The sequence below is a fragment of the Staphylococcus casei genome (genome assembly GCF_030294405.1).
Lineage (GTDB): Bacteria > Bacillota > Bacilli > Staphylococcales > Staphylococcaceae > Staphylococcus > Staphylococcus succinus.
This window is the reverse complement of the sequence record NZ_CP125718.1, coordinates 288,358-346,028: the sequence shown is the minus strand read 5'-3', so window position 1 is coordinate 346,028 and position 57,671 is coordinate 288,358. Positions and strand designations below refer to the sequence as shown.

The following is a 57,671-nucleotide window of genomic DNA, read 5'->3' as shown; positions in this document are numbered from 1 at the left end:
TTAAAAAAACTTTGATAAATTTCATTCTACGTTGACTCCTAATTATGTATTATTTCAGTATATTCCTTAAAAATCTTATAATGTACACCTATATATTATTTATAAAGACGTTCTTTAAGTTAACTATATTATATCAGTAATTCCATATAAATTTATGCGTTTTTAAATATTTTACCATTATTCAAAATAAATAAAACTACGCACTTTAAAGCGCATAGTTTTATTTATGTACTATTAACGACCTCATCTATAACAACAGTCAATCATGTCGTTCTTCATATTTCTGGGACCAAATTTCCGTAATCTATTTCAAAGCCCATATCTGAAATCATATCAAAATCCATTTTATTTGGCTGCCCGCCTGTAATTAAATAATCTCCCACAAAAATTGAATTCGCAATCATTAATGAAGTTGGTTGTAATGCTTTCAAATTCACCTCACGACCTCCTGCAATTCTAATTTCTTTTGTAGGATTAATTATTCTAAATAACGCTAAAATACGTAAACATTTCATTGGAGTTAATTCATCCATATCTCCAAATTTAGTTCCTTTAATAGGATGTAAAAAATTAATGGGAATACTATCCGCATCTATTTCCTTTAAAGCGAATGCCATATCTATACGATCTTGGCTCGTTTCTCCCATACCACATATCACGCCCGAACATGGTGAAATTTGATGCTTCTTCATCATTTCTACAGTTTCCACACGTTGTTCATATGTATGTGTAGATACTACAGTGCTATGATAATTTTCACTTGTATTTAAATTATGATTATATCTATCTACACCAGCATTTTTTAGTTTTTCAGCTTGATCATCATTTGCAATTCCTAGACAGGCACAGATTTTAAGTTGTGGATGCATTTGTTTGATATCTTTTACCGTGTCAGCTATGTAATCTACTTCCTTATTACTCGGACCTCTACCGCTCATGACTATGCAGTACGTACCAATATTATTTTCATGCGCAACACTAGCCCCCTCTGTAATCTTCTCTTGAGAAACGAGGCCATAACGTGTTTTAACTTTCATATCGCGCGATTGTCCACAATAACCGCAATCTTCAGGACAAATACCACTTTTAGCATTCAAAATCATATTTAATTTAACTTTATGTCCATAATAATGTTTACGTAGTTGATATGCTTCATGAACCAAATCCAAAGTATCTATCGTTTCATTTGTATATAAGGCCAAGGCTTCTTCTTTCGTTAAGGACTCACCTTCTAAAATACGACTCGCTATATTCATTATTATTCCCCCTTATCTAATGTATAAAGATTATATCATTAATGTAAACCTTTTTCATTTATAAGTTTACATTAACCATAAAAGTACATAACATTACTTTGCATAAATAAGGCGTTATACGTTATTTTTTGTTTTTTGTATAAATTACTACCATTAACAACAAATAATTATTATCTTTACAACTCATTATAAAATACTATACATCTTTTAATTATATAATTATTATTTATTTTCAAAAAATAGTGTAAGATAAATATAATTATGATATTCTATTTTAGTAAATATATTTAAAGGGGGATTTATTATGCACTGTACACATTGTGGTAATACTATAGAATTCAACGATTTATTTTGTGGGGAATGCGGAAAGAAAATAGAAGCACATCAAAATATTGATCAACGCCCTACAAATACGAGTTCGTCAATTTCTCAAACCACTGCAGAACAAAGCAACTCACACCACTCTACAGAACAATCCAAACATACCTTTCATCAAAAGACTCATTTCTCTAAACATTCAACCGAGATTTTTTCAGAAACCAAACAATTCTTCAAACAAGCTTTCACTCATCCAGAGCAATCATTAAACAGTAGACATCAATTTTCATTTAAAACTATTTTCAGCTTAATTATTATTGGTTTTATAATACTTGCACTCTTACTTTCAATTCTTGTGCCTGAAGAAGTTGCACTCCTTACAACTAGTAAATCTAGCGTTGTATTTAACATTTCCTTTTATGCATTGATTGCCATGGCAGTTTTATTCGGAATTTCATTAATTCTATTTAAATTAGTAAATATAAAATTGAGCGTGCATAAAGTACTATCTGATTTTTTATTAGTAAATACATTTTCTTTAATTTTTTTGATGTTAGGTCTTTTATTCTTAATAATTAAAGTTCCAAGTTTTGGCATGATGTTAATTATTATTTCATTTTTATTCAGTTTAATTTCACCTATTTATTTATTAACAATACATAGCCACATGCAACAACTTCGTATGCCGATAGTATATGCAATATTAATTTATATTCTTATATTAGGCATCATTACTCGCATTTTTATAGAAGGTACTGTTTCAAATTACATAAGTTCATTCGAATCATTATTTAATTCAACTTACTAGGAGGAGAAGTCAATGAAATACTGTCATAATTGTGGCAAATCAATCAAAGCTGGCCAAAAAGTTTGTACACAATGCGGAACACCTGTTGGGCAACATCGTACTACCAACTCTAAAGATAATCATAAAAAATCAAAGTTACCATTTTACATTTCCATCATAGTAATTATAGTCTTAGTACTTGCATTATTTACGGCATTTAAAATCATTGAAGCGCAGTTCTCACCAACTAAACAAGCTAATGCTATTTCAAGCGATATTAAAAATCATAAAATAAATAATTTAACTAAAAATTTAACATCCGATGGTAAAGCCCTCTCTAAAGATGAAACTAAAGCTGTCTATGATTATATTAACGAAACTGACAGTCCAGAGCGTGTTGCTGATGAAATCAAACATGATACAAAAGAGATGAAAGATAATAAAACATCTGCAACGTCTATCACTGTCGGAGATACTGAATTAATCACTATTTCTCAAATTGGTAAAAAATGGGGGCTATTTAAGAATTATGAATTTAATGTCAACAAAACATCGGTAACTGTAGTCCCTGAACAAGATAGTACATTATCCTATAAACTTAATGGTGAGACTAAGAAAGCCAAATTAAGTCAAAATAAAACAAAAACACTTGGCGATTTTCCAATTGGAATTTACGATTTAAAAGCCTCACAACAAGTGAATAATAAAAAGTTTGATGGTGCCATTCATATAGATATGTCAAATAGTGACGAAGCTGACTTACAATTTAAACAAAAGCGTTTTACCGTTAGTATAGATTCCATAAGTGCAGATTCTGAAACTCTAAAATTATATATCAATGGTGAAGAACAACAAAACTTTGATGAATACGAAAGTCAAACTTTTGGTCCATATTCTCCAGATGAAAAAGTGGAAGTTTATGCTACAACTGAGGTTGAGGGTAAGCAATTCAAATCAAATGTTAAAAATGTTTCAAGCCCTGCGAATGACGAAGACGAAATCAACGTGTCTTTAACTTTCGATGATGATGCAATTACTGATTATGAAGATAAAAAGGATAGTGAATCTGATGACAGTGATGATTCTTCAAACTCTGATGATGAGGTTACACGTGATAATGTTATAGATAAGGTAGAGTCTTACGAAGGCCACAGTTTAGATACTGACACATACACATACAAAGAGCCAGAAGAGACCAAAGATGGATGGGGATTCTCATTCACAGATAAAGACGGAGAATTAGCAGGTTCTTATACAATAGATGATGATGGTTATGTCACAGAATATGATGAAGATGGCGAAGAAGTCGATTCTGGTTATTAATCCATTCTAAAATAGTTGTACTCAACGAACATTTTCATACGTTAGCGCATCCAAAAGTTTTCAAAGACCCATTCAAATCTAGAATGGGTCTTTTCTATTTATATTGTGCTGTTTATTGATCCATTTCACTACGAATCACACAGATGCTCTATGTGTTAAATACACCAAGTCTTCATTAATATTTAAAGCAATAATTCTACTTACATCAGCTCATCGCGCTCCTAAAATTGCTTTCCATCTAATTCTCCATAGCTATTGTACGTCTCAATCTAACATTGAACATGTTAAGATCAGTTACCACAACTTAACCTAACCTTACTTTGCAAATAACACATCTATATCCATTCATTAATGATTTATAACTCTACTTTGCAATGTTGATTTAATGGTTATTTTACGTTTTATATTAAATTTTAAATAATTGTGATACGTGAACTAACGTTAATAGGAAACTTATAAACTAAAGTCTACAAGTTGAAGTTGTGCTTATCTTAATATAAAAAGACTGCCGACAAAATTTTGTCGGCAGTCTAGCAATATAATACTTTTCCCTTTAATTATTCGTTACATATGCCTCATCATCAACAATGATTTCAACATTACCATGGTGATGTAATATTGAAGCCGGTAACTTTTCTGATATTTGACCTTCTATCAATTGTTTTACAATATCTTTCTTACGGCTACCTAAAGCTAATAAAATGATTCGTTTAGCACTCATAATGGAATCTAATCCCATTGATATTGCTTGTTTAGGCACATCTTCAATATGGCTAAAATGATAGCTATTAGCATGAATTGTAGATTCTGTTAAATTTACGACCCTAGTTTGACTATCGAATGAGGAATAGGGTTCATTAAATCCTATATGACCATTTTCACCAATCCCTAAAATTTGTATATCTGCCGGTCCTTGATTTCGTAGTGCTTGTTCATAATCAGAACAAGCACGTTGTAAATCTTTAGCAATACCATTGGGTACGTAAAGATTACTTTTGTTCCAACTTTCGTGATGATTAAATAAATGCTCGTGCATATACGTATAATAACTTTGCTCGTGATTTGGAGCCAAACCAATATACTCATCTAAGTTAAAAGTTATGATACTATTCAAATCCATCTCATTAGCGTTAATCAATGTGACTAAATATCGATAAACATCCGTCATCGTACTGCCTGTTGCCAACCCTAACACAGCATTCGGTTTTGCTTTCATTACCTTTATGAGTTCCGTAGCAACATACTGGCTTGCAATTGTACGATTTTTTAAATTTAAAATATTCATCTTCTCACCATTCACTTTCATTTTTCATATGTGTTTCTGATATTAATTTTGTTATATAAATGTCTTATGAACGTTGATACTCTATGAAAGCTTCGACTTCATTTTTAATCGTCGTTACATGGGGACCATAAATAATCTGAACACCATTTCCCTTTTGAATCACACCACGTGCCTCTGTCGATTCTAACACTTTCTTATCAACTGCTTCATTTGACTTTAAAGAAACTCTTAGTCTTGTTGCACAACAGTCAACAATCTCTATATTATCTATACCACCGAGTCCTTTAACAATTGTTTCTGCTCGTTCATTTTTGTCTACCGTTTGTACTGCTTCTTCAGATTCACGTCCTGGTGTTTTAAAGTTAAATTTCGTTATTAAATATCTAAAAATACCATAGTACACTAAAAACCAAACCACACCTATAGGAAGCACCCAAATAAAGTTCGTTTTCGCATTCCCTTGCAGTAAGCCAAATAGTAAGAAATCGATAAAACCACCACTAAATGTTTGGCCAACTGTAATGTTAAAAATATCCGCCATCATAAAAGCTAAACCATCTAGAAACGCATGAATAATATACAGAATTGGTGCTACAAATAAAAAGCTAAACTCCAATGGTTCTGTAATACCGGTTAAAAATGATGTTAATGCTGCGGATAACATTAACCCACCAACTACTTTTTTATGTTCTGGTTTAGCGGTATGATAAATCGCTAATGCAGCACCACACAGACCAAACATCATAGTAATAAATCTACCTGACATATATCTAGAAACACCTTCGTAGTATTTCGTAACATCTGGATCACCCAATTGTGCAAAAAAGATATTTTGTGTCCCTTGAACAATATGTCCTTTCACCTCTATTGAGCCACCGAGTGCAGTTTGCCAAAATGGCAAATAGAAAATATGGTGTAAGCCAAACGGTCCTAATAATCTTAAAATAAAACCAAAGAAAAAAGTGCCAATGATTCCTGTTTTCTCAACTAAACCACCTACACCAAATATCCATCCCTGTATTGTCGGCCATATAAAAAACATACATACACCTAATAATATTGAAGCTAAAGCTGTAATAATAGGTACGAATCGAGAACCCCCAAAAAACCCTAAATAAGTAGGTAGCGTGATCTTATGAAATTTATTGTGCAAGCTTGCGGTCATCACTCCTGTAATAATCCCACCAAACACTCCTGTTTCCACAGTTTGTATACCTAAAACCATGCTTTGTCCTTCTTCTGCTAAATTATTTTTAGCTATCGTGTCGGTAATAGTCAATAAGCCATTCATCGAAGCATTCATGATCAAAAAACCTAGCATTGCTGCCAATCCAGCTGTCCCTTTATCTTGTTTCGCTAATCCTATTGCCACACCAACAGCAAATATAATCGGTAAATTTTGGAAGACAATATTCCCCGCAGATGACATTAAAATAAATACATTTTGCAATAATGCTATATCTAACATCGGATATGCTTTAATTGTATTGGGGTTACTTAATGCTCCGCCAATGCCTAATAATAGACCTGCTGCCGGTAAAATTGCTATAGGTAACATAAAAGATTTACCAAATTGTTGCGCTTTATCAAACAATTTACTCATAACGTTAACCTCCTAATCCCCCTAAATATACAGTTAGAGAAAATAATAATCAACAATATTTTCATTTATGAAAAATTTTTTCACTTTATAGTTAATTAGTCTTCCGATATTAATTTTTATTCATAATTTTTGAATACTTTTTCAAAATACAAAAAACCAACAAAGTATTTTTACTTTGTTGGTTGAATTAAAATAATATTAATATTATAGAACATACTTAAAGATCGCAAAATCTGTTTATTATTTTAAAATATATCGCCTAATGTTACAGACATGATTGCTTTTATAGAATGTAATCTATTTTCAGCTTGATCAAATACTACTGAGTGATTTCCTTTGAACACATCATCTGTAATTTCCATTTCTGTTAAACCATATGTTTCATATATTTGTTGTCCTACTTCTGTATTCACATCATGAAAAGCTGGCAGACAATGCAAAACAATCACATCCGAATTCATTGTATTCAGTAACATAGATTCATTAACCTGATATGGCAATAATTGATTAATACGTGATTCCAACACAGATTGATCTTCCCCCATTGAAAACCATACATCTGTATAAATGGCATCTGTTTGATACGTCGCTTGTTGAACATCATCAGTGATTAATATCTCACTTTCGGACTGTGCGGCATACTGCTTTGCTAATGTTTGAATAGCTTCATCAGGTTGTAAAGACTTAGGCGCAGCTATATGCACATTAACACCTAGTATGGCACCAGTAACTAATAAATCATGTGCTACATTATTTCTAGCATCTCCGACATAAGTTAACGTTTTTCCTTTTAATGTTCCCCAATTTTCTTTCAATGTATAGAAATCCGCAATCATTTGCGTCGGATGCCATTCGTTGGTTAAGCCATTCCACACTGGGACATTTGCATTTTCTGCCAAAGATTCTACATCTTTTTGATGAAAACCTCTAAATTCAATACCATCATACATACTACCTAACACTTTAGCAGTATCTGCGGTAGATTCTTTCACACCTAAATGGATATCACCTTGGCCAAAATATTCTGGATAAGCACCTAAGTCATATGCAGCTACACTAAATGCTGAGCGTGTTCTTGTAGATGGTTTTTCAAATAGCAGTGCTAAGTTTTTCCCCTTTAAATATGGATGTGGAATACCACGCTTTTTCTTCTCTTTTAATTCACCAGTAAAGTCAATTAATGTATTTAATTCGTCTGATGAAAAATCACATGTTTTCAAAAAATGCTTACCTTTAAAACTCTGTAACTTGTTTAATGCTGTTGTGTACGCCCCAATTCCATCACTCCAATGTATTTATAAGATTAATATACATATTAAAGGTAAATACCATAAAAATCAAGTATAAATATACTGTTTTATGTATAAAATTAAATAAACTTATAAATATTAGCTTAATAATACACTCATGCTTTTGTTCATTTACGCCAAATAAACGTTTACCACATTTTTCAATGCATTTTTGTATCAAAGATGCTTAAGGAGGTACAATTATGAACTATTTCTTTCGAATTGCGCACTATTTATATGTACAGTATAAATACAAAGTACAATATACATATAAATATTTTCTTATGGAGGTGTAATGATATGTTCAGTGAAATCTTTGCTTTAATCAAACAGATTGTTGCTCAATTTATTTCAGGTGGCTTCCAAGAAAAATAATGCATCATAACTATTTTATTACCTTTTATTTAAACTAAAAGTAACTCATGGGTCTATTTTTGGCTGTCGATAAAGTTCGTCGCTTTATTGACAGTCTTTATTATGTCCAGTTGTAGATATGATTATCTAAGCACGTTCACTATATGTATTTACTATGAAACGGCTTGCCTATTTTATAAAATTTTAAGAAAAAGAAAAACCAAACGTGCTGCTCACGTTTGGTTTCTTTATAACTAGATTGCTTCTTGCTTTTTGACCCTTGCACGTTCTTCAGGCGTTTTTAAAAATCGAGTCATAATTGCACTCGCTACATATAGTCCAAAAATTAAATACATCATGCCTTGAACGCCAATACTATCATAAAATAATGCAACGAGACCTGGCCCAGCGAACACACATAAACCAGCCCCTAAATTTAATATAGCCATCGCTGGCCCTTTGTCGCCATCTTTAACAAGTGATGGTACAAGTGCAGAAATTGGCACAAATCCTGCTAAACACATTCCCCATAAAAAGCCGACTGCGCCTACGACAAATACATTACCTGTAAAAAGTTCTGGAACAAAATACAAACCTAATGTAAACACTGCACATCCGATTCCACCAATATATGATATCGTATTTTTCCAACCAATTTTATCACTCAATGCTCCAAATATTAAATTAAATATGATATTTGCTATAAAAATTGTTCCCCATATATTTAACCATGTTGTAGTAGCAATACCCTTTGATGCTAAATATATCGGTAAGAATAACGGAAAGGCATATTGGGCAGCCTGATTGATAATTCGTACAATACATGCCACTGCTACGCGCGGTTCCCTTCTTAAAATTGTTATACCTGCACTCATTTCTTTTAAATGTTCTTTGAAACCATGCCCCTTATCTTCTATTTCAAATTGATCTCTATTTACAAATACTGCCAAGAATGTTCCTATAAGAACCCATACAATCGCAGTCCACAGTGTAAAGAAATGTCCGAACAATTGTATAGCCATTGATGAATAAAATGAACCTAACACACTTAATCCTCCAGTAAATACAAACCAGAACCAACCAACAGCCGCCCCTAACCTTTTTTGTGGGGAGCGATATGCGACCCATACTAAAAATGAATATGCAAATAATGGATAACCAAAGCCTCGTATTGCATAAGAAGGAATCATTAAGCCATAATTCATTGAAGGAATTGCAAAGCCAACGAATATTATATGACCAATAATATATAATCCTGTCCCGATTAACATCACTTTTCGCGGGCCAATAATTTCAACGAGTACACCCGAAAGCCATGAACCTATGGCAATTGTCACACCATAACAAGTAGTTAAAATAGCTGTTTGTTGCACTGATAAACCGTGATCATGTAAGTATGGGCTGATCCAAGCAAGTTCTAAACCATCACCCATCATAAATATAAGTACGCCAATATACCCCCATAATAAAGTTGGTGGCATCCCCATCTTAGCCAATTTTCCATTCATACTTAACACACCCCTATGAAATAAATTAGAACTCTCTATATGCTTAACACACTTTTAGAACACGCTTTCATTTATTGATATAATATTATTTCATTTTTTCTAATAATGCAAATTTATTTTCGTTTTGTTTCACTTTTTTTCATTATAAAATTTTTCAGCATCTTTTTATTTCATATTTCTATCTAAAAAATCTTATAGACGAAAACACCTATGAAATAACATACTTTTTAGAAATTTGAAGTTTATTAAGTATATTTTCACTTTATAAATTCTTAATATTATCATCTTTCTTATTAATTTGATAAAGTACAGTTAAATTACTTAATTATAGTTATGTGTTAAACCTTGAGATGGGATGGGATGAATATATGAAACTTGAAAGTATTACCTTATTAACTTCAAACTTTGATGAAACATTACAATTTTATGATGAAACATTGGAATGCCCTGTTCAAGTCATTAATCAAGATACCTTTATCGTTCACATTGGGGAAACAGAATTACAATTTATGAAATCAGCAGATTTATCTCAACCATACTATCATTTTGCGATCGATATTCCTTATAATCATTTTTATGACATGAAGCAACACTATCAAAATATATTATTTTTACTTATGGAGGAAGGTAGACATACGGCTTACTTTGAATCATTCGTTGCACACTCAATGTATTTCAATGATCCTTCTGGTAATGTTGTAGAATTGATTGCTAGGGTATCCAACATCACAGATGACCCTAAATTCAGTAGAATAAGTGAGATCGGTTTCGTCTGTAATGATAGCTATGAAGTGTACTGTGCTTTATCAAAATATCAGCTAGATACATATGAGCATCGTCCGTTTTCTCCTAATGAATTAAATTTCATTGGTGATACACGAGATGAAAGTTATATTTTGCTCACTCCAGAAAATAGAAAATGGTTGTTTTCAGAAAAAGTTTCTATCGCTTATCCTATTAAGATTAAAACGCCAGTCTTTAACTTAACTTATGATATAGGTCACCAGTGGCACTTAAGTCCATCCTAAATATATACATAAAGCCACGATGTCGTATCTAATTATGAGTAGAAGATACGATGTCGTGGCTTATAAACGTTCCTTTGTATCATTGCCTAACCTTGTACTTGAGATTTATCACTGACAAATTTCTTTAATGTCTTATCTAATCCATTTCTCGCTTCATCATCATATTCGTATGTGCCATCCTTATTGGTAAAGATATGTTGATCTAATATAAATCTACCTTTATGAATCGTATCTGCACCTAATTCTTTAATGACTGGATCCAAACTATATTGAATTGCTAACACATGTGCAAATGTTCCACCTAACGCTAAAGGTAACACTGTCTTCCCTCTAAATGCCTCACGTGGTAACAAATCTAAATATGTTTTTACAATACCTGAATACGCTGCTTTAAATACAGGTGAAACAATAATGATACCATCTGATTCTGCAATAATTTCATGTGCTTTATTAATTGTTGAATCACTAAAATCAGCTGTAATTAAAGCTTGTGCATTCAATTGGTGCACATGTATCACATTTGTTTCGATATCTACATGATCCAAATAATTTTTGGCATATTCAACCACACCTGTTAAACGAGATTGAATTTTATTCCCTCCTGCAATAATTGCTACTTTTGCCATGATTATACACTCCTTTCTATTTTTAAAGCTTACTTAACTTTAGTATTTCCTCTTTTTCGTTAATTAATGATTGATTACTCTCCATTTATGTCTTAGTCATAAATGGAAAAACAAGATGATTAACTATCTATGGCTATTTCATAAATAGGTTTATAGTCAAATTCTCGTATCGTTCTCATCCCAAAATATATTGCGTGTAATTATTCTTTTTTGATAACCATTATACATTATAATAATAAAATTTTTATAATGTTTTTATTCACAAGCATTTTACTTATCAAAATATTTATTGAGATGTATACTTTATATAGTTTGTTAAAGGAGTGGTATATTATGAGCACATTTTCAAATGAGGAAAAAGTGCAAATCTTATCAGATATTGTAGAAATGAATACAGTAAATGATAATGAAATTGAAGTTTGCGAATACTTCCAAAAATTATTTGCACAACACGGTATCGAGTCAACAATAGATAAAGTAGATGACCGTCGCGCTAACTTAATTGCAGAAATCGGTGAAGGCAGCCCAGTTATAGGTATTTCTGGACATATGGATGTTGTATCAGAAGGTAATCGTGATCAATGGACTTATGATCCATTTAAACTTACTGAAGATAACGGCTACTTATATGGCCGAGGTGCGGCTGATATGAAATCAGGTCTTGCAGCATTTGCAATTGCTTTAATCGAGATTAAAAATTCTAATGCCCTTAAAAAAGGCCGCATTAAGTTTTTAGCTACAACTGGTGAAGAAATGGAGCAATTAGGTTCTCAAAGTCTATATGAAAAAGGTTATATGGATGATGTAGACGCACTTGTAATTGGTGAACCATGCCAAGACATGCTTGTCTATGCTCACAAAGGCTCTATGGATTATCGTATCAAGTCAACTGGTAGATCTGCACATAGTTCAATGCCTATTCTTGGCGTTAACGCGATTAAACCACTTATTGAGTTTATCCAAGATATTGACGAATCTTACGCCAAAATTTCTAAAGAAGTTAAAGGTGAGTCATTAGATTTCACAAACTTATTACAAAAATTCAGCAGTGCTTTACCATCGTCAATGGATCAAAATGAAATTGAAGATGTACTAAAAGGTTTAGTTATCAGTAACACTTTAATCAAAGGCGGCGTACAGGTGAATTCTGTTCCTGAAGAAGCAGATGCAGACTTCAATATTCGTACAATTCCTGAATACGATAATGATAAAGTGAAAGCTTTATTTGACGAAATGATTGAAAAGCATAATAATCAAGGTGCAGACTTAGAAAGTGACTTATACTTAGATTTAGAACCTGTACTTACAACTGGTAAGAACAGCCTAATTGATACAGCTAAAGTCATTGGCGACCGCACATTTAACAAAGATTTACTCGCCGCTCCAATCGGAGGCGTCACAGATGCTTCTAATTTACTTCGTGGTAAAGATGAATCTTTCCCATTCCTAGTATTTGGTCCTGGTAGTGAGCCACACCAAGTGAATGAACGTGTAGAAAAAGACATGTATTTAAAATTCATTGATTTTTATATCGAATTATTAACAACTTATTCTGAAAATCATTCAGCATAGTTCTATTTTTAGCTAGATATCAAACTAAAACAATCTCAAGTATCTATATAATTGAGATCGTCAAACAGGACCCCACTTAAATCTGAGTGGGGTCCTGTTTGACGTTATGATATAGTCGCTATATTTATACTATTGTTGAATCGTTGTACCGACATTTTGACCGCTTTGCAGTTTCTGAATAATATGTGGTTCATTGCCCGCGGCGATCACTACTTTTTGGCACCCTAGCTCAATGGCTTGAATGGCATCTTGTACTTTAGGAATCATTCCGCCATAAATCAATTCTTGATCAATGTATTGGTTAATGCGCTCTGCATTTAGTATTGATTGTACTTTATTATCAATCAACACGCCCGGAATATCACTAAGCAAATAAATAGGCGCATTCAAGGCTTGTGCTATTTTATAAGCCAATGTGTCAGCGTTAATATTATACAACTGACCACTATCTTGTTTAATGCCTATTGAAGCAATGACGGGTACAAAACTTTCGCCCAATACAGAGATGACGTTTGTATCTATATCTACAGGTTCTCCTACGTAACCATATTTTTCATCCAAAGGTTGGATATCAAAAATTTTCGCATCTAAACCGTTGATACCAATACTTTGCAATGTTGTTCGGTTTAACTTACTCACAAGTTGAGGATTCACTTTGCCTATTAAAGTTTGGCTAGTTACATCGAGTACCTCACTTGTCGTTACTCTTAAACCATCTTTAAACATTGGCTCTACATTTCGTTGTGCCAATGCTTCATTAATAAAAGGGCCTCCGCCATGTACAACAATAGGGTGATAACCTTGTTGTTTTAATGCTGCGATATCTTCAATGGTAGAATCATGCAAATGTGTCAGCGTACTGCCACCTATTTTAATTACAATATAACTCATGTCTTACACCCCTTATGTTCTATATGAAGCATTGATACTTACATAATCATATGATAAATCACAGCCATATGCTGCTGCTTCACCATTACCTTGACCGACTGTTGCTTCTATAACGATATTATCTTCTTGCAATTTCGCTTTTAAATCCGCTTCATCAAATGCAACAGACATACCTTCATCAACGACTAATATTTTAGCTAATGTAACAAAGGTCTCACTTGGTACTATAGAGTCTGAGGCATAGCCCATCGCTGCGACGATTCTCCCGAAATTCGCATCTTCTCCATGGATTGCTGTCTTGACCAAACTTGAAGATACGATGCTCTTAGCAATTTTTCTTGCTTCTTCTGTTGTAATCGCACCTTTAACTTTTGCTGTAACCAGTTTAGTAGCACCTTCCCCATCTTTTGCTATAGATTTAGCAAGGTACTGACTTACAAAGTTAAATGCATGTTCAAATTTATGCCACTCAGGATGTGACGCATCTAATGTAGTATGATTAGCTTGTCCATTAGCCATACATAAAACCATATCATTCGTACTTGTATCGCCATCTACTGTAATCATATTGAATGACTCATCCACAGATTCTCTCAAACACCCATCAAGTGTGTCACTTTCAATATTGGCATCTGTCGTAATAAAGCCAAGCATCGTTGCCATATTTGGATGTATCATTCCAGATCCTTTAGCTGTACCACCAATAGTCACTGTCTTACCTTCAATTTCGACTTGTACTGATAAATGTTTCGTAGCTGTATCAGTAGTAAGAATAGCTTGGTTGAAATACGCTCCATGATTATATTGTTCTTCCATTACATGCTCTGTACCATGCTGAATTTTATCCATTGGCAAGAATGATCCAATCACACCTGTCGAAGCAATACCTACATGTTGTTGCGTTATATTCAATTGCTTCGCTACCCATGCTTGCGTATCTTTTGCGTCTTGCAAGCCTTTTTCACCAGTACAAGCATTGGCATTGGCTGAATTAACTACAATAGCTTGTAACACTTGATTATTTTTAATACAAGCTTCAGTCACTATTAAAGGCGCTGCTTTAAAGCGATTCAATGTATAGACCCCTGCTGCATTTGCTTCAGTCGTAGAATAAATCCAACCAAAGTCTTTTCTAGTTCTTCTTAAACCTGCATGTAAGCCGCCTGCGATGAATCCCAACGGAGAACTTACATCACCTTGTAAATCTATATTTAATTGATCTAATGTATCTATCGTTTCAATATCTTTCATCCCATCGCTCCTTTGTAGTTATGGATAAACTGGCAACTGTTGTAAACCTGTCGCTTCATTCAATCCATACATTAAGTTTAAATTTTGTATTGCTTGTCCACTTGCGCCTTTAACTAAATTGTCTATAACTGACACAATAATTGCTGTTTGACTTTCTTCATCAACATAGATTCCAATATCACAGTTATTACTGCCATACACTTCTTTAGTTTTAGGATATTCACCTAAATCTCTGATGCGCACAAATGTTTTATTGTTATAGTATTGTTGATATATATCATGTAAATGTTCAGCCGTCATTTGCTTATTAAGTTTCACATATATAGTTGATAATATACCACGTGTCATTGGTACAAGATGTGGGGTAAACACTACCTTTATTTCTTCTTTTGCAAGTCGCGAAATATATTGTTCTATTTCAGGTTTATGTTTATGCTTACCTATTGCATAAGCACTAAAATTTTCATTCATTTCTGCATAATGCACATGCTGAGCAAGTGATCTTCCTGCACCTGAAACTCCAGTTTTTGCATCAATAATAATTGAATCGTTCTGTATTACTTCCTTATCAACGAGTGGGTGTAGGGCAAGCAATGTTGCAGTAGGGAAACACCCTGGATTTGCAATAAGTTGTAAATCCTTTTGATCTGTTGTGGCCCATTCAGCAATACTATAAAATGCTCGGTCTAATTGTTGTTGTGTAGCTGCTGTTTCTCCATAAAACTGTTTATACACATCTCTGTTTGTTAATCTAAAGTCTCCTGACAAGTCGATGACTTTTATATTTTTTTCAATTAACTTAGGGGCGATATGTTTACTAACGTTAGATGGTGTTGCAAAAAATATCACATCACAAGTAACATCTTCAGTATTTAAATCTTCGTAATGATGTGTTAAATGATTTAAGTGAGGAAAGGTCTTATTGATGGGTTCATCTACCTTTGAATGTGAAAATATATGTTTAATCCTAACTTGAGGATGATGCTCTAATAAGCGAATCAATTCGACCGCACCATAACCACTTCCTCCAACAATCCCAACTTCTATCATAACGTTCATTCCTTTCTGAATATTCGGACATTTTTTATTGTTATTTATTACCTTTTTCAAGTACTTCAGTAATGACATTTATGACTTTATTTATTTCTTCTTCACTAATAACAAGTGGCGGTGCAAGTCTTATAATATTACCTTGTGTTTCTTTACAAAGCACACCTTTTTCAATCATTTCTAAACAATATGGTTGCGCTGATTCGCTAAGTTCGATACCGATAAATAATCCCCTACCTCTCACATCTGTAATGATGTTGCTATCTATGAGTTGTAATTGATTAAGCAACTTTTGTCCCAAATCTGCAGAACGTTCAATTAGATTTTCATCAATGAGTACATCTAATGCTGCAATAGATACTGCACACGCAAGCGGGTTACCTCCAAATGTAGAACCATGTGTACCTGGTGTTAATACATCCATCACATCATGATTCGCTATAACAGCTGACATCGGATAAAGGCCACCACCCAGTGATTTTCCTAATAAGTATATATCCGGTTCTACGCCTTCCCATTCCATAGCAAACATTTTTCCAGTTCTACCAAGTCCTACTTGAATTTCATCAGCGATAAATAAAATATTATGTTCGTCGCATAGGTGACGTACTTCTTCAATAAAATAATCTGGGGGAATGTTAACGCCACCCTCACCTTGTATAGGTTCAAGAACTACCGCGGCGGTATTATTGTTAATCAATGATTTTAAGTGAGCGACATCACCAAAGTCAATATAGTGAACATTATCTAAAAGCGGCCCAAATCCTTTTTTATAACTCTCTTGTGAAGATAAAGATAAAGCACCTAAAGTACGTCCATGGAAATTACCATTCATTGCGATGATTTCACTTTTATCATCCGCAATACCCTTAACATCTGACCCCCATTTACGTGCAATTTTAATTGCAGTTTCTATGGCTTCTGTCCCAGTATTCATGGGTAGCACTTTTTCTTTGTTAGCTAGTGTGCAAATTTTCTCTTCCCATTTACCTAGATTATCACTGTACAATGCTCGTGATACCATGGTAATTTTTTCACTTTGCTCTTGAAACGCTTTTATAATTTTAGGATGACAATGCCCTTGATTGACAACTGAAAAACCTGAAATACAATCAATGTAGCTATTATCTTCAATGTCCCAAACTTTAGCGCCACGTCCTTTTGTCAAAGCCAATTTGAGTGGGCTGTAATTATTCGAACTGTACTGATCTGTTAGCGAAAATAAGTCGTTCATCAAAACCCTCGTTTCTTTATATTTATTCTTAAATTTGAATTAATATTCAAAATAATACACTTTTTTTCACAATTAGTCAAAGGTTAATAATAAAATAATTATTTTGTTATTACATTAAAAATTGCAAACCTACTGATTTTAAATTTAATAAAATGATGTTCATGCCTTTATAGGCTTAGGATAACCTTAGATTTGTAAAATGCATTTATTTTGCATATATTGCATGTCATTTCTTGATAATATTTTATAATCTTATTAAATGTAAAAATGCGATACCTACTTTTTAATAAAAAAAGCAAACTGAATCCAACTCAAGTAGTCCAGTTTGCTTTTATAATTATTTATACTTCACGTCTTTCTTGTGCTTCTAATTTGTCGTTCATATCTTTATTAATTTTCTTTGCACGTTTAAAATAGATGCTTTCAAAGTAACTTGTAGTACCAAGTTTATAAAATATTAATGCTACAATAGCAATCACTATGAAGTCATATGGGTAATGAATCCAATTCATACCATTAAATTCTTTACTACCAATGAACGATAAAAAGGCCAAAAGAATAAGGTAGAAAATAATCCATAAACTACCACCAATTTGTTTCTTAGTGTTTTTCCAATTCGTTTTATATTCATAGAAGAAATATATTGGCAAACCTAAAATAATAATTAATATTACTTCTGCAGTTGTCGGCCACATCGCCCAATAAATTGCTAATGAAGCTAAAACAAATGAGAACGGCGCCATAAATCTCAACATATTTGCACGGAATGGTCTATGCATTTTCGGTGCCATTTTACGTAATGATATAACCGTCGTTGGTCCTGTTAGATAAGCTACTAACGTCGCTGTAGAAATAACACTTGCCAATGTAGCCCAGTCACGGAATAGTGATACCATTAACATACTTACAATCGCATTAAATACGATAGCTACTCGTGGGATGTTATATTTATCATTCATTTTACCTAAGAACTTAGGAATATGACCATTTTTTTCCATTGCACGCAATACACGACCTGTCACTGCTACAAATGATACGCCCGTACCAAACGGCGATACAACTGCTTCTATATAAAGTAAAATTGCCAACCAATTTAAACCTAATAATATTGCCATATCTGCGAATGGTGAATTGAAGTTAATACCACTCCACCCTTCACCATGAATCATGTCGCTTGGCATAGAAGTAATAAAGGTACTTTGCAACACAATATAGAGTACCGCACTTAAAGTAAGTGAAATCGCTATACCTCGTGCAATATTTTTTTCAGGCTTTTGAATTTCTGATCCCATATTAATAATTGTTTGGAAGGCGTTAAATGAAAAGATAATGCCTGATGCTGTTGTCGCAGCAAATATCGGTGCAGAACCATAAGGCATAAATTCACCTGCTGAGTGTCCGTAATTACCTGTATCAAAACCTGAAATCATTAACATAATAATTGTTAATAAAGGCACACCTAATTTAAAGAATGAAATTAAACTTGTAAATGAAGTCAATAATTTCACTGACCAATAATTTAATAATGAAAATATGATAATGATGACGAATACGGCTAATAACCCTGCATTACTAATTGAACCATCCTTCATTAACCCAGAAGTGAATTTTGCCCAATCCCAAGGCCATGAGCTCATATATTGAACTGCAGAAACTGCTTCAATTGGAATAATTGTTACTAGCGATACCCAGTTTGCCCAAGCCGCTATAAAACCTAATAAAGAACCATGTGTATATTGAGCATAATTACTCATACCACCTGATTGTGGAAACATTGTACCTATCTCAACGTAGTTATATGCAATGGAACCAATAACTACAAAACCTATAATCCATGAAATAATTGCAGCTGGTCCAGCAATAGAAGACGCTTCCCAAGCTCCGAATAACCAACCAGAGCCAATAAGCGAACCTAAGCCTAACAATACAAGCTGCGCTAAATTAATCTTTTTACTTTCTTCCTGTTTTCCCATAAAAACTCCTACTGTTCATCTTTTATATTCATATCAAGGTTTATGTAAAACTTATACACGCTCTTGTATATGTTGCTATTATACTCGTATTAGAATTCAAGTCAAATCAACATTTACAAGTTAAAACATTGTATATAATTGTATTTTTATGAACTATTAAGGTGAATGCTGCATATAAGTTTTGTGCAACTCATTGCCTTTCACCCCCTTATACATAGTAGATGAAGCATTTTTTATCAATGTTACTCAATTATTCATAAAAGGTATATTAACTCTAAAATGATCTTTTTGAGTAAAATGCGCACAAATGCCTTCACACCAGTACTTTAAGCGCTATATAACCTTTTAAAAAAACGAATTTGCAACATCTTTACCATTTAGTTGTACTTTTACAATATATAGTGTTTTCCAACGTTTTTTAATATAAAATGCTTCGAAATTCACTCATTTCAATGTTACTCAAATATCGAATTTTAAATATTTTCGAATTGGTTCAACAGGATTTTATATTTTTTATATATTACTATTGAGAAATTTAAAAAACGTAGTATAAGTTTATTACTCTATACTACGTTTCTTAACATTACTTTTTCTCTATTTCCTTTTCCCACCACAGTGCATCTTTAGGATTTTTTATGACATCTTCGTACTCTTCTTCTGTTTCTACATTTGGGTAAGACCCTCTTAACGATTTGTTTGAAGTTGATTTAAACATCGTAAGGAAAATGATTAGCCCTACAACGTTAATAAACATGAGATAGTAAGAAGGTGCAATGTCTTGTCCTGTAGTTTCTACTAAGGTAGAAAGAATAAATGGTGTTAAACCACCAAATATCGCAGCACCAATATTATATACCAGTGATAATGTACGTAATCTTACTTTGGTATGGAACATGCTTGGTAGCAACGATGGCATGACCCCTTCAAAAGTAGACATAAACAACGCAATAATAAATAATCCTATTATAACAAGTGGTAACAGCGGTATACTCATTAACCAAAATGCTAACACTGAAAATAAACTGAATCCTGCTAAACCAAAAATGATTGTACGTTTATTGCCGACTTTATCGCTATACCAACCAAAAAAGAACACAGCTGGTATCATCACAATCATTGTGACAATGCTTAATATTGACCCCATCGTACCACCTAAGTTTATTGTCTTATTCAAGAAGGATGGCATGAAAGATAGTACCATATAATTAGCGACATTTAAGAAAGCAACACCCGTAAAGCAGACAATCACGTCTTTCCAATAGTATTTAAATATATCCAAGTATGAATATTCCAATTCTTCTTTTTCTTCTAATGTCGATTCATATGCAGGACTCTCATCCAGATTTGTACGTAGTAATATACCTACAATCCCCAATGGTGCAGCAATGATAAATGGAATTCTCCAACCCCAATCCATCATCTGTTGATCACTTAATAATGCATACATTAATCCTGCCATAATCGCAGCCATGATATTACCTACAAGCGTTCCAATTTCAAGACCACTTCCTAACTTCCCACGTGTCTTATCTGGTGCAGTTTCTGCAATATATGTCATTGCGCCAGCGTACTCTCCACCAGTTGAAAAAGACTGAATCATACGAACAACAAGTAATAGAATAGGTGCCCATATACCAATTTGATCCTGTGTCGGCAATAATCCTAACATTAAAGTTGAAGCAGCCATTAATAAAATCGTCGTTGATAATACAATTTTCCGTCCATATTTATCCCCTAAGTGACTGAAAAATATACCACCAACAGGCCTAACAATAAATGCAAATGCAAACACCGCAAAAGTTGAGACAATTTGCATTTCTTGAGGTAAATTACCAAAGAAATTCGCGCTTAAAATTACAGCTAATTGGGCATATAGGCCAAAATCAAACCATTCAATGGCATTACCAATTCCTGTAGCAACTATGCTCTTTTTCGATTGATCTGGATCAACTCGATTCACTTTCTCTTTTTTGAATTTCACAAACAAAAACACCCCTTAATTTTTTCTTATCCATATAACATAGCCTATGTAATGTTTTATAAACAATTTCAAAAAATATGTAAATTGCTAATATACTTACGTTATATTAGGGAGAAATGTTTTTAATAGCGCGTTATAGAGAGTTAGACAACTCGTCATATCCAGATTTATCCATTTGATATAATAGATATGAAATCTAATACGGAGGTTTTTTAATTATGGAACAAATTTACTTTAATCATGACGGCGGTGTAGATGATCTTGTGTCATTATTTCTTTTATTACATATGGAAAATGTAAATCTTATTGGCGTAAGTGCCATTGGGGCAGACAGTTATGTGGAACCAGCAGTAAGTGCTTCTCAAAAAATTATCAATCGTTTTACACAAGCGCCTATTCATGTTGCTACTTCTAAAGAACGCGGCAAAAACCCATTCCCAAAAGATTGGAGGATGCATGCCTTTTTTATGGATGCACTACCTATATTAAATGAACCTACTTCTAAGCAATCTAAGCTACTTAAACACCATGCTTATGAGGATATTATTGAAAAAATACAAAACGCTCAAGAACCTGTCACATTACTTTTTACCGGTCCTCTTACAGACTTAGCAAAAGCGATAACAGTTGCGCCTACAATCGTTTCAAATATTAAACGACTTGTATGGATGGGGGGCACTTTTCTAGATAGAGGAAATGTAGAGGAACCAGAGCACGATGGTTCAGCAGAATGGAATGCATTTTGGGATCCAGAAGCTGTTCAAGTGGTTTTTGATACAAATATAAAAATTGATATGGTTGCTTTAGAAAGCACAAACCAAGTACCCATGACATGGGAGGTAAGACAAGCGTGGGCCAATGAACGTCATTATCCCGGCGTTGATTTTTTAGGTGTTAGTTATGCAGCCGTACCACCTTTAACACATTTCCAGACAAACTCTACTTATTTTATGTGGGATGTCTTAACAACGGCTTATGTTGGTAAACCAGAACTCGTTCAACAACACACGGTCCATGTATCAGTCCATACAGATGGCCCAAGTCAAGGTCAAACTTATATTGATCAACTAAATGGTAGACCTGTTTCAGTCGTAGATAATGTTAATCGCGAGGCGTTCTTTAATTATATAACTAGCTTAGCTAAAAAAATAACATTATAAATTGGTAAAAATCACCTTATACAATAAAGGTTGGCACTTACCACTAAGCGTCAACCTTTTACGATATAGCCACAAAAAAAGCGCCGTATATCATACGGCGCTTTCATTCAATATTAACATACATTTTATACGTATTTTGTTACTTTTTCAGCAGGTAATCTATATGAATCGTGACCAGGATTTTTTTCTTTACCAATTGCAATAATCATTACTGGTTCGTAACGTTCTGAATCATAACCAAATGTTTCTGCGATTTGATCACGTTCAAAACCACCGATTGGATTTGTATCATAACCGTACGCTCTAGCAACAAGCATAAATTGCATTGCTGCTAAACTGCTATCTATTTTAATAATATCGTTCATTTCCGGTTTAGATAAACTTTTATAGTATGGTAATACTTTACCTAGTAATTCATCTTTTACATCTGCAGGCATCATGCCTTGCTCAACAGCGCTATTATATATTTCTTCTCCGTGCTCATAGTTTTGCATATCTCCAAAGATCACTACCATAGCTGATGAACTGTCATTTTGACGTGTGTTAAAACGAATTAACGGACGTAATTTATCTTTACCTTCATCACTTTCTACTACTAAAAATCTCCACGGTTGCATATTCACTGATGATGGGGCTTTTGTTGCCTTACGAATCATTTCATCCATTTCTTCTTGTGGTATTTTAACCTGTTCATCAAAAACTTTAACTGATTTTCTATTCATTACTACATCTTCAAAATTATTATTAATCATTATTCAAGTCTCCTTAATCATTTTATACAAAATCAAATTATACTCAATTTATTTTAATTTACAAATCATCTGTTTACGACTGAAATATTTCCACTATTCTGTGAATCGCACTTCTATCAGCTAATTAAACCCATGCTTTTATATCACTACATATAATCTATTAATCTATAATTTTGATACGTAATAAAATCATAGTTTTTTATTTTAACAATATATGCCTCATTCATAAAATATGCTTCTTCACATAATATTCATTCAAAATGCTATGTACAGCGTATTCTATATTTCATCTTATTACATCTAACTAACTGGTCTGACGAAACATATCGCAACTATATCTACCATCGCTACAATCATTGCAGAAATGAATATCAAATTATTACTCATCTCCTGTTAAAGTCACTAACTTTCTTTATTTATAATCACCTTAGACATTGTTATATTTCTCTCTTGATACCCTAATTTTTGATATAACATTTTAGCAAAGTTATTCGCATAAACGTTTAATCTAATTTCACTCATATCATGATCTTGAAAAATTTTTTCAACATAATTCAATAAGCTTTCTCCAATTCCTTGATTTCTGTATATATTTATAACATATAATTCATATATAAATCCGTAATCATGTTGAGTGATGTCATCTGTTTTAAAATCTATAAGAATAAACCCTTTCACTTTTCCATCTTCTACAAATATATAATACGCCGCGCCTTGATGTACTAACGCTCTGGACATTGATTGCATGGTTTCATCAGTTAAGTTTATTTTAGTGTCCATAGATTCTTTAAATACTGCTGGTATCATACGATCAATCATAACTAAATCATTCTGTGTCGCTTTTCTAATTACCATCTATATCACCACTCACTTTTAGTTATATCCACGAATGACTTTTTATTAAAGTGTTACTTTTAAAAAGTCATTCATAAAATTGGTTACTATTATGCTTTACCCTGTGTATTTTACTTTCAACAAAATTATATTTTCACACAAACCTCTACCGTTAAGCTTAACAAAGAATTTAACTTTGTAAAAAAACAAATTTTATCGAAATTATTATAACTTTTTTATTATTAGACGAGTAGTTATAGTATATACTTTTGTTAATTTACTGGATATATTATATATTTATAGTAAAATAAAAGAGTTCAATGATTATTTCGCAAAGTGTTGCCAGTTATTTTCTTTGTATTATAATAAATATTATCATTACCCTTAAAGGGTTTATGTTTTATTTAATTCTACTGAAAATGCTACAATGTGGTCTTTAGTATCATACAGAGCTATAAAAACAGAAATTTTACTTTAATGCCGTAACATTTCATCCACAAATCAATTACTATCACTTTATATTTGATAATGATAGTGAAAATTTGCTACATTCTATTTTATATGTAAATATAAGAAAATTTTTAAAAAAGAGGGAAAACGATGAAGTCTATATCCGTTATAGTTACTTATTACAATTCGGAAGATTATATAGAAAGATGTTTAAGTAGTCTTAAACAACAACGATTTCAAGATTTTGAGTTAATTTTAGTTAATGATGGGTCAACTGACCAATCTAAGGCAATTGCTTCTCATTGTCTACAAGATTGGGATATAACAGTCAAAGAAATCGATTTAGAACAAAATACAGGACATGCACATGCAAGAAACGTCGCTTTAAAAGAAATTGATGCACCTTACTTCATTTTCATTGATTCAGATGATTATTTAGCATCGTACGCACTTTCATTCTATATGAAGAAAATTCGTCACTATGATGCACTTATCGCACCAATCCATTCGTTTACTTTAGACATCCCACAATATGTGGATCAAAATTTAGTAAAAGTTGAATTTTTTAAAACAGAAAATAAATCTAATCAATTTTTACGAAAACACTCAGTATGTAATATTGTCTTTAAAACAGCAATTGCACGCGGACATAACTTACAGTTCAGTGAAGATTTAAATGTGTTTATCGATTGGTCGTTCGTTTTAGAATTTATCAAATATGCTGATAACTTTGTACGTATTAGCCGATTCCCATTTTATATCAAAGGTGAAATCTATGATCCTTTCTTGAAACCAACATTATCACAACAAGAATTCAGTATCGTTTTTAGTGATTATGTTTCCAGTTTTGCCGACTCTATTAAGCGTGCACCTAATAAAGAAAATAAACGTTTCATAAAAAATAAAATGAGACATTTATATAAATATTCTTTCGAACCTTCTTTAAGAAAAACTGACGAAAGATATGAAAACCATAGTGAATTACTACCAAAAGTTACAAGATCTTTAATGTTTAATATTTTCAAAAATGAAAAGCCCTTATTTATTTTAGAATCATTAATGTTGATGCTAAACAAACGTGACACTGCTCATAAAATCAACAAATTAAGAAAAAATACAAGACTACTAAAAAGTGTCGCACTAGGTAGAAAAAATAAAAATCGTGCGCATTATCAACTTACAGATAGTGAAGATAAAGTAAGTCCTCATACAATCGTATTTGAAGCTTTCGGCGGTAAAAACTACAGTGATAGCCCTAAATATGTTTATGAGTATATGATGAAACATCATCCTAATTATGAGTTTATTTGGGTATTTAAAAAGCCAGGTAATGTTTATCTTCCAGGCCCCGCTAAAAAGGTTAAAAAAGGTTCAGCCGCGTACTATGAAGCTTATTCTAAAGCAAAATATTGGGTTGCTAATGCTAGATTACCACTTTATTTAAATAAAAAGCCTAACCAAGTTTATATCCAAACATGGCATGGCACACCTTTAAAACGTTTAGCAAATGATATGAAAGTCATTCGTATGCCAGGAACTACAACCGATAACTACAAACGTAATTTCAGAGAAGAAACAAGTCGTTGGGACTACCTAGTTTCTCCTAATGCTTATTCAACTAAAATATTTGAAACAGCATTTTGGATGCCACCTGAAAAAATTCTTGAAGTTGGTTATCCAAGAAATGATTTATTAGTTAATCGTGCAAATGACGATGCTTATATCCAAGAACTTAAAGAGAATTTAAACTTGCCACAAGATAAAAAAGTCATCATGTACGCGCCAACATGGAGAGATGATGAGTTTGTTAAGAAAGGCAAATATTTATTCGATTTAAAAATTGATTTAGACAACTTACAACAAAAATTAGGCGATGAATATGTTATTTTATTAAGAATGCACTACTTAATCTCTAATGCACTTGATTTAAGAGGATATGAAGACTTTGCTATCGATGTTTCAAATTATAGTGACATCTCTGAATTATATTTAGTCTCAGATTGCTTAATTACCGATTATTCATCTGTCTTCTTTGATTATGGTGTATTAAAACGTCCACAAATATTCTTTGCGTATGATTTAGATAAATATGGTCAAGATTTAAGAGGTTTCTATCTTGATTACAACAACGATTTACCAGGCCCTATTTATCAAGATGCATATAAACTAGCCGAAGATCTTAAAAACTTAGATCAAATCGAAGTTGAATATAAAGATAAAATCGAGCGCTTCTATAATGACTTTTGTTCATTAGAGGATGGAGCATCATCCCGTGCCATTGCAGATATAATTACGCGTAAACAATCTTAATCTCTGCAAAATAACTATTCCAAATAAATTTTTAAAGGGTAGAAAACATTATGTTTTCTACCCTTTTTTCAATACCAATCATACGCCCTGATATTTGCTTGATAGTGCGCTCTAAGGTGTACAGTCTCTGTATATTACAAAGGAGGTTTCTATATGGGGAAATTCAATAGTTTACAAGATAAGGTCGTCGTTATTACTGGTGGCGCTAAAAATCTAGGAGGATTGCTAAGTCAGACCTATGCTCAAAGTGGTGCGAATATCATTATTCACCATCATGATGACCACAGTCTTGAAGAAGCACAATATACACTTCAGCAAGTGAAATCTTTAGGTGGACAAGGCGCCCTTTTTTCAGGTGATTTAACAGTTGTAAGCAATATAGAAGATTTGTTTCAATTTGCAGTAAAAAGATTTGGTAAAATCGATATTGCTATTAATACAGTCGGAAAAGTATTAAAGCAATCTATTTCAGATACAACAGAGTCTGATTACAATACGATGCAAGACATTAATGCTAAACAGGCCTATTTTTTTATAAAGTATGCCGAACAATATATGAATAATCATGGAAAAATAATATCAATTGCTACTTCTTTATTATCAGCATATACTGGGTATTATTCCACGTACGCAGGTGAAAAAGCTCCTTTAGAACATTATACACGTGCTGCTTCAAAAGAGTTTATGTCACGTGGTATATCTGTCAATAACGTGGCGCCTGGACCTATGGATACACCTTTCTTCTATCCACAAGAATCTGATGATGCAGTGACGTTCCACAAATCTCAAGCATTACACAATCAACTCACACAAATAGAAGACATAGTGCCAATCATTAAATTCTTAACTTTAGAAGGTTGGTGGATTAACGGTCAAACACTATTTGCAAATGGCGGCTATACTACAAGATAAATGGAGGTATTATGATGCAATATTTCGTTGCAAACTTTTCAAACCTAGAAACTCAGCTAAGTATTATTGATGATAAGAACAAGACCATCGATCAGCAAACCGTACAAATCGCACCAGAGAATTATGTAAAAGATTTAGCACAATACCTCATCGAACTATCACATCAAAACAATTTATATCATGATGATATTAAAGGGATTGGTTTACGCATGAGTGATATTGAATTAATTCATTATGAGGATAAAGCAAGACTCATTGAAGCGCTGGAAAATACTTTCGGCTTCAAAGCTATCATTCATGCACATTACGAAACACTCATTAATCAATTAACCAAGTTAAACTAAATTAAAATATATGGACCTGATATAAAAATTCTATTCTGTCACATATTCATTAAATTAGGAGACCTTCTATATGAACGTTAAAACTGCAGCACAACAAATTGGTATAAGCGCACATACAATCAGATATTATGATAAATCTGGGTTATTTCCTTTTGTAGAACGCGATAGCAATGGTTATAGAGACTTCAAATCTGAAGACTTATACTGGATTGAATTCATCAAATGTATGCGTCAAACGCATATGCCCATTGCTCAAATTAAAATAATTGCTGAACTTTATCACCAAGGACCATCTACAATTGAAAAAAGAAAAGCAATTTTTACAGAACATCAAAATAATTTATTAGAACAAAAGGCGCTCATCGATGAAGGGTTAAAAACATTAGAAAATAAATTCAAATTATTAGAACAAGAATAAATCATTTACAAACAAAAAGTAACCGTTAGCCTTGTGATAAGGCCAACGGTTACTTTTATTTACAATTTATTTAATTGTACCTGCATTTTTATCATGTACACCATGACGGTAATAATCAACATACTCAGGTTCTAAAGGTTTCTTACCTCTAATGATGTCTGCTGCTCTTTCAGCCATCATTAACACTGGAGAGTGAATGTTACCGTTTGTAGTACGAGGCATTACAGAAGCATCTACAACACGTAGATTTTCCATACCATGTACTTTGAATGTATCTGGGTCTACAACTGACATTTCATCAGATTTAGGTCCCATTTTACAGCTACATGATGGATGTAATGCTGTTTCACCATCACGTTTAACCCATTCAATAATCTCATCATCTGTTTGTACTTCAGGTCCTGGTGAAATTTCCCCACCATTGAATGGATCTAAAGATTTTTGGTTCAAGATATTTCTAGCTACTTTTATAGCTTCTACCCACTCGCGTTTATCTTCTTCTGTTGATAAATAGTTAAATACGAAGTCTGGTTTAACAAATGGATCTTTAGATTTAATTTTTAGGTGTCCACGAGAATTAGAATACATTGGTCCCACGTGTACTTGGTAACCATGTGCAGTTGGTGCTTTTGTACCATCATATCTTACAGCAATTGGTAAGAAGTGGAACATTAAGTTTGGATAATCTACTTCATCATTTGAACGAACGAACCCGCCACCCTCAAAGTGGTTTGAGGCAGCTGCGCCTTTACGTCCTAAAATCCATTGCAAACCAATGAATGGCATTCTCAGTTTATTTAAACTTGGTTGTAATGAAACTGGTTCTTTACATGCATGTTGCACATAAACTTCTAAATGGTCTTCAAAGTTTTCACCAACACCTGGTAAATGTAAACGAGGTTCAATACCTAATGAACGTAAGTGTTCTGAATCACCGATACCTGATAATTGTAATAATTGAGGTGAGTTAATTGCCCCACCTGATAAGATAACTTCTTTTGCACTTACAGTATGCTCTTTACCATTTTTCTTAAATGTAACACCTGTTACTTTATTACCTTCGAAGTTTAATTTAGTTACAAATGCACGCGTTTGTACTTCTAAATTTTTGCGTTTCATAGCTGGGTGTAAATAAGCTCTAGAAGCTGAAACACGACGTCCATTGTGTACTTGGCTATCGAATGGTCCAAATCCTTCTTGACGGAAACCATTTACATCTGGCGTTTTATTATATCCAGCGTCCACTCCTGCGTTGAAGAATGCTTGGAATAATGGGTTTGTAGCAGGCCCACGTCTTAATTTAATTGGACCATGGTGACCACGATATTCATCATCTTTGTTAGAACCAAATGTTGTCTCTAAACGTTTGAAATAAGGTAAACAATGTGCAAAGTCCCAATGCTCCATACCTTCTGGTTTAGCCCATTTTTCATAGTCCATAGGATTACCTCTTTGGTAAATCATACCATTAATTGAACTTGAACCACCTAATACTTTACCACGTGCATGGCCTACTTTACGTCCATCCATATGTGGTTCTGCATTTGTTTCATAAATCCAATCGTATAGTTTGTTACCTGCTGGGTACATTAACGCTGCTGGCATTTGAATTAATAAATCCCACGGATAGTCACTTCGTCCTGCTTCTAATACAAGCACATTATTTGAAGCATCTTCACTTATTCTGCCACCTAATACTGAACCAGCGCTACCTCCACCAATGATAATATAATCATAAGATTGTCTCATTTATATATAGCCTCCTGAATTTTAATTGTGTTGTTTATATGAATAAAGGTTAATTTAAATATTTGTCGATTACTTACTGCCGAACCAATTCACTGGTTCTGGATTCGTATTACGTAGAATATGTTTTTCTACTTGATATTCTGCTAAACCTTCTCTACCAAGTTCTCTACCAATACCTGATTGTTTATAACCACCCCATGGTGCTTGTGCAAAGTATGGGTGGAAGTCATTAATCCAAACTGTCCCCATTCTCAATTTATTAACAATACGTTCTGCTTTGTTAATATCATTAGTAAATAGTCCGCCAGCTAAGCCATAAATTGAGTCATTTGCAAGCTCAATTGCCTCTTCTTCTGTTGAGAAGCCTTCAATTGTAACAACAGGACCGAATACTTCTTCTTGTACAATACGCATTGAAGTATCACAATCTGTAATAACTGTTGGTTCAAAGAAGAAGCCATCTTGTAAATCTTCACGTTCAGGACGCTTACCACCTATAGCGATAGTCGCATTTTCAGATTTAGCAACTTCCATATATTTTTCGATTTTTTCTCTATGCTCTGCTGAGATGACTGGTCCCATTTCAGTTTCAGGATCAAAACCATCACCTAATTTAATACGTTTAATTCTTTCTATCAAAGCTGCTTCAAATTTATCTTTAATATCGTTATGAACGATAATTCTTGCACCTGCAGAACAAACTTGACCTGCGTGGAAGAAACCACCATTTAATGCTTGATCAACTGCAAGTTCAAAATCTGCGTCATCAAAAATAATGTTAGGGTTTTTACCACCTAATTCTAATGCAACATTTGTAACATGATTAGCTGCTTGTTTCATGATGTGTTTACCTGTTTCTATACCACCTGTAAACGAAACTAAGTCAACATCTTTATGTGATGATAATGGTTCACCAACTTCAGAACCTTTACCTAATACTAAGTTAATTACACCTTGAGGAAATCCAACTTCTTCCATCAATTCAAATACACGAATTGTTGTTAATGGTGTGATTTCACTTGGTTTCATAACCAATGAACACCCTGTAACTAAAGCTGGAGCGATTTTCCATGATGCTTGTAGTAAAGGATAATTCCACGGTGTAATTTGTGTTGCTACACCTACTGGTTCTTTCACAATTTTACTGTCTGTATTTGGAATTGGTGAATCTATAATTTCTCCACCATCTTTATCGGCTAAACCAGCAAAGTAGTTAAATACATTCGCAATATCGTCCATATCAGCATATGATTCTTCTAGTGTTTTACCGGTATCTAACGTTTCAAGTCTGGCAAGTTCTTCACGATGCGTTACGATTAAATCAGCGATCGCTTTGACTTTTTTACCTCTATTTTCACTCGTTTCTTGTGCCCATTCACCTTTATTAAATGCTTTTTTAGCTGCAACAATTGCACGTTCGCTATCTTCTGAAGTACCTTCAGCTACTTCAAAAATAACTTCTTGATTATATGGATTAATAATTTTTCTTGTTTCTTTATTAGAGCTTTCTACCCACTCACCATCAATATATTGACGACGAGATAAATTTTTTACAAGTTCCATTAAAATTACCTCCGTTAAGTTTGTTAAATTTTTATTTAACGAATTTTATAAATTTTATGTTAGCATAGTAATCGAAAGGGTGTCAAACGAGTTTAAATAGAAAATGGTTAGTTTCCTCGCTATTAAGGCAAATTAGCCTAATATTTTAAATTTGTATTTTTTAAAATAATATGTCGGAGGTGTACATTTTGGTACATTCAAACAACCCTGAGCACCAATTAAATGAAGCAAAAGACATCGTTATCAACGCAATTGGAGAAACGATGGACCTATACGGAATTAACCGTAGTGTAGGAAATTTATACGGCACAATGCTCTTTGAAGGTAGTATGACGCTAGATGAAATGCGCGAACAACTTCAAATGAGTAAGCCAAGCATGAGCGCTGGCGTTAAAAGGCTTCAAGAATTTGATATTGTTAAACAGCAATTTACACGTGGTAGTCGAAAACAACATTTTACCGCTGAAAAAAACTTTTTTAATTTCTTCAGTAATTTCTTCACACGTAAATGGCATAGAGAGATTGTTATCAATTCTGAAGCCGTACATGATTCCGTTGCATTACTCGATGATCTTATCAACGATAAAAATGTCGATGAGCCTACAAAACGAGAGGCTAACGAAATCAAACAGCAGTTAATCGATACTTTACCGTATTACGAATGGCTAGAAAATTTGAGTCACGCAATCGAAAGTGGAGAAATATTCGAATACTTTCCAATACCCGAAAAGAAAGTTAAATAATGATTGCTAAAGCACTAGGAAAGTTTAATTTCTTAGTGCTTTTTATTTATCTCTAAAAAATAAAAAAGAAACTGTCAACTTAAGCTGACAGTTTCTTTACTTATATCTATAAATTATCGTCTTCTTTTTTCTCTCTTACTTGTATCATTCTAAGTGAACGTCTTTCCACTTCTTTAAACTTATCTGCACGTCTCTCAAGTTTCAGACGATCGCCTTCTAATGTTCGTATAAACGATATCATCATGATAACAAATACCACAATTAAAGGAACACTTGCTAAAAGTGATGCTGTCTTCAAGACGTCTAATGCATTTTGTCCCCCAACTAACATTAATGAATAAGGTAATAAACTTAATGCAAATGCCCAGAATAATCTATTGGCACGTAATGGTTCACCTATTACTTGTTTTTGAGTAGCTGCCGCTAAAATATAAGATGCAGAATCAAAAGTAGTAACTAAGAATAAGAAAGCTGCGATAACAAATAATACAACAATCAGATTTGGGAATGGTAGTTGATGCATAACTTCAATAATTGTTGCTTCCGCACTATGTGAATTCAAGAAATTAATAACGTTAAATTGTCCTGAAATTTGCAAATACACTGCATAGTTTCCAAAAATACCAAAGAACATCAAGCAACCTAATGTCCCATAACCAATTGTCCCTAAAATAACTTCTTTTAACGTACGTCCCTTTGAAATACGGGCAATAAACAATCCAATAAATGGCGCATAAACAATCCACCAAGACCAATAAAATATAGTCCATTGTTGAGGGAAATTCGTATCTTTTCGTCCACCAATGCCCCCAAAAGGTTCGAGCCATGTTGCCATTTGGAAGAAATTCTTCAACATATCACCAAATGCAGTAACTGTTGTTTCCATAATAAATACTGTTGGTCCCACTATAAATACAAACGCTAACAACAGTAATGAAATCCATACATTGACATCACTTAAGACTTGTATACCCTTTTTAAGTCCCGTATAAGAACTTATGGCAAAGACTAATGTGATTAATAATAGAATAATTGTGCGCATCCACATATTATGGCCATCGATACCTGTTAAACGCTCAATAGCTGCTGAAATCAAAGGTACACCTAGTCCTAATGAAGTTGCTGCACCACATAATAAGGCTAAAATAAACACGATATCTACAACTTTACCTAAAAACTTATCCGTTTGTCCTTTTAAAATTGGTCGACAAGCTTGGCTAATTTTAAATATCGGTTTCTTTTTAACAAATACTAAATAACCGATTGGCAATGCAGGTAAAACGTAAATTGCCCATGCAATTGGTCCCCAATGGAACATGCCATACATTGTGGCATACTCTAATGCATGATCCGTCATGCCTTTGCCACCATGTGGTGGTGTTTGATAATAATATGCCCATTCGATAACGCCCCAGTATAAAATGTCTGAGCCAATACCAGCACAGAACAACATTGAAGCCCAACTAAAATCATTAAACTCAGGCTTATCTGTAGCTTTACCTAATGTGACATTCCCGTACTTACCAAATGCTATGTAAAGTACAAATCCAAAAATTACTAATCCAAGTAATAAATATACTGAGCCAAGAGAATTGGACACGGCTTTATTCAATCCCGTGATTACTTCTTGACTTGCTTTAGGAAACACGATCATTGGCACAACAGCAAATAATAATACAATTACTGTGCCTATAAATGTCGGCCAATCCATAACTTTATTCTTTTTCACTTTTGAGCACTCCTCATAAATTGAATATTATGTAAAAATTTGTCTTATAATCTTCGTTGCAATAAACAAATCATTTAGTTATTCACAAACATGAGCCTAACGAACTTTAAATAATAATGCAACTTACATTCAAATTAAACATCTTAAAAAGATGAATAATTATATAACCATATTAATTTATCATCTTAAGAAAATTGCCACAATCACAGTGTTAAGTTTAAATTTAACGAATTGAACAAACCTTACAAAGTTTACATTATGTATTTTTATGCAATTAAAATGTATAAATATTTCTTTGTATTTTTTTAGCTTTTATGTAAAAATAACAGAATTTTTTAATAAATTGTTAAATTTATATTCATCTGTTTTTTCGATAAAATGAAGTTGTTTTTCATCAAAAATTAAATCTCTTTTTTCAATATTAATATAGAAGTATAGCGTCATATTTTTTATCAATTTTTCCAGTAAAATATTACTATCATCTTTCCTTACTTTCGAGCGACTTTATTCTATAATATATAGTAGCTATTCATAAGAATTTGAGTAAAGAGGTCATTAAAATGAATAAAAATCAAATCATTAACTATTGGGACAAGCGTGCACTATCTTTTAGCAAAGATAAACAAGCAGAATTAGAAAGTAAGCATGCTCAAGCATGGATAAAAGAAATTAATAATGTTACATCGATTCAAGAAGGTATGAAAATTTTAGATATAGGGACTGGAGCAGGCTTCCTAGCTATTTTATGTGCGCAACAAGGTAGCGATGTTACAGGTATTGATATATCTTCGGACATGATTAAATCTGCACAACAAAATGCGCAACATTTTCATCAAGACATCCAATTTCAAATTATGGATGCTGAGCAATTAGCTTTTGAAGATGCAACATTTGACGTCGTTATTGCACGAAATGTCACTTGGTTATTATCAAATACACAGGAAGTATACCGTGAATGGCTCAGAGTATTAAAATCCAACGGCACACTCATTAACATTGATGGAGACTATGGTAAAGATTCATTTGAAGACTATAGTAATATGCCTAATGATCATGCCCACCTCACGTTAGGTGATACTATGTTGCAAGAAAGTGAAGCCATTAAGCAAAGTATTTCAATTAATCAACAACAACGACCACAATACGACATTGAAATTCTACAATCTTTAGGTTTTGAGCATGTTCATGTCGATGTTGACGTTTATCAACGTGTATATAGAAAAAAAGATGCTTTTTATAACCCAACGCCTATTTTTTTAATTGCTATTACTAAGGCTTTCACCTAAGTATCCCTAATATTTATTAAAGTTAGTATTCTATTTATTATATTTCTAAATCTAAGATGCTCAGAACTTGCGTTATAGTGTAATTTTTATCATACTATAGTTGAAGTTGAACAAAGTATAAGGAGTGGTAAGAATGAATAAAGAACAATTGGATAAAGTAAAAAATGGTAAAGGCTTCATTGCTGCGTTAGACCAAAGTGGTGGAAGTACACCTAAAGCCTTAAAAGATTACGGCGTTACTGAAGATCAATATAGTAGTGAAGACGAAATGTTCAAACTCGTTCACGATATGCGCACGCGTATTGTATCATCACCTGCATTCAGTTCAGAAAAAATTATTGGTGCAATCCTATTCGAACAAACAATGGATCGCGAAGTCGATGGCAAACATACTGGCGATTTCTTAGCAGATAAAGGCGTTGTTCCATTCTTAAAAGTCGATAAAGGCTTAGCCGAAGAAAAAGATGGCGTTCAATTAATGAAACCAATGCCAGATTTAGACGATTTATTACGTCGTGCAAATGAACATAAAATTTTTGGTACGAAAATGCGTTCTAACATTCTAGAGCTTAATAAAACAGGCATTGATTCAGTTGTAAAACAACAATTCGAAGTTGCTAAACAAATTATTGCTGCTGGATTAGTACCTATCATCGAACCTGAAGTTAATATAAACGCTGAAGAAAAAGCAGAAATAGAATCCTATTTAACTGACGCTATCTTAGAAGAACTAAACAAATTAGACGAAGATCAACTTGTCATGTTGAAATTATCTATACCTACTAACGTTAACCAATTCCAATCATTAATTAATCACCCAAATGTTGTTAGAGTTGTTGCATTGTCTGGCGGTTATAGTAGAGAACATGCGAACGAAGTACTAAAACAAAACGAAGGTCTTATTGCTAGTTTCTCACGTGCCTTAATTAATGATTTAAATGTAAATCAATCTGAAGAAGAGTTTGACAAAATTTTAGCTGAAACAGTAGATTCTATCTACGACGCTTCTGTTAACAAAAATCTATAATTTTGTATGCTTACTTCCTGTTTAAATGTTATTTCCCAGGAAACCTTAAGCACTACAAACACTTTAGATAACTTAAAAAGGAAGGTTTCTATTTTAATATAGAAACCTTCCTTTTTGTGTTATTCGAGTTTATTTCTTTTTACTTTCAATATTTCATAACATACTTTATCCCTAACTTGTTCATCCATAGTACTTATATTAATAAAATTCACTATTTAGGTCGTTCAATTGTAAATGTGTCTCCCAGTTTTGCGTAATCATTTCCTGCTAAACGTGCAACAGGTTCAAGTTTCAATGCGTCTATCTTGCTATCTCCATAATAAATATGTTCATCGATATGATACATCACTACTTCACCTATAATAAGGTCTGCACCGTCATCTTTTGAACCGATCTCTACAATTTGATCCAATTTACATTCTAATCGAACCTTTGCTTCTTTTATACCTGCCACAGTAATATTTTCAGAGTCAACAAGTGTAAACTTAGTGTGGTCCAGCTCATTTTCTTCTGGATTCAACTGTGCTGCTGTTATATTCACATTTTCCACATTATTTTCATCAGTAATGTGAACTACAAATTCGCCCATTTCTTCTATATTTAAAGCTGTATCCTTACGTTTACCACCGGCACGTTGTACTGAAATAGATATCATAGGTGGTGCGTTATTTACAATATTAAAAAAACTAAAAGGTGCCGCATTCAAGAGCCCATTTTTATTTTGGGATGTTACGAAAGCGATAGGTCTGGGAATAATACTTCCCGATAATAATTTATAATTTTGCACATCTGATAATTGATTTGCTAATAATTTTTTCATCATTGTATTCTCCTTTAAACAATAACGCTATATATTGTTTTAAAATAAGTAACATATCTTTAAGCTATGTGTAATTATACTTAATACTTAAAATAATAACAATTACTGTGTTTCAAACATCTGTATCAGTCATTTTATTCAAGTATTGTTAATATAAAAAGCACGTCTTCATCATTTTAGAAGACATGCTTTTTTATTTATTCTTTTTCTATATGTGCTGCTATATTATAATGATTAGTCGCTTTTCTTTTTTGTGTAAAATAAAGCACAAACGCTATAAAATACCATACAATAACAATTAACCATTCAGATGGCCAAGCTAAAGAAGAAGGCATTCCTGGCAAATAAATTACAATAAATAAAATACTTAAAATAATAGCAATAATTCCTACTGCTCTGCCATTCTTAATACGATAAGGTCGTTCCAATCCTGGTTGACTCTTACGTAACTTAAGAAATGAAAAAGCAACAAGCAAGTATCCTAAGACCACACCAATCCCTCCAGCATTAACAATCCATAAAAGGGCCGGTCGTCCTAATAAAGGCGCTACAAAAGCTAGAATACCTAAGAATAAAATGCCATGTGTTGGTGTTTTAAATTTCGGATGTATATAGGCAAACCACTTGGGAATCATTCCGTTGTTTGCCATTGCATACAATATGCGACTACCTCCTATAATAAAGGCGTTCCAACTTGTAATAATACCTGCTACACCACCAAGTACAAGTAAGACACCAAATCCATTACTACCAAACAGATTAACCATAGCGTCAGCAGTCGCTAAATTACTGGTTGATAATGCCTTTGGAGAAAGTCCTGTTGCCACACCAAATACGATAAGTAAGTAAAATATTACCGAAGCCACAATAGAGAATATTAAAATGCCACCCATTTTTTTCGAAGGTGCTTTTACTTCTTCAGCAATTTGAGGTATAACATCAAATCCAACAAATAGGAATGGTATCATCATTAGCACAGACATGGTACCACCCACACCATTTTCAAAAGGCTTTAAATTACTAAAGTCACCGTTAAATCCAGCGCCGAATACTAATAATAATCCTACTGCAACAATAAAAATAGTAAATACAGTTTGCATAATAGCTGCTGGTTTGACACCGAAATAATTCAACGATGTCAGTAAAATACTACCTACAGAACCGATTAATACCCAAGTAACATAAACATCCCATCCAGCAATATTCCACATTAAGCCTTGGTGTTCAAAAGGTACTACATAATCAATTACAGTTGGTAATGCCACCGCTTCAAACGTTATAACTGAAACGTATCCGAATAATACGGACCAACCAGAGATAAATGCGATTCCTGGAGAAAAAGCTTTCTTCACAAAGATGAATCCGCCACCCGTTTCTGGTATAGCAGAAGCAAGTTCCGCATAAGTTAACCCAATTACAATAACTAAACATCCACCTAGTAAAAATGCAATAATACTACCTACAAAACCTGCTGTAGACACCCATTCCCCCGAAAGGACAACCCAACCCCATCCTAGCATGGCACCAATAGCAAGGAACAAGACGTCAACAACGTTCATTGTTTTATTAAATTGCGATTTTGATTTCATTGAACATACCCCATAACATTCATTAAATTTTAAAAAGCGATAGGTTAAGATTGAAATTACTGTCCTTTTCATCCTTAACCTACCATCAGTTAATTGCTATATTTCATTTATGATTGCCTTTGTTTATATATTGTTAACTTTCATGTATTTCTATTTTAGACTTCTACAGAGAGATATTTTGTTTCTAAGTATGGTTCAATACCTTCTGTACCGCCTTCTCTGCCATATCCACTTTCTTTCAATCCGCCAAATGGTGCATGTGCTGCAGATGGTCCACCATCATTCCAACCAATTACACCATAATCTAACTCATTAAATAATTTTAATCCTGTACGATAATCGTTAGTAAAGAAGTATGATGCTAAACCAAATTCTGTATCATTAGCAATACGAATGACTTCATCTAAGTCACTATATGTCATGACTGGCGCTACAGGACCAAAAGTTTCCTCATACATTGCCTTCATAGTTGTATTAGCATGAGCTATAACAACCGGTTTCAAGAAATTACCACCTAGCGATTGGATATCATCAACACTTCTAGATAATTTACCACCTTTATCTTGAGCATCTGTAATGTGTGACAGGACTTTTTCCACTGCATTAGCATCGATGACTGGACCAACCTTCACACCTTCATCTAATCCATTACCAACCTTTAAGTCATGGACTTTTTCTGTAAGGCTTTCAATATATTGGTCAGCAATATCTTCATGTACATATATGCGGTTTGCACAAATACACGTTTGTCCTGCATTTCTAAACTTAGAAGCTATTGTTCCATCCACTGCAGCTTCTAAGTCCGCATCCTTATGGACAATAAACGGTGCCAAACCACCGAGTTCCATCGTTACATTTTTAACTGTTTGCGCAGATTGTTCAATAAGTGTTTTCCCAACGCCTGTTGATCCAGTAAAGGTTACTTTATTGATAAGCTGATGACTTGTAAATATATCGCCAGCATCTTTGCCGGAAGCAATAATATAAGACACCGCGTCTTTGGGTATCCCAGCTTCATGTGCAAGTTCTACTAATCTAATCGTTGTTAAAGGCGTCTTAACTGCTGGTTTACATATAATTGTACATCCCGCTGCCAAAGCTGGTGCAATTTTGCGTGTTATCATGGCTGCTGGGAAATTCCATGGTGTAATTGCACCAACAACACCTACAGGAAACTTATCTACAACAATCTTCTTAGACGGTGTATTAGCTGGTATTGTACGTCCATATACACGCTTAGCTTCTTCGGCATACCATTTTACATATGAATTCGCGTAAATAACTTCGCCTTTTGCTTCTGCTAATGGCTTACCACCCTCTAATGTAATCAGACGTGCAAGTTCATCCTGATGTTCATCAATAAGTGTTGCCCACTGTAATAACTTAGCTGAACGTTCATGAGCATCTTTATATTTCCACTCTTCAAAAGCTTGATGTGTACGTTCAATTTGTGCATGAATATCCTCATGGCTTGTATATGCTAAATGTTCAATGACTTCATTTGTCGCTGGATTAGTAACTTCCAATTGTGTCATAGGTTCGACTCCCCTTTTTAACTTTAGTTACACTAAATCATTACTTTAGAAACGCATGCTTTAAACTGGCTCTATTTTATGTCAATTTATGATATACGGTGTGTCGTTGCAACTTGATCAAACACTTCTTTTAAGATTGCCAATCCTTGGTTAAGTTCTTCATCAGTAATAACTAATGGCGCTAAGAAACGAATCACATTTCCTTTTATACCTGCTGATAATAATAATAAGCCATTTTGATTTGCTGCCTGTACAATTTTTCCAGTGCGTACTTTATCTGGTTGACCCGTTTTAGGATCTATAATCTCTAATGCAACCATAGCCCCCAAACGACGAATATTTGCTATGCTGTCATGTTTTTCACTTAACGTGTGTAAATAATTTTCTAAATGATAACCTAGTGTTTCTGCTTTCTCATTTAACTGCTCTTCTTCTATAATATCAATGACTTTTAATGCCGCTTCACAAGCTAATGGATTACCCGCATATGTCCCACCCAATTCACCTGGGGATGCACTATCAACAATTTCAGCTTTACCTACAACTGCACTTAGCGGAAAACCTGCTGCCAATGATTTTGAAACTGTGATTAAATCGGGCGCAATACCAAAGTGTTCTATTGCAAATGTTTTCCCAGTACGTGCAAATCCAGTCTGAATTTCATCTACAACAAAAACAATGCCATTATCTTCACAAATTTGTTTAACTGCTGCCACAAATTTTGAATCTGGAATAATAAATCCACCTTCACCTTGTACTGGCTCCATGACAATACATGCTACTTCACTTGGATCTACTGTTTCGATAAAGAAATCATGTAACTTATGAATGACTTGATCAACGTATTCAGCTTCTGATAATGATTCCGCTTTTTCAGAGACATTTGGATATGGGGCTTGATAGACTTCTGGGGCAAATGGTCCAAATCCATATTTATAAGGTCTTACTTTACTTGTCATAGACATTGTTAAATTTGTACGTCCATGGAAACCTCTGACAAACGAAACCACTGCCTGTCTTCCCGTATATTTACGCGCAATTTTTACAGCGTTTTCAACTGCTTCAGCACCAGAATTAAGTAAAATTGCTTTTTTATCAAAATGACCAGGTGTAATTTCAGTGAGTTTTTGGGCTAAATTTAAATAACTTTCATACATAATGACATTAAAACCGGGATGTATGAATTTATCTAACTGTTCTTTTAAATGTTTTGTTATTTTAGGATGTGTATGTCCTACATTCAATGTACCAATCGCACCTGCAAAATCAATGAATGTATTACCATCTATATCGGTAATCGTAGAACCTTGTGCTTTATCTGCAACATGTAAATTACCGTTACCAACACCACGTGCTACATATTGTTCTCTTTTTGCTTTATAATATTCAAATTGCTCTGACATAAAGAAACCCCCTACGCTTTTATATTCAAAATTTTAATGTTATCTAAAAATTTAGAATATTATTGGTATTGTGTAAAGCACCAGTTTATCTTAATAGATGGTACCAATTCACCCTAACAGTACTTTTTTTAAACGTTGAACAGCTTCTGGTACTTGCTGTTGCTGAATTTTAGAGAAACCTATGATCAGTAATTTAGATTCGGAATTATTTTGAAGCGCTTTCATAGAAAACCTGTTTATTGTATAAAGTTCTAATTTTTGATCTCTTGCACGTGTTTCAATTTCTGTGTATGTGTATCGAGACTTTGCTTCTATTATAAAATGTAATCCTGCTTGCGTATCTTTAATCGTGATAGCAGATTTCAATACTTTATTGAGCTCTGCTATTAAATACGCTCTTTTTTTACCATAGAGTTGATGCATTTTCTTCAGATATTTTTCATAGTGTCCTTCTTTAATCATCAAATTTAATGTCAACGCATTTAACATAGAAAAATCAGGAATCATATTATGATTCTGTGCTTCAAACTTTTTAATTAATGTACTTGGTAAAATCATATAACTTATACGAAGTCCAGGCATAAGTGTTTTCGAAAATGTACCTAAATAGATGACACTTTCATTTTTATCGAAACTGAATAATGAAGGGATATTATCGGTTTCATATTTGAATTCACTGTCATAATCATCTTCTATAATATAGCTATGATTTTGACTCGCCCAATTTAATAAATCAATTCGTCTTGAAACAGGCATAATTGTTCCCATTGGAAATTGATGTGAAGGCGTCACAATTACAGCTTGTGGCTGCAGTTGTTTAATTTGATTTATAGATATGCCTTTATGATCTAATTCTATAGGTAAGATATGTGTCCCTGTTTGCTTTAACAACGCTCGAAACCTTGAATAGCCAGGATTTTCCACTGCAATCTTAACGTCATCTTCCATTAGCTGGATTAACTTCATTAATAATGTATTCGTTCCAGACCCTATAACAATTTGTTCTGGATGGCACTGTATTCCTCTTTGATATGATACTAATTTAGCTATAGACTGTCTGAGTTCAACTGGCCCTTTGATATGTGGTATCGCGGATAAATAATAATCATAATTTTGAAATACTCTTTTCATTAATTTTGTCCACGTATCTACTGGAAATTCTGAGATGTCGGTACTCATATGGGAAAAAGAATAATCATAAGTGTCTTCAAGATTACTTTCGTGTGCTTCTAATGTAATATGCGCATGTGGATCAATGATTAATTTATCTAAGGGTTCAATAAAATATCCTTTTCGTTCTTGAGTATAAATATATCCCTCTGCTAATAATTGTTCATAAGCTGATTTCACACTATTCACACTCACACTAAGATGTTCTGCCATTCCCCTTTTAGACGGTAACTTTTCATGACTATCGTATTTAAATGCAAGTATGTCTTCTTTTAAACGATTATATATTTCTCGATAGATATACTGTTCTGTGTCTCGTTGCATGATTACACCCCTTTAATTCTTTCTATAATTTATTTATTATACACATTGTTTAGATAAAGTTGTTAATGAATTTATAAATCGCTCTACATTTTTAATTTCTAATCAAAAAACAGCGATTATCCTCTCGATAACCACTGTTTTAAAATACGCATTCATTAATAACATTTAATTTTATTCTATAAAATAGGTGATGCTAACTTTGCTATAGCTTGCTTAAACTTAATCCAATTAGAACGTTGTTCATAACGTTCTATAGTAAGCTCCTTGGATACTTTTAAATCCTCAAAGAAAGCAGCTTTTAGTTTTTTAGCAATTTTTTCATCATACATAAAAGCATTAATTTCAAAATTCAATTCGAAACTACGGATATCCATGTTTGATGACCCTACACTTGAAACTTCATCATCTATAATCATCATTTTCGAATGAATAAACCCATTCTCATATGTGTACACTTTAACTCCATCTTTTATCAGTTGCGCCACACTAGTGATGGTAGCCCAATAAACAAAAACATGGTCCGGTTTACAGGGAATAATTAATTGAACATCGACACCAGATTTAGCTGCAATACGTAATGCATTGATATAACCTTTATCAGGTATAAAATATGGACTGTGCATGTATATAGATTCTTTAGCATTCATAATCATTTTCATATATCCAAATTCTATTTGGTGCCAATTGTCACTTGGTGCACTGACCGCCATTTGCATAGATACATCCCCGCCCTGTTGCGCGTTATTTGGGAAATATTTTGCATTATAGTCCAATTGCTCACGTTTTGCTTGTGAATTCCAGTCGTGAATAAAACTTAATTGTAATGCATCAACGCCGTCCCCTTTAACTCTGAGATGCGTATCTCTCCAATAGCCAAACTTTTCATTTAAACCTAGGTACTCATCACCGATATTAAAACCACCTACATATCCTGTCATACCATCGATGACAACTATTTTTCGATGATTACGATTATTCACTCTAAAATTCACAAACGGAATTTTAGCTTTGAAAAAAGCTTCAACTTGTCCACCTAAAGATTGAAATTTTTTAAATTTTGATTTATGTACTGTTTTAGATCCTACTGCGTCATAAAGTAATTTAACTTCTAATCCTTCACTAGCCTTTTGTTCTAAAATATTTATGATTTCAGTGCCTAAGCCATCTAATTCTAAAACATAATATTCCATATGAATGTAGCTTTTCGCATGACGCAAATCTGCTTTCATTTGATTATATAACTCATGGCCATCTGTATAGATGTCTACTTTATTATCATTACTTAAAAATGATGATTCTTTAGACATTAATGTTTGAGCAATATCTGCATGCTTTCTAACAATAGGATTTTCTGAATTAAAGATGTGATTCGTTGAATCTTGAAGTTGTGCTTTCACCCTATTCATTCCGTCTTCAATTTGATTATGTTGAAATCCTTTTTCACGTTTTTTACGAACGCCTCGTCCAAAGAATATATAGGCGATAAAACCTAGGATTGGCATAACAAATAGCAAGAATAACCAAGCCCATGTTGCAGTGGCATCCCTTCTATCTCTGTCTAAAAATACAATTAATAAAGCTAATACGATATTAATTATAAAGAAAAAAGCTAATATGCCTCGATATATCGGGCTTACACTTGCATCAAATATTAGTTGCATCAAATCACCTCATACTTTCACTTTTCATCTCTATGATTACTTTTTTATAATGATTTCTACAAGCGCTATCTTTTTTCTAAAAATTATTCTACACACTATTTTCCTACTATGAGTGGTTTCCATTATATTCTAAAGTGCATACAGTTGCTATTTATTATGCTTTAGCTAGATTAACTAATAAATATAATAAAATTATTTCTTCAATGTTTGTTCTATTGTGCGATTACGCCCTGCTTGCGAACCAAATAAAGTTATACCAACCGCCGTAATCAATAATATACTTAATGACGCAAGCCATTGTCCTGTTAAGTCATGTAATATACCAAATAATAGCGGCCCTAATGCTGCAAAAAGATAACCCACAGATTGGGCCATACCTGATAGTTTCGCTGATGTTTGTATGTGCTCTGTTCTTAAACTAAAGAACGTATTCACTAATCCAAATGCTAATCCTCCTGCAATACCTATTAATATAGTAGAAATAATTGCAAGTGTTGGCATAAATAGCATAATCGCAACGCCTGCAATAAAGAGCAGCCCAGTAATAAACGTCAACAGAAATTGGGATTTCATTTTTGTTGCAAATATTGGTGTAATAAAAGTAAAAGGGATAATAGCTATTTGCATGATAGATAGATACGCACCGGCTTCGCTAATAGAGAGACCATTTTGAGCTAAATAAGCTGGCATCCAATTAATCAAAGAATAAAATATAAGAGATTGACCACCCATGAGTATCGTAATTTGCCACGATAATGGGGATTTCCATACATTGACACTTTCATACGATAGTGCCGCAGCAGTTTCTTGCTTGCCCTTTATTTGAAATGACCAAACGACTAGCGTTAGTAGCGTAATCACACCAATTGCACTTATAGCAATATTATAATTAAATGCTTTAACTAAAGGAGCTGTACCATAAGATGATAAGCCACCAAATACATTCATCACGACTGTATAATAACCTGTCATTACGCCAATATGTAATGGGAATTTTGATTTGATTACTGCTGGCGCAAGCACGTTGCCAAAACCTATCCCAATACCAATCAATACGGTTCCAATATAAAGCCATGAAATGCCAGTGATTGATCTTACAACTATACCGATAAGTATAAGACACAATGCAACAAAAATGGTTTTCTCTAATCCAAATTTATTACTCGTTCTCGCCGCAAATAGAGAAATCACTGCAAATGCTAATAATGGAACAACCGTTATCACACTGACTGCACTATTAGACATCGCTAAATCTGTTTTTATATCAGGTAACGCAACACCAATAGATGTAATAGGTGCTCTAAGGTTTGCTGCAACTAATAATATGCCTATAAATAATAACCAATTAAATGGTTTATTTTTCTTATATGAGTCCATTTTTTTGACCGCCTTGAAAACTTATTTTTTAAAAACAACACATCATATGGTACAATATGTACGTTATAATGTAAATAGGGAGCGATTATTTGTATAATATCCAAAACATAGTAGCTAAAAATATTTTAAATTATCGTAAAAAGCATCAACTCAGTTTAGATAAATTAGCAACAATGACTGGCGTCAGCAAGAATATGTTAAGTCAAATTGAAAAAGGCGCTTCTAATCCGACCATTACTACTTTATGGAAAATTGCCAATGGCTTGCATTTATCATTGTCACAATTAACCGCTGTAAATGATGAAAGTATAGACTTTATCGATGAATCAGACATTATCCCAATTATCGATGACCAAGTCGCTATTTATCCGTACTTTCCATACGATGATCAAAAAAAATTTGAAATGTTTAAAATGCAAATTGAACCTGGCGGAAAAATGGTTTCCGAGCCTCATCATGCAGAATCTGAAGAATACATTATTGTAAGTGATGGTCAGCTAGAAATTGGGATCAATTCTGAAAAATATACAATAAATAGTAATCAAGCGTTTCGTTTTAAAAGTGATGTCACACACACATACTTTAACCCAACAGAGAAAACAGTCGTCTTTACTGCTACAATTTACTATCAATAGTTCTAATGCTTAAATATTACAAGTGTTAACAGTAGATATTTCATGAAAATAAATCGCCACGTATGTACTGTTGATACTTTTCCATCAAGTCAAATCCATCCAAAAATAGGCCAATCCACTTTTTAACAAGTGAACTGGCCTATTTTAAATTTCAATTATGACTCATCAAATTATTTTATATAGACTATTATCCATTACAGTTTCTGTAATTATTTTAAGCCTCAAGCAGTTCTTTCACTGTTACTTTCCAGCGTTCAACGACATTTTCAGCATCATATAATTGTATTGATATACCTGAAATAATCTCTGCATATTTTGCATTATCTTCTTTTACTGTTTTGACCGATGCTTCAAATCGTAATCGGCCATAAATTTCATTGTTCAAGCTAGGTAATATGCTTAAATCCAATTCAAGATAATATATTTTTTTAGCGTAAACAATAACAAGACTGCCTTTTCCTGTTTCAACTAAACGTTGTGCTGTTTGAGTATCGGGCCATAAAGCTATTCTTATATTATCAGAATCTATAGCAACAACTTCGCCTACACTCACCATAGCTGTATGTGGGTAGCCTTTAGCTGTAATAGACTGTAACATCATAACTAAATGTGTTTTGTCCTCTAAGTCCTGCCCGTTTAATAATTCAATAATTGCTTTAGGTAATTTCATAATCTATACCTCGCTTATTTATTAATCAAGTCAGGAATGGGTGGAATTTGGTCTAAATGCTCAAATTCTTCTGGTTTTAATTTGAATTTAGAGCTATATTGTTCAGGATTAGTAATGTGTTCACCTTCTGTATTTCTCCAAGAAAATGTGCAAGTCTCACATATATAGACTTCCCATGCATTATCTTTAGGTGCTGTCGTTAACAATTCTACTTTTTCTGAATCACATCTTGGACATATCATATTAATCTTCCTTTCCTCTATTTAAATGACTAAGTCTTTCTTTCCATTCATTCGCATCTTTAGGCGTACCAAGTAGTTCAGTATCTCGCCCAATATCTGCACCTACAGGCGTTGTAGCATCTATAACTAATTTCGTGTGCAGTCCAGCTGGTTCAGAAGACGGATCTAGTGGCATGCCTGGCGCATAAGGCACTTTAAAAACATCTTTATCTGGTCGAACTCGTGTTGTTAGCGCCCACATCACTTGCTCAAGATTAAATGGATCTACAAACTCATCTACTATAATAGCTATTTTGGTATATGGCATTCCATGTGGTGTGGATAGTAAACGCATGGCCACGGCTTTACCATAACCGCCTAATCTAGATTTAGTAGAAACGATTGCTCCAATACCATGTGTATACATAGCATTTACTGCTTCTACCTCTGGAAAATCTCTTTTTAATTGTTTATATAGCGGTAAACTTGTGTTCAAAGCAATAAGATAATCAATTTCAGTCCATGGCATACCGAGATACAAGTTTTCAAATATTGGATTATCTCTATGCGTAATCTTCGTGATTTTTACAATAGGTTGCTTTCTTGCACCTGAATAACTACCAGGAAATTCACCAAATGGTCCTTCTATTTCACGTTCACGTGGCTCTATATAACCTTCTAACACAATTTCACTACGTGCAGGAATATCTAAATTGCCATACTCACTTTTCGTTAGTTCTATAGGTTCGCCTTTTAGTGCCCCAGCAAAGTCATATTCTGATTGAACATATTCAATAGGTGTACTTGCCATAAAGCTCAATACCGGATCATTACCAAGACAAATCGCTATAGGTAAACGCTCATTTTTTTCCTCTGCATGTTGTAAATGTACAGCAATGTCATGGAATGGTAGCGGTTGAATCCCCACTTTATCCTTGCCTTTAACCTGAACACGATATGTTCCAGCATTTTGTTCTTCATAATTATCAGGTTTATCAGGATCTTTACTAACAATTAAGGCTTTAGATAAATAAAATCCTGCATCAAATTCATTTATTCTAAATAGTGGTAATACATCAAATAAATTGATTCCATCTGCTTCAGTTATAATATTTTCCTTTACTGGTGCATCTTTCGCATCCACCCATTTAGGCTTAATCGGATATCTATCCCACTTTTCTTTTAGAGCAAAGAATTGATCTTTGGTAGATGTATTTTTAGGTAAATCAAGCATTAATGCATGATTTTGCCAACTCCCATGTACATTTAAAACTACAGGCGTATGATAGCCTCTTACATTTTCTACTAGTACTGCAGGTGCACTTTCCATATCTGGTGCACTTCGTCCAATCGCACTCAAATCAGGTTCTGGCATGACTTCATCTTTTACTCTAATTAATTGCTGTTCCGATTCTAACAAATCTAAAAATCCTCTTAAATCTTTATAAGCCATTATTGTATCTTCCTTTCTGAATATATTTAAATATGTTGTGCTTTATTCGAAAATCCCGTCCAAACTTTTTCTTGAGGTAATTGATTAATACCAAATTGTGCAATCAACCGATATATAATGTGATCAATCATATCTGCTAAATCTTTAGGATGATTATAAAAAGCTGGCATTGGTGGGAAAATAGTTACTCCCATTTGTGATAATTTCAACATGTTTTCTAAATGTATTTGGTTTAATGGCGTTTCTCGCGTCATTAAGACTATTTTTTTGCTTTCCTTGAGCATCACGTCTGCAGCACGCGTAATTAAATTATCTGCTAAGCCTACACTTATGGATGCAAGAGATTTCATACTACACGGTGCTACAATCATGCCATCAATGTGGAAAGATCCACTAGAAATAGCAGCCCCTAAATCTTTTGGTGAGTATTGATAATCAGCCAATGATTGGACTTCTGCTACACTATAATTTGTTTCTTCAATGATTGTAGTCTTTGCCCAGTTGGACATTACTAAATGTGTTTCAACATCTTCAGTATCTCGCAAGATTTCTAATAAACGAATGCCAAAAATTGCTCCTGTGGCCCCTGAAATACCAATAATTAATTTCATTACTTTAACGCTCCTCTCAACAATTAGTATAAAACCAATAGATGTAATACAATAAATATATATTAAATATGCTTTATATACCTTTAAAGTATTAAGGAGGTTATTTGTAAATGGAATTACGACATTTACGGTATTTTTTAGCAATTGCTGAAGCCGGTAGTATCACGAAAGCAGCAGAAAATTTGCATATTGCTCAACCACCATTGAGTAGACAGCTTAAAGATTTAGAAAGTGAACTAGGCTTTGATTTATTTGAAAGAAATAAAAAGAAAAAAGTAACATTGACATTACAGGGTCAATTTTTCTTAAATAAGTCTAAAAATCTATTAAATATATTGGAAGATTCACTTGTAGAATCTCGAGAATACCATGAACAAATTAACCAAACTCTCGCCATAGGTACTACAATCTATAGCTCTCAAATCATGTTTAATCAAATTGAAGCATTTAAGCAAAATAAACCACATGTAAGATTTAACATATGGGAATCAGATAGTGTCCGCTTACTTCAATTATTAAAAGAAAGAAAAATAGATGTAGCTTATATCACCGAAGATGTTCAAGCAGATGGTATAATTACTGAAACAGTTATGAATGATTATTGCGTTTGCGTAGTCCCTCAAAACATTAATGTCTGTATATCTAAAGAAGAAATTTCTGTTGAAGAATTAGCTAATTTACCTTTAGTGCTATTAGTAGCAAATACTGATTCTGGTTTGCACAAACAAATTTTAAATAGTTTTACTCAGCGTAAGTTAAAAGCTAATATTCTGTGTGAATGTCATGATTCTTCTATGCTAATACAACTTTTATCCAAAGGCGTTGGCGTAACCATACTGCCCTCCGCTACGATAACGTCAGATATTTTAAATAACTACACAATCAAGCGTATTAAATCTAATCCATGGATTACAAAAACTAAAATTGCTTGGCGCAAAGACAGCTACACACCTAAAATTGCCCAAACCTATTTAAATGAAAATAGAGACCATAACATCTTTTAAATGTTTTATTTCTTCTTATATATTGTTTTGATACCTAAAAAGACACTTTCATTGATATCCACATACTGAATTCAATGAAAGTGTCTTTAGTTTTATTAATGTAATACTATTTGTCACCGTTCTAAAATCACACAGTAATTATTATGACTTGGGATATGTGTAACTTAAATCCCAACCAATATCATATTTATCTACAAGTTTGGCATACTTTGCTCCCCAAAACATATCAGCTAATTCCATTTGTACTTCTCCACCATGCTTGAGCCTTTCGTACGCTTCTGTCACCGCTGATTCACTATCAAATTCTAAAACAATATAAACATTTCTATCTTCTAGCATCGTCGTATCATCTTGAGGAATATCTGATAACATAAACATTTGACCATCGATTTCAAGTTGTCCATGAATAATTCGATCGAAATCATCTGTGACTTGTTGATTAGCCTCTCCGTAAGTCATTATTTCTTTGATACTCCCCCCTAATGCCTCACTATAAAAATCGAGCGCTACTTTACATGTACCATTAAAAAATAAGTATGGCGTCACACTTTTGAGCATAATATTCACTCCTTATATAGTGTTTAAAAACACACTTATATAACAATACCCAAATCATGACAGGGCAGTCATTTGTAATTAATAAACACAACCAAACCGCTTAAATACCATATTTTAAAATCGTATGATATAAAGCAATCAAAGCGTTCAAAGCTTAAATAATGATACGCTCATAAAAATTTTTCAATATAAAATGCCGATTCTTCAATAGATTTATATTCAGTATTAATAATAGTCGCATTTAATTTTTCAAAAACTTCTTCTGCATATATTAACTCTGCTTTAATTCTTTCTATGCTATTATAATTTGTTGGACCATGAAGCCCCAATACTTTAACTCGCTCATTACGTATATTTAAAATATACTGTGGACTAGCAGTTAAACCAAATACCTTTAAATTCTTATATTTAAATACTTCGTCCGGTATATCAATTTCTGGAACTAATGGAATATTAGCTACTTTATACCCTTTATTAGCTAAGTACATACTCAATGGTGTCTTAGAAGTTCTTGATACACCTACGATTAAAGCATCCGCTTCCCCTATATCTGTAAAATGTTTGCCATCATCATATTTTACAGAGTATTCTATTGCTTCTATACGTTTAAAATAACTTTCATCTAGCTTACGTAATGCACCACTTTCCATGATAGGTGAACAATGGGTCTGTTGCTGAATAATGCCTATTAAATTGGACATGTAGTCAACATATGGAATATTGTGTTCATGCGCATAAGCTTGTCCAACTTTATTGAAAGCAGGATTTACTAACGTCGTAACCACTACTGCTGACTGTGTTTGTGCCTGATTTAATACCTGTAATAGTTCTTCTTCATTTTTAATAAATGGATACTTTTTTATTTCAATTTGTGCTAAATCAGGAAATTGTGTCAATGTAGCATGTATCATACGTTGTGCTGTTTCACCGATTGAATCTGATACAACAAATAACCTTAATTGTGGATTGGAGATTTTACTATACACGTAATCGACCGCCTTTAACTTCACTTTGTGCGGTAGAAAGCAAGGCTCCAGATACTCTGAATGGTGAGCATGATACATAATCAATGTCTAATGTATTAAAATATTGTATTGATTTATGATCTCCACCTAATTCTCCACAAACGCCTATTTTAATTGTAGGGTTAATCGCTTTTGCTTGTTCTGTCGCAATTTTCACCAGTTGACCTACCCCGTGTTGGTCTAAAGTCTGGAAAGGATCTGCATCCAAAATACCTTGTTCAGCATATGCTCCAATAAATTTACCAGCATCGTCACGTGAGAAACCAAACGTCAATTGTGTTAAATCGTTTGTCCCAAAGCTAAAGAAATCACATTCTCGTGCTAAATCACCTGCAATAAGACATGCACGTGGTGTTTCTATCATCGTACCAATGAGATAATGGAGTGACTCACCGTGCGCTTCAAATAGCGCTTCAATACGTTCATTAATTTGATTTTTTAATGTCGTAAATTCTGCTACTGTTGAAACAAGTGGAATCATAATTTCTGGCTGACAATGAATGCCTTGAGACTTTAGGTATAATGCACTCTTAATTATTGCTTCCGTCTGCATAATATAAAGTTCAGGATACGTAATTGCTAAACGACAACCTCGATGTCCTAACATCGGATTAACCTCTTCTAAACTTTCTATATATTGTGTCAAAGTTCGACCTGAAACGTTTAATTGCTTTGCAACTACTGCCTTTTCTTCCTCTGACTTCGGTAAAAACTCATGTAATGGTGGATCCAATAACCTAATAATTGTAGGGCGTGATCCAGATAACCTTAATATCTCTTCGAAATCTTCAGTTTGGTATTGTCTAATTTGGTTTAATGCTTCAATACGTTTTTCTCGTGTATCTGACAAAATAAAACGTCGCATTTCAACTAATCGTTCCGGCCCAAAGAACATATGCTCTGTACGAACCAACCCAATACCTGTAGCGCCAAACTGATACCCAGCTTGGATATCTTGAGGCGTTTCAGCGTTCATACGTACATCTAACCGTGCTATATCTTTGGACCATTTCATGAATTGTTCAAATGCATGACTACGTTCTGCCTTCATCGTTGCCACTTCTCCAAAGTAAATATCACCTTTAGCACCATCGACAGAAATCATATCCCCTTCTTTTAAGGTACCTGTACCATATTTAACAACTTTATCCACGACATTTATTTCTAAATCAGAACATCCTGTCACACAACATTTCCCCATACCTCTTGCGACTACTGCAGCATGAGAGGTCATACCTCCATGTGTCGTTACAATTGCTTCACTAGCAATCATCCCTTCAATATCTTCTGGTGATGTTTCAGGACGCATTAATATCACTCGTTCACCTTGTTCGTGTTGTATTTTCGCCTCTTCAGCTGAAAATACAATTTTACCACTCGCTGCCCCAGGGCTAGCAGGCAATCCAACTTTAGATATCAGAGATGCCTGTTGTAAAGCCTCTGCATCGAAGTTTGGATGTAACAATTGATCTATAGACTTAACTTCAACATTCATAACTGCCTCTGATTGAGTCAATATTCCTTCTTCAACTAGATCGACTGCAATTTGTATTGCTGCATGAGCCGTACGCTTCCCACTACGCGTCTGCAAAATATAGAGTTGTTCATTTTCGATTGTAAACTCAATATCTTGCATATCTTTATAGTGCGTCTCTAGTCTTTGAGAAACTTCTAAAAATTGTTGATGTACATGTGGCATTTGATTTTTTAATGTCTCAATATCTTTAGGCGTACGAATGCCAGCTACTACATCTTCTCCTTGTGCGTTTAACAAATATTCTCCGAATAATTTTGCATCACCTGTTACTGGATTTCGAGTAAATGCAACGCCTGTACCACTTCGCTCTCCACTATTGCCAAACACCATTTCTTGAATATTAACTGCAGTACCAATATCGTGCGGTATTTCGTTTAATTGACGATAGACACGTGCCCGATCATTATCCCACGATTTAAATACAGCTTCGATTGCTTCTGTTAATTGTTCTAATGGTTTTTGAGGAAATGGTTTATAAACTTCATTTAAATATACTTCTTTGAAATGATTACAAATTTCTTGTAATCCTTCAGCGGGAATATCTGCATCATTTTGATAACTGTGCTTTTGTTTATATTCCTCAAAGTATGTATCAAAAGATGCCATAGGAATGTTATATACAACTTGTCCAAACATTTGTAACAATCTGCGGTAACAGTCATACGCAAAACGAAAATCATTCGTTTTCTTAGCTAATTTTTCTACGTTCTCATCATTTAATCCTAAATTTAAAATTGTGTCCATCATACCAGGCATAGATATCTTTGCACCGCTACGTACAGATACGAGTAATAATTCTTCGTTTGCAGAAAATGTCTTTCCTGTACGCTGTGAAAATGCTTCTAGTTGTGTCTTCAATTGATCTATTAATGCTTCTGGAAGCTTTAAATCATGTTTCAAATATGCTATACAAGCTTCTGTTGTAAGAGTGAATCCATCAGGAACTGGTAAACCCAATCGTTTCATTTCGGCTAAATTTGCCCCTTTACCTCCCAGTAAATCTTTCATTGATTTCTGACCTTCATCAAATGCATAAATGTATTTTGTCATATTAAACACCTCTAATTTCCAATATGTTATACTAATTGTTATAGAGTATGTCATAATATTATAGAAATGGCAACTTATATATTGAAATTTAACAAAATATATTTCTTTTGTTACTCGTAATCCTTCATTAAAAAAATCCCGAGCAACTTGTATCGTTACTCGGGACTTCTCATTCTACCAGCTTATTGTCGGCATCGAATGATTCATATCACCTTAACTACGATTATGATTTCACAAATATTGGGGGGCTCAACCATACGCAGTTCTTATAATATTCCACTATGTCATCTTAATATCATGTTATTTGTTTTCAAATATAAGTATTGTCCTATTTTAATTTGTCATTCTGGTTATAAACTGGTCGATATATTTAAAAAGAAATTGTAAAGTGGGATAAATAGATAACTTAAAATAATATGATTTGATATGTGGGACAATAATGGTAATTTAATTCATTCAATTCGACGGTTCAACTATCAATCAACAGTTTGAAGGGGATAAGTTTTTAATATATAATCATTGCTTTTCGTGGTATTAAGAGGAAATATGTTTGAATTATACTATTTATGACATACTAATACTATAATTCAATGTTTTCTATGCTAAATGTAGTGTAATATATTTTTTTAACTTGTGTCTTAAGTAATGGATACATTTCATAATATAAAATTCTTATCAATTCATGTGACTCACACTCCTTATGATATAACTACATCAACACTATGACATTGATGTACGTTATTACTCAATAATTCACTATGGGCACCCTACTTTATCAAGTTAATCACCTTGATATTTTACAGATTAAATATTTTTTGTAAAAATTATAGAATTATTTAGTAATAACTTATTTTCATTATATTGTCGTTCGCGAATTTTGTAAAGATATTTTTTAAATTTTTTATTTAATTTTTATGCATACTTATTAGAATTAGAAGTATCGTGATCAACTCTTCAAAGTTTTTACTTTTTAGAGGTTATTTTAAGTCTATTGAAAAGGCAAAACCAATTTGAATTTAAATATAAAGGCGCTTCAAATGAGGCTCCATTCATTCAGTTTACAAATAAAGCGTTAACAAAATGTTTATATATATATATTTATTATACAAATGATATAATAGGAACAATAACTTTAAGTAAATAATGTAAAGTTAGTGATTTTATTATTTAAAAGTAGGAGAATCTTTATGAAGACCGAATTAAAAAGAGAATTAACTTCTAGACAAATACAGATGATTGCACTTGGAGGAACTATTGGCGTTGGATTATTTATGGGGGCATCTAGTACGATTAAATGGACAGGTCCTTCAGTCATACTTTCCTATTTGATTGCTGGTGTATTTGTTTTTCTAATTATGAGAGCATTAGGCGAAATGGTATATACATATCCCGACACTGGTTCATTTGCTAAGTTTGCCAGCGATTATATTCACCCTTCTGTTGGTTACATAACAGCAAGTAGTAGTATATTTAATTGGATTGTCGTAGGCATGAGCGAGGTTATAGCTGTTGGCTCTTACATGAAGTTTTGGTGGCCAGATTTACCTGGTTGGGTCCCAGGACTAATCGTCGTCCTTTTACTATTAACTGCCAATTTAGTTTCAGTAAAATGGTTTGGTGAATTTGAATTTTGGTTTGCATTAATCAAAGTGATAACTATTATTTTAATGATTATTGCTGGATTAGGCATTGTATTCTTTGGAATTGGCAATGGTTTTCATCCAATAGGTTTATCCAATTTATGGAGTCATGGCGGATTCTTTACAAACGGGTTTACTGGCTTTTTCTTTTCACTGTCTATTATATTTGGATCTTATATCGGTATTGAGTTAATAGGAACGACTGCCGGTGAGGCTAAAAATCCACAAAAAACAGTCGTCAAATCTATCAATGGTGTAATATGGAGAATCCTTATATTTTATATTGGGTCTATATTTATAATCGTAACTGTTTATCCATGGAATGCGATTAGTGAACTGGGTTCACCTTTTGTAGCTACTTTTACAAAAGTTGGTATTACATCAGCTGCTACGATTATAAACTTTGTGGTCATCACTGCAGCTATGTCTGGTTGTAACTCAGGTATATTTAGTACGAGTAGAATGTTATACACTTTATCTAAACAAAATCACGCACCTAAAATATTTCAAAAAACAAATGCTAACGGCGTTCCTTATTATTCAGTCATCGCAGTTTGTGTCGGTATTTTAGGCGGCGTATTACTCAACATTCTTTTACCACTCATTTTAGGTAAAGGTACTAATATATTTGTCTATGTCTTTAGTGCTGGCGTGTTCCCTGGCATGGTGCCTTGGTTTGCTATATTAATTAGTCATTTATATTTCAGAAAGAAAGAAAAAATTAAGAATCATCCATTTAAAATGCCCTTTGCACCTTATTCAAATATCATTACCTTTATTAT

At 33.3% G+C, this 57,671-nt stretch carries 47 protein-coding genes (2 of these 47 only partly in view); 15 read left to right on the top strand and 32 right to left on the bottom strand.

Annotation, left to right across the window (positions count from 1 at the left end):
- Both QMO72_RS01465 and bioB read right to left on the bottom strand, forming a co-directional pair.
- Nucleotides 1-25 carry the 5' portion of a DNA/RNA non-specific endonuclease gene (locus QMO72_RS01465; RefSeq protein ID WP_103267079.1) on the bottom strand. The gene continues 869 nt to the left of window position 1, outside the view, so the window shows 25 of its 894 coding nt (coding positions 1-25); it begins with the start codon at nucleotides 23-25; the stop codon falls past the left edge of the window.
- Nucleotides 26-275: 250 nt separating this feature from the next.
- The gene (bioB, locus tag QMO72_RS01460; protein WP_103267080.1) at nucleotides 276-1,256 is read right to left on the bottom strand and encodes a biotin synthase BioB; all 981 of its coding nucleotides are present in this window, start codon (nucleotides 1,254-1,256) and stop codon (nucleotides 276-278) included.
- A gap of 304 nt (nucleotides 1,257-1,560) precedes the next feature.
- Here bioB and QMO72_RS01455 point away from each other — a divergent pair, with 304 nt between their 5' ends.
- Both QMO72_RS01455 and QMO72_RS01450 read left to right on the top strand, forming a co-directional pair.
- Nucleotides 1,561-2,382, top strand: coding sequence for a zinc ribbon domain-containing protein (locus tag QMO72_RS01455; protein ID WP_107554118.1), 822 nt, complete (start codon nucleotides 1,561-1,563; stop codon nucleotides 2,380-2,382).
- A 12-nt stretch (nucleotides 2,383-2,394) separates the two neighbouring features.
- Complete coding sequence (locus tag QMO72_RS01450; protein ID WP_103268055.1) at nucleotides 2,395-3,684, top strand: TcaA second domain-containing protein; 1,290 nt, start codon at nucleotides 2,395-2,397, stop codon at nucleotides 3,682-3,684.
- Nucleotides 3,685-4,237: 553 nt separating this feature from the next.
- Here the strand turns inward: QMO72_RS01450 and nagB are convergent.
- The 4 genes from nagB to QMO72_RS01430 all read right to left on the bottom strand — a co-directional run bounded on the left by nagB (nucleotide 4,238) and on the right by QMO72_RS01430 (nucleotide 9,723).
- Entirely contained in the window at nucleotides 4,238-4,969 is a 732-nt protein-coding gene (gene nagB / locus QMO72_RS01445; RefSeq protein ID WP_103268054.1) for a glucosamine-6-phosphate deaminase, read from the bottom strand.
- A gap of 64 nt (nucleotides 4,970-5,033) precedes the next feature.
- Nucleotides 5,034-6,572: a PTS transporter subunit EIIC gene (locus QMO72_RS01440; protein WP_103268053.1), complete on the bottom strand. Its 1,539-nt coding sequence runs from the start codon at nucleotides 6,570-6,572 to the stop codon at nucleotides 5,034-5,036.
- A gap of 245 nt (nucleotides 6,573-6,817) precedes the next feature.
- Nucleotides 6,818-7,849, bottom strand: coding sequence for an ornithine carbamoyltransferase (gene argF / locus QMO72_RS01435; RefSeq protein ID WP_103266308.1), 1,032 nt, complete (start codon nucleotides 7,847-7,849; stop codon nucleotides 6,818-6,820).
- 620 nt (nucleotides 7,850-8,469) lie between these two features.
- Nucleotides 8,470-9,723, bottom strand: a complete 1,254-nt coding sequence (locus QMO72_RS01430; protein WP_103266309.1) for an MFS transporter — start codon at nucleotides 9,721-9,723, stop codon at nucleotides 8,470-8,472.
- 368 nt (nucleotides 9,724-10,091) lie between these two features.
- On the opposite strand from QMO72_RS01430, the gene QMO72_RS01425 reads away from it, so the two are divergent.
- Nucleotides 10,092-10,751, top strand: a complete 660-nt coding sequence (locus QMO72_RS01425; protein ID WP_103266310.1) for a hypothetical protein — start codon at nucleotides 10,092-10,094, stop codon at nucleotides 10,749-10,751.
- Between the two features lie 86 nt (nucleotides 10,752-10,837).
- Here QMO72_RS01425 and ssuE read toward each other — a convergent pair whose 3' ends face one another.
- Nucleotides 10,838-11,377, bottom strand: a complete 540-nt coding sequence (ssuE, locus tag QMO72_RS01420; protein WP_103266311.1) for an NADPH-dependent FMN reductase — start codon at nucleotides 11,375-11,377, stop codon at nucleotides 10,838-10,840.
- A gap of 333 nt (nucleotides 11,378-11,710) precedes the next feature.
- Here ssuE and QMO72_RS01415 point away from each other — a divergent pair, with 333 nt between their 5' ends.
- Entirely contained in the window at nucleotides 11,711-12,949 is a 1,239-nt protein-coding gene (locus QMO72_RS01415; RefSeq protein ID WP_069823164.1) for an ArgE/DapE family deacylase, read from the top strand.
- A gap of 129 nt (nucleotides 12,950-13,078) precedes the next feature.
- Here QMO72_RS01415 and argB read toward each other — a convergent pair whose 3' ends face one another.
- The 6 genes from argB to QMO72_RS01385 all read right to left on the bottom strand — a co-directional run bounded on the left by argB (nucleotide 13,079) and on the right by QMO72_RS01385 (nucleotide 21,329).
- Complete coding sequence (gene argB, locus QMO72_RS01410; protein ID WP_103266312.1) at nucleotides 13,079-13,840, bottom strand: acetylglutamate kinase; 762 nt, start codon at nucleotides 13,838-13,840, stop codon at nucleotides 13,079-13,081.
- Between the two features lie 12 nt (nucleotides 13,841-13,852).
- Nucleotides 13,853-15,091, bottom strand: a complete 1,239-nt coding sequence (gene argJ, locus QMO72_RS01405) for a bifunctional glutamate N-acetyltransferase/amino-acid acetyltransferase ArgJ (protein WP_103266313.1) — start codon at nucleotides 15,089-15,091, stop codon at nucleotides 13,853-13,855.
- An 18-nt stretch (nucleotides 15,092-15,109) separates the two neighbouring features.
- Entirely contained in the window at nucleotides 15,110-16,141 is a 1,032-nt protein-coding gene (gene argC / locus QMO72_RS01400; protein WP_103266314.1) for an N-acetyl-gamma-glutamyl-phosphate reductase, read from the bottom strand.
- Nucleotides 16,142-16,181: 40 nt separating this feature from the next.
- Nucleotides 16,182-17,375, bottom strand: coding sequence for an ornithine--oxo-acid transaminase (gene rocD, locus QMO72_RS01395; RefSeq protein WP_103266315.1), 1,194 nt, complete (start codon nucleotides 17,373-17,375; stop codon nucleotides 16,182-16,184).
- Nucleotides 17,376-17,716: 341 nt separating this feature from the next.
- Entirely contained in the window at nucleotides 17,717-19,348 is a 1,632-nt protein-coding gene (locus QMO72_RS01390; protein WP_103266316.1) for an APC family permease, read from the bottom strand.
- Between the two features lie 583 nt (nucleotides 19,349-19,931).
- On the bottom strand, nucleotides 19,932-21,329 hold the full coding sequence (locus tag QMO72_RS01385; RefSeq protein ID WP_103266317.1) for an MFS transporter: 1,398 nt from the start codon (nucleotides 21,327-21,329) through the stop codon (nucleotides 19,932-19,934).
- A 218-nt stretch (nucleotides 21,330-21,547) separates the two neighbouring features.
- Between QMO72_RS01385 and QMO72_RS01380 the strand changes: the two genes are divergently transcribed.
- Complete coding sequence (locus tag QMO72_RS01380; RefSeq protein WP_103266318.1) at nucleotides 21,548-22,489, top strand: nucleoside hydrolase; 942 nt, start codon at nucleotides 21,548-21,550, stop codon at nucleotides 22,487-22,489.
- Nucleotides 22,490-22,614: 125 nt separating this feature from the next.
- Here the strand turns inward: QMO72_RS01380 and QMO72_RS01375 are convergent, their stop codons facing one another.
- Together QMO72_RS01375 and QMO72_RS01370 are read right to left on the bottom strand one after the other, a co-directional pair.
- Entirely contained in the window at nucleotides 22,615-23,241 is a 627-nt protein-coding gene (locus QMO72_RS01375) for a nitroreductase family protein (protein ID WP_073505433.1), read from the bottom strand.
- A gap of 402 nt (nucleotides 23,242-23,643) precedes the next feature.
- Nucleotides 23,644-24,096, bottom strand: a complete 453-nt coding sequence (locus QMO72_RS01370; protein ID WP_103266319.1) for a GNAT family N-acetyltransferase — start codon at nucleotides 24,094-24,096, stop codon at nucleotides 23,644-23,646.
- A 579-nt stretch (nucleotides 24,097-24,675) separates the two neighbouring features.
- Here QMO72_RS01370 and QMO72_RS01365 point away from each other — a divergent pair.
- The 4 genes from QMO72_RS01365 (at nucleotide 24,676) to QMO72_RS01350 (ending at nucleotide 28,509) form a co-directional block, all read left to right on the top strand.
- Nucleotides 24,676-26,835 (top strand): bifunctional glycosyltransferase/CDP-glycerol:glycerophosphate glycerophosphotransferase, encoded by a 2,160-nt coding sequence (locus QMO72_RS01365; RefSeq protein WP_103267732.1) that lies wholly within the window; start codon nucleotides 24,676-24,678, stop codon nucleotides 26,833-26,835.
- A 153-nt stretch (nucleotides 26,836-26,988) separates the two neighbouring features.
- A complete protein-coding gene (locus QMO72_RS01360) occupies nucleotides 26,989-27,747 on the top strand; it encodes an SDR family oxidoreductase (protein WP_103267733.1) in 759 nt (252 codons plus the stop codon).
- Nucleotides 27,748-27,758: 11 nt separating this feature from the next.
- Nucleotides 27,759-28,091, top strand: a complete 333-nt coding sequence (locus QMO72_RS01355; RefSeq protein ID WP_286093225.1) for a hypothetical protein — start codon at nucleotides 27,759-27,761, stop codon at nucleotides 28,089-28,091.
- A 70-nt stretch (nucleotides 28,092-28,161) separates the two neighbouring features.
- A complete protein-coding gene (locus QMO72_RS01350) occupies nucleotides 28,162-28,509 on the top strand; it encodes a MerR family transcriptional regulator (RefSeq protein ID WP_069823177.1) in 348 nt (115 codons plus the stop codon).
- A 66-nt stretch (nucleotides 28,510-28,575) separates the two neighbouring features.
- On the opposite strand, the gene betA is transcribed toward QMO72_RS01350, so the two are convergent.
- Both betA and betB read right to left on the bottom strand, forming a co-directional pair.
- Nucleotides 28,576-30,258, bottom strand: coding sequence for a choline dehydrogenase (gene betA / locus QMO72_RS01345; protein ID WP_103267735.1), 1,683 nt, complete (start codon nucleotides 30,256-30,258; stop codon nucleotides 28,576-28,578).
- Between the two features lie 69 nt (nucleotides 30,259-30,327).
- On the bottom strand, nucleotides 30,328-31,821 hold the full coding sequence (gene betB / locus QMO72_RS01340) for a betaine-aldehyde dehydrogenase (protein WP_103267736.1): 1,494 nt from the start codon (nucleotides 31,819-31,821) through the stop codon (nucleotides 30,328-30,330).
- Nucleotides 31,822-32,009: 188 nt separating this feature from the next.
- On the opposite strand from betB, the gene cudC reads away from it, so the two are divergent.
- A complete protein-coding gene (gene cudC / locus QMO72_RS01335) occupies nucleotides 32,010-32,564 on the top strand; it encodes a choline uptake/conversion transcriptional regulator CudC (protein ID WP_103267737.1) in 555 nt (184 codons plus the stop codon).
- Nucleotides 32,565-32,670: 106 nt separating this feature from the next.
- Here the strand turns inward: cudC and QMO72_RS01330 are convergent, their stop codons facing one another.
- Entirely contained in the window at nucleotides 32,671-34,293 is a 1,623-nt protein-coding gene (locus QMO72_RS01330) for a BCCT family transporter (RefSeq protein ID WP_103267738.1), read from the bottom strand.
- A gap of 560 nt (nucleotides 34,294-34,853) precedes the next feature.
- Here QMO72_RS01330 and QMO72_RS01325 point away from each other — a divergent pair.
- Complete coding sequence (locus QMO72_RS01325) at nucleotides 34,854-35,579, top strand: class I SAM-dependent methyltransferase (RefSeq protein WP_103267739.1); 726 nt, start codon at nucleotides 34,854-34,856, stop codon at nucleotides 35,577-35,579.
- 133 nt (nucleotides 35,580-35,712) lie between these two features.
- Nucleotides 35,713-36,606 (top strand): fructose bisphosphate aldolase, encoded by an 894-nt coding sequence (locus tag QMO72_RS01320; RefSeq protein ID WP_103267740.1) that lies wholly within the window; start codon nucleotides 35,713-35,715, stop codon nucleotides 36,604-36,606.
- A gap of 211 nt (nucleotides 36,607-36,817) precedes the next feature.
- Here QMO72_RS01320 and QMO72_RS01315 read toward each other — a convergent pair whose 3' ends face one another.
- The 7 genes from QMO72_RS01315 to QMO72_RS01285 form a co-directional block, all read right to left on the bottom strand.
- Nucleotides 36,818-37,426: a flavin reductase family protein gene (locus QMO72_RS01315; protein ID WP_103267741.1), complete on the bottom strand. Its 609-nt coding sequence runs from the start codon at nucleotides 37,424-37,426 to the stop codon at nucleotides 36,818-36,820.
- Between the two features lie 197 nt (nucleotides 37,427-37,623).
- Nucleotides 37,624-39,015 (bottom strand): APC family permease, encoded by a 1,392-nt coding sequence (locus QMO72_RS01310; RefSeq protein ID WP_103267742.1) that lies wholly within the window; start codon nucleotides 39,013-39,015, stop codon nucleotides 37,624-37,626.
- Nucleotides 39,016-39,170: 155 nt separating this feature from the next.
- Complete coding sequence (locus QMO72_RS01305; RefSeq protein ID WP_103267743.1) at nucleotides 39,171-40,550, bottom strand: NAD-dependent succinate-semialdehyde dehydrogenase; 1,380 nt, start codon at nucleotides 40,548-40,550, stop codon at nucleotides 39,171-39,173.
- Nucleotides 40,551-40,636: 86 nt separating this feature from the next.
- Nucleotides 40,637-41,953 (bottom strand): 4-aminobutyrate--2-oxoglutarate transaminase, encoded by a 1,317-nt coding sequence (gene gabT / locus QMO72_RS01300; RefSeq protein WP_103267744.1) that lies wholly within the window; start codon nucleotides 41,951-41,953, stop codon nucleotides 40,637-40,639.
- A 108-nt stretch (nucleotides 41,954-42,061) separates the two neighbouring features.
- Entirely contained in the window at nucleotides 42,062-43,447 is a 1,386-nt protein-coding gene (gene gabR, locus QMO72_RS01295) for a MocR-like transcriptional regulator GabR (RefSeq protein ID WP_103267745.1), read from the bottom strand.
- 176 nt (nucleotides 43,448-43,623) lie between these two features.
- Nucleotides 43,624-45,108, bottom strand: coding sequence for a cardiolipin synthase (gene cls, locus QMO72_RS01290; RefSeq protein ID WP_103267746.1), 1,485 nt, complete (start codon nucleotides 45,106-45,108; stop codon nucleotides 43,624-43,626).
- 192 nt (nucleotides 45,109-45,300) lie between these two features.
- Nucleotides 45,301-46,485, bottom strand: a complete 1,185-nt coding sequence (locus QMO72_RS01285; protein WP_103267747.1) for a CynX/NimT family MFS transporter — start codon at nucleotides 46,483-46,485, stop codon at nucleotides 45,301-45,303.
- Nucleotides 46,486-46,574: 89 nt separating this feature from the next.
- Between QMO72_RS01285 and QMO72_RS01280 the strand changes: the two genes are divergently transcribed.
- The gene (locus tag QMO72_RS01280) at nucleotides 46,575-47,120 is read left to right on the top strand and encodes a helix-turn-helix domain-containing protein (protein ID WP_069823190.1); all 546 of its coding nucleotides are present in this window, start codon (nucleotides 46,575-46,577) and stop codon (nucleotides 47,118-47,120) included.
- Nucleotides 47,121-47,334: 214 nt separating this feature from the next.
- Here QMO72_RS01280 and QMO72_RS01275 read toward each other — a convergent pair whose 3' ends face one another.
- The 4 genes from QMO72_RS01275 to QMO72_RS01260 are packed head-to-tail and all read right to left on the bottom strand — an operon-like array spanning nucleotide 47,335 to nucleotide 50,099.
- Nucleotides 47,335-47,790 (bottom strand): hypothetical protein, encoded by a 456-nt coding sequence (locus QMO72_RS01275; protein ID WP_103267748.1) that lies wholly within the window; start codon nucleotides 47,788-47,790, stop codon nucleotides 47,335-47,337.
- A 14-nt stretch (nucleotides 47,791-47,804) separates the two neighbouring features.
- Entirely contained in the window at nucleotides 47,805-48,032 is a 228-nt protein-coding gene (locus QMO72_RS01270) for a non-oxidative hydroxyarylic acid decarboxylases subunit D (protein WP_103267749.1), read from the bottom strand.
- Between the two features lies 1 nt (nucleotide 48,033).
- Nucleotides 48,034-49,464 carry a non-oxidative hydroxyarylic acid decarboxylases subunit C gene (locus QMO72_RS01265; RefSeq protein WP_103267750.1) on the bottom strand — a complete coding sequence of 477 codons (1,431 nt, stop codon included), beginning with the start codon at nucleotides 49,462-49,464 and terminating at the stop codon, nucleotides 48,034-48,036.
- A 26-nt stretch (nucleotides 49,465-49,490) separates the two neighbouring features.
- Nucleotides 49,491-50,099 (bottom strand): UbiX family flavin prenyltransferase, encoded by a 609-nt coding sequence (locus QMO72_RS01260; protein WP_491016611.1) that lies wholly within the window; start codon nucleotides 50,097-50,099, stop codon nucleotides 49,491-49,493.
- 86 nt (nucleotides 50,100-50,185) lie between these two features.
- On the opposite strand from QMO72_RS01260, the gene QMO72_RS01255 reads away from it, so the two are divergent.
- A complete protein-coding gene (locus tag QMO72_RS01255) occupies nucleotides 50,186-51,079 on the top strand; it encodes a LysR family transcriptional regulator (RefSeq protein WP_103267752.1) in 894 nt (297 codons plus the stop codon).
- Between the two features lie 141 nt (nucleotides 51,080-51,220).
- On the opposite strand, the gene QMO72_RS01250 is transcribed toward QMO72_RS01255, so the two are convergent.
- The 3 genes from QMO72_RS01250 to ppdK form a co-directional block, all read right to left on the bottom strand.
- Nucleotides 51,221-51,637: a VOC family protein gene (locus tag QMO72_RS01250; protein ID WP_103267753.1), complete on the bottom strand. Its 417-nt coding sequence runs from the start codon at nucleotides 51,635-51,637 to the stop codon at nucleotides 51,221-51,223.
- A gap of 170 nt (nucleotides 51,638-51,807) precedes the next feature.
- Nucleotides 51,808-52,623 (bottom strand): pyruvate, water dikinase regulatory protein, encoded by an 816-nt coding sequence (locus tag QMO72_RS01245; RefSeq protein ID WP_286093224.1) that lies wholly within the window; start codon nucleotides 52,621-52,623, stop codon nucleotides 51,808-51,810.
- Nucleotides 52,616-55,249 carry a pyruvate, phosphate dikinase gene (gene ppdK, locus QMO72_RS01240; protein WP_103267755.1) on the bottom strand — a complete coding sequence of 878 codons (2,634 nt, stop codon included), beginning with the start codon at nucleotides 55,247-55,249 and terminating at the stop codon, nucleotides 52,616-52,618. The genes QMO72_RS01245 and ppdK overlap by 8 nt, the downstream gene beginning before the upstream one ends.
- A 1,187-nt stretch (nucleotides 55,250-56,436) precedes the next feature.
- Here ppdK and QMO72_RS01235 point away from each other — a divergent pair.
- A protein-coding gene (locus tag QMO72_RS01235; RefSeq protein ID WP_103267756.1) for an amino acid permease crosses the window boundary here: on the top strand, nucleotides 56,437-57,671 show its 5' portion. It continues 166 nt past the right edge of the window; 1,235 of the gene's 1,401 nt are visible here — the first part of the coding sequence; the start codon lies at nucleotides 56,437-56,439; its stop codon lies off the right edge, out of view.

Excerpts from the sequence above, each read along its gene's own strand:
- bioB (WP_103267080.1), bottom strand. The coding sequence starts at position 1,256 with ATGAATATAGCGAGTCGTATTTTAGAAGGTGAGTCCTTAACGAAAGAA.
- QMO72_RS01455 (WP_107554118.1), top strand. The coding sequence starts at position 1,561 with ATGCACTGTACACATTGTGGTAATACTATAGAATTCAACGATTTATTT.
- QMO72_RS01450 (WP_103268055.1), top strand. The coding sequence starts at position 2,395 with ATGAAATACTGTCATAATTGTGGCAAATCAATCAAAGCTGGCCAAAAA.
- nagB (WP_103268054.1), bottom strand. The coding sequence starts at position 4,969 with ATGAATATTTTAAATTTAAAAAATCGTACAATTGCAAGCCAGTATGTT.
- QMO72_RS01440 (WP_103268053.1), bottom strand. The coding sequence starts at position 6,572 with ATGAGTAAATTGTTTGATAAAGCGCAACAATTTGGTAAATCTTTTATG.
- QMO72_RS01430 (WP_103266309.1), bottom strand. The coding sequence starts at position 9,723 with ATGAATGGAAAATTGGCTAAGATGGGGATGCCACCAACTTTATTATGG.
- QMO72_RS01425 (WP_103266310.1), top strand. The coding sequence starts at position 10,092 with ATGAAACTTGAAAGTATTACCTTATTAACTTCAAACTTTGATGAAACA.
- ssuE (WP_103266311.1), bottom strand. The coding sequence starts at position 11,377 with ATGGCAAAAGTAGCAATTATTGCAGGAGGGAATAAAATTCAATCTCGT.
- QMO72_RS01415 (WP_069823164.1), top strand. The coding sequence starts at position 11,711 with ATGAGCACATTTTCAAATGAGGAAAAAGTGCAAATCTTATCAGATATT.
- argB (WP_103266312.1), bottom strand. The coding sequence starts at position 13,840 with ATGAGTTATATTGTAATTAAAATAGGTGGCAGTACGCTGACACATTTG.
- argJ (WP_103266313.1), bottom strand. The coding sequence starts at position 15,091 with ATGAAAGATATTGAAACGATAGATACATTAGATCAATTAAATATAGAT.
- argC (WP_103266314.1), bottom strand. The coding sequence starts at position 16,141 with ATGATAGAAGTTGGGATTGTTGGAGGAAGTGGTTATGGTGCGGTCGAA.
- rocD (WP_103266315.1), bottom strand. The coding sequence starts at position 17,375 with ATGAACGACTTATTTTCGCTAACAGATCAGTACAGTTCGAATAATTAC.
- QMO72_RS01390 (WP_103266316.1), bottom strand. The coding sequence starts at position 19,348 with ATGGGAAAACAGGAAGAAAGTAAAAAGATTAATTTAGCGCAGCTTGTA.
- QMO72_RS01380 (WP_103266318.1), top strand. The coding sequence starts at position 21,548 with ATGGAACAAATTTACTTTAATCATGACGGCGGTGTAGATGATCTTGTG.
- QMO72_RS01375 (WP_073505433.1), bottom strand. The coding sequence starts at position 23,241 with ATGATTAATAATAATTTTGAAGATGTAGTAATGAATAGAAAATCAGTT.
- QMO72_RS01370 (WP_103266319.1), bottom strand. The coding sequence starts at position 24,096 with ATGGTAATTAGAAAAGCGACACAGAATGATTTAGTTATGATTGATCGT.
- QMO72_RS01365 (WP_103267732.1), top strand. The coding sequence starts at position 24,676 with ATGAAGTCTATATCCGTTATAGTTACTTATTACAATTCGGAAGATTAT.
- QMO72_RS01360 (WP_103267733.1), top strand. The coding sequence starts at position 26,989 with ATGGGGAAATTCAATAGTTTACAAGATAAGGTCGTCGTTATTACTGGT.
- QMO72_RS01355 (WP_286093225.1), top strand. The coding sequence starts at position 27,759 with ATGATGCAATATTTCGTTGCAAACTTTTCAAACCTAGAAACTCAGCTA.
- QMO72_RS01350 (WP_069823177.1), top strand. The coding sequence starts at position 28,162 with ATGAACGTTAAAACTGCAGCACAACAAATTGGTATAAGCGCACATACA.
- betA (WP_103267735.1), bottom strand. The coding sequence starts at position 30,258 with ATGAGACAATCTTATGATTATATTATCATTGGTGGAGGTAGCGCTGGT.
- betB (WP_103267736.1), bottom strand. The coding sequence starts at position 31,821 with ATGGAACTTGTAAAAAATTTATCTCGTCGTCAATATATTGATGGTGAG.
- QMO72_RS01325 (WP_103267739.1), top strand. The coding sequence starts at position 34,854 with ATGAATAAAAATCAAATCATTAACTATTGGGACAAGCGTGCACTATCT.
- QMO72_RS01320 (WP_103267740.1), top strand. The coding sequence starts at position 35,713 with ATGAATAAAGAACAATTGGATAAAGTAAAAAATGGTAAAGGCTTCATT.
- QMO72_RS01315 (WP_103267741.1), bottom strand. The coding sequence starts at position 37,426 with ATGAAAAAATTATTAGCAAATCAATTATCAGATGTGCAAAATTATAAA.
- QMO72_RS01310 (WP_103267742.1), bottom strand. The coding sequence starts at position 39,015 with ATGAAATCAAAATCGCAATTTAATAAAACAATGAACGTTGTTGACGTC.
- QMO72_RS01305 (WP_103267743.1), bottom strand. The coding sequence starts at position 40,550 with ATGACACAATTGGAAGTTACTAATCCAGCGACAAATGAAGTCATTGAA.
- gabT (WP_103267744.1), bottom strand. The coding sequence starts at position 41,953 with ATGTCAGAGCAATTTGAATATTATAAAGCAAAAAGAGAACAATATGTA.
- gabR (WP_103267745.1), bottom strand. The coding sequence starts at position 43,447 with ATGCAACGAGACACAGAACAGTATATCTATCGAGAAATATATAATCGT.
- cls (WP_103267746.1), bottom strand. The coding sequence starts at position 45,108 with ATGCAACTAATATTTGATGCAAGTGTAAGCCCGATATATCGAGGCATA.
- QMO72_RS01285 (WP_103267747.1), bottom strand. The coding sequence starts at position 46,485 with ATGGACTCATATAAGAAAAATAAACCATTTAATTGGTTATTATTTATA.
- QMO72_RS01275 (WP_103267748.1), bottom strand. The coding sequence starts at position 47,790 with ATGAAATTACCTAAAGCAATTATTGAATTATTAAACGGGCAGGACTTA.
- QMO72_RS01270 (WP_103267749.1), bottom strand. The coding sequence starts at position 48,032 with ATGATATGTCCAAGATGTGATTCAGAAAAAGTAGAATTGTTAACGACA.
- QMO72_RS01265 (WP_103267750.1), bottom strand. The coding sequence starts at position 49,464 with ATGGCTTATAAAGATTTAAGAGGATTTTTAGATTTGTTAGAATCGGAA.
- QMO72_RS01255 (WP_103267752.1), top strand. The coding sequence starts at position 50,186 with ATGGAATTACGACATTTACGGTATTTTTTAGCAATTGCTGAAGCCGGT.
- QMO72_RS01250 (WP_103267753.1), bottom strand. The coding sequence starts at position 51,637 with ATGCTCAAAAGTGTGACGCCATACTTATTTTTTAATGGTACATGTAAA.
- ppdK (WP_103267755.1), bottom strand. The coding sequence starts at position 55,249 with ATGACAAAATACATTTATGCATTTGATGAAGGTCAGAAATCAATGAAA.